This window comes from Desulfobacca acetoxidans DSM 11109, assembly GCF_000195295.1.
Classification (GTDB): domain Bacteria; phylum Desulfobacterota; class Desulfobaccia; order Desulfobaccales; family Desulfobaccaceae; genus Desulfobacca; species Desulfobacca acetoxidans.
This window is the reverse complement of sequence record NC_015388.1, coordinates 2,767,752-2,824,959: the sequence shown is the minus strand read 5'-3', so window position 1 is coordinate 2,824,959 and position 57,208 is coordinate 2,767,752. Positions and strand designations below refer to the sequence as shown.

Sequence of the window (57,208 nt, the reverse complement as noted above, 5' to 3'; positions counted from 1 at the left end):
GGGGAGATGACCGCTGTTCTTTGGTTCCTGGCCTCTCATTAGTGCTAGGCTCAGTCGGTTAATTGTGGCAGCAGGTTATCCGGGACATCCCGTAAGAGGGGAAGTCTTGCATCTTTATCGGATAGAATGTGTGCCGTTACCGGCCAATCGATGCCCAGGTGGCTATCGTTCCACAGAATACCGTATTCATCTAAGGGGTCATAATAATCCGTACACTTATACAGTATAGCGGCAGCTTCACTGATAACCGTAAAACCATGGGCAAAACCTGGCGGGACAAACAGTTGGCGGTGATTATCGGCTGAAAGCAGGTTCTTTGTCCATCTGGCAAAATTTTTGGAGCCCAGCCGAATATCCACCACGACATCGATAACTTCGCCCTGCAGCACCGTGATCAACTTTCCCTGGGGCCGCCGCAACTGATAGTGCAGTCCCCGAACTACTCCATGAAGGGAATATGACAGGCTATCCTGCACAAACCTGGCCTCAATGCCATGGTCCGAGTAGCCCAGGGCTTGATAGATATCAAAGAAATATCCCCGTCGATCGGTAAACACCCGCGGTTCGATCAGTTTAATCTCCGGCAGGTCTGTGGCTAGAATTCTCATCTGCCCCAATACTCCCTTTGGCTGATGGGGTCATAGAAGCTGGCCGTACTGCTGCTCCAGCCATTGGCGGTAGGCGCCGCTGGCTACTTTTTCCACCCAATCGGGGTGGTCCAGATACCAGCGAACTGTCTTAACAATTCCGTCATAAAACGATTCCTTCGGCTTCCACCCTAGCTCCCGCGTGATCTTGCCGATATTCATGGCGTAGCGGCGGTCATGGCCGGGGCGATCGGGGACAAACTTTATTAGAGAGTAGTGCGGCACCGACTGAGCATGAGGAACCAGTCTGTCCAAGATCTCACAGATCTGGGAGACTACCTGCAGATTGGTCTGCTCACTCAGGCCGCCGAGGTTATAAGACTCCCCGATGACGCCTCGTTCCAGCACCAGGTGCACTGCTTCACAATGATCGGCGACATATAACCAATCCCGAATATTTTGGCCATCTCCGTATAGGGGCAATGATTTTCCTCTCAGGGCATTGAGGATCATCAGGGGAATAAATTTTTCCGGAAATTGCAGGGGGCCGTAATTATTGGAACAATTAGTGATGAGGATCGGGACTCCATAGGTTTCGTGGTAGGCCCGCACCAGGTGGTCACTGGCGGCCTTGGAGGCCGCATAAGGGCTGTTCGGGGCGTAGGGGGTGGTTTCGGTAAAGGCGGGATCGTCAGGTCCTAGTGAGCCGTAAACTTCGTCTGTGGAGATCTGTAAAAACCTGAAATTTTCTCTCTCCGATGTGGTAAGATTCCCCCAGTACTGGCGAACCTCCTCTAAGAGGCGAAAGGTGCCGACCACATTGGTTTCGATAAAGGTCTCGGGATGCTGGATAGAACGGTCTACATGCGATTCCGCCGCAAAGTGGATTACTGCCTGCGGCCGGAATTGAGAGAGGAGACGGCTTACCAGTTCCCGATCACCGATAGACCCATGAACAAAAATATGATCCGGGTCATCCTTTAAGATAGCCAGGTTATAGATATTGCCCGCATAGGTTAATTTATCCAGATTGATAATGCGGGCGGCCTTGGCTCGGCGCTGTTGCAGAACAAAATTTGAGCCGATGAACCCGGCGCCGCCGGTTACAAGCCATGTTTGCATAGTTGACACACCTTTTTGGGACAGTGAGCGAAGTCCCTAACAATTCATAATATTTCACTGGTAGTGCCAGACCTCCAGGTCTGGCGGGAAAGATGTCGGTCAGACCTGGAGGTCTGATCTACCAGGTCATTTATTCTATCCTGATTCTCCCCTGGAGGGCGAAGATTAATATTTCAATGCTTTATGATATAAATTAATGGCAACGTGGGTCAATCAAGGAAATTTTGGATTTTGAACTTTTTTTTGTATATTAAAAATTATCCTCTGATTTGAGACTGTCGCAAAATGAATCAATATTGATATGTAATAATGACACAAAAAAACACGTAAAAATTTCCAATTTATGGTATTATCAATTAAATATTTCTTCGCACTTTTATCTTAGAAAAATGTTTGAATGGAACGAACTATTCTTTGAAAATCATAAAGGAGAAATCTAATGGAAAAAGAATCACGCCTTCTAGCAAACTTTTATGATAGCGTGCGGCAGCGCGTTCCTTCTACTGAACGTGATAAGGACCGCGAATTGTTCCGGGGTCGCCTGAGATTAGATACCCTTTTACACAAGAAGTTGGTTCTCACAGATGCAATGATTTTGGACGGGAGATATTTCCTTGATGAAACTCCAAACGAGTTGTTGGAATTTGTCAAGCGATCCGATGAAGACAATGACCCTCCCATTGAGATAAGGACGCGGTCTGAAGGATTAGAAGAGGCTCTTATAGGACTTGTAAAAAAAACCGGCGCTGACAAACTGAAATCTTTCCAATTTTCCGCTATTGAAGATGATGAACAAAGAGAACATGTAACTGAAGAATTGGAAAAGAGGTCGGAAAGCGAAGTAACAGATTGGACGGATATTCTAAAATTATTTCGTGAAATGGAGGTTGATAAGGAAAATGTAGAAAGATTAGAAAATAGCTGGGCGGTTTGGTTTGAGGCGCAAAAAAAAAGTTATTTATGCACAAGGCCTTGGAATTCAGAGTTTTCTTTTGACAACACAATCTCACAATTATTAACTGAAAGACAACAAGAGACCGGAATTTTAACACCGGGCCTTGCAACAGATTTTTCTAATTTTATTAAGTATAATTACAATAATAGAAGTTCAATCGAGTCAGAAGTTAAGAAGTCATATAGTGCAGAAAGAAGTGAAAGTGATAAAAATGAACTCATAAGAATTTGGAACTGGTATGATCGTTGTTATCTTGCCACAATTGCCACACAGCATAACTGTAGTACATTTGAATCAGTTGATTATACTTTAAGTCAAATTCGTATGCCTTCTACGACATTAGATCGGGAGGCTGATATATTTATTTATCAACCAGATATTATTAGCGAACTTGGTAAGTTAGATAACGGGAAATATAGAGATATATTTAAAGTTGCTAATTCAGCCTTGAATCACTGGTGGAAAGAGGGAGATAAGAATTGTTTAAGAAAAGGAATGGAACCTTTTGTAAATAATATAGCAATAAAATCATCAGATTGGGAAGGTGATCTACTTAGATTACTAATCGGGATGGCACCAGGAGTGGTTGCGCTTTGCATACAAGATATCAACCCTATTATATCAATATTAGGTTATCCACTAGAAATTATTTTCAAAAATTTTTTAAAATATAAAACGAATAAAGCGGAAAAATTACAGTCATCATACGTTACTGAAAGAATAATAAAAATCGCCAGGGGAAGAACCGATGTTTGAGAATGATATCAAGCGGGAAGAGGAAATATTGGTTTATTCCGATCCGAACAATCCTTGGGTAGAGCTCTACTTTGATCGGGTTAGATTTCCCAATGGACATATGGGGCGATACAATCGGATTATGGAGTGCAAAGGTAAACAGGGTGTTGCAGTTCTGCCAATCATGGATGGAAAAGTGGGATTAGTGCGCCAGTTCCGTTATCCGATTGGCGAAGAAGTATGGGAAATACCCAGAGGTTTTGCGGCGCCAGATACTGATTCCAGGCAGCAGGCGCTGAGAGAGTTGGAAGAAGAGACGGGAATTTCAGATAAATTTTGTAAGTTGGTAGAGTTAAGTAAAGTTCATCCAAACAGTGGGCTTTTATCTTCCGAAGTCCAGCTTTATGCGGCTTTGACTTTTACAGGACAGGAACATACGCTTCCAACAGATAACGAGACCTCGAGATTTCAATGGTTTCCAGTAAGTGAAGTTCTTGAATCCATAAAAAAGGGTGAGATAACGGATGTATTTACGTTGTCGGCTATTTTGATCGCTCGGGAGCTCAATATCCTTTGACCATTAAGGCTCTTACAAAACTGATTTCTCTCTTACTGGTCATTCGGAGTTTTAGCGAAGAATCTGCTCTTTTCAACGAGATATAGATCTTTTACTACGTTCAACATGACAAAAACCTCTATTTTGCAAGAATCTTACACTTTATACTGATATAAGGTTGCCGAAAGTAGGCGTGAGAATCTTGCCGAGGTTCTGGCTTTATTTCCAATAACTGACTTGGAGTGTTGATAATGGTCCGCAGACGTATATTGGTTACCGGGGGAGCGGGGTTCATCGGTTCCCATGTGGCTGAGTCTTTTCTGGCGGCAGGTCATGAGGTAGCGATTGTAGACAATCTGAGCACCGGGCGGCAGGACAACGTCCCGGTCGGGGCTCAATTTTATCCCTTTGACATCAAGTCTTGGGAAACGTTTGACTTCATCCGCCACTGGCAACCGCAGGTTTTGGTGCATCATGCCGCCCAGATGAGCGTCAGGATCTCCGTGGACGACCCGGTAAGGGACGCCCAGGAGAATATTCTCGGTTCTTTAAACCTCTTCGAGGCGGCAGTCCAGGGTAAGGTCGAGAAGATTATCTTTGCCTCCACCGGTGGAGCCATGTACGGTGACCAGGCGCCCGTCCCGGCTGGTGAAGAGGACCGGGCGACACCCGAGTGCCCGTATGGCATCGCCAAGCTGGCAGTGGAGCACTATATGCATTTTTATCACCGGGAACACGGTGTTATTCCCATCAGATTGCGGTATGCCAATGTTTACGGTCCCCGACAGAACGGGCTGGGGGAGGCAGGGGTGGTGGCCATCTTTATTGAGAAATTCCTGGCCCAGGAACAGCCCGTCATCAACGGCGATGGCCTTCAGACCCGAGACTTTGTTTACGTGGGGGATATTGTGGCAGCCAATCTCCTGGCGCTGGAATATTCTCAAGCCGGGACTTTTAATATCGGTACCGGGGGTGAGACTGATATTTTAACGATCTATTTAAAACTGCAGGAAATCCTCGGTTCCAAGAAGGGTCCGGTGCATGGACCGACCAAGCCGGGAGAGCAGCGCCGAAGTGCTCTGGACAGCACCCTGGCTCACAAAGAACTGGGTTGGCGGCCCCGGATAAACCTGGTGGAGGGATTGACCCGCACGGTCGAGGCCTTTCAGCAGCGCTATTTGCTGAAATAAACGAAGTTTTTCAGGTATAGGGAATTGGTCTGGTGGCCGTGATCATCCGGCTGTGAGCAAAGCTGAGATAATCATTGCGCTTGAACCGACGTGAGGCAGGAATGGTTGATAGATCTGATCTGGGCGGGAAAAGTCAGGCCAGCCTTGGTTGGAAAGGAATAATTCTCGCGGGCGGGGCGGGGACCCGACTCTATCCGATCACGAAAGTGGTCAGCAAGCAGCTTTTGCCGATTTATAACAAGCCGATGATCTATTACCCCTTATCCGTTCTCATGTTGGCGGGCATCCGAGATATTCTGATAATTTCAACTCCCGAAGATCTGCCTCGTTTCCAGGAACTTCTGGGTGATGGGTCCCACTTAGGGCTGAGATTTTCCTATGCTCTGCAGCCGCAACCGGAGGGATTGGCGCAGGCCTTTATCATCGGACGGGAGTTTATCGGGGGCGATCGGGTCTGTCTTATCCTGGGAGACAACTTGTTCTACGGGCATGGCTTTCAAGGAAGTTTAAAGCGCTCCCTGTCCCTTGAACGCGGCGGATTGATCTTCGGTTACTGGGTCAGTAATCCGGAGCGCTACGGGGTGGTAGAATTTGACGCCACCGGACAGGTGCTGGGGATTGAGGAAAAACCCTCCCGCCCCAAGTCCAATTATGCTGTGCCCGGCCTATACTTTTATGACAACCAGGTAGTGGATATTGCCGCCGGTCTAATACCCTCGGCTCGCGGTGAGTTGGAGATCACTGATATAAACTGCCACTATCTCCGGAGGCAGGAACTGCGCGTAGAGATTTTGGGAAGGGGTTTTGCCTGGCTCGACACCGGCACCCATGATTCTCTGCTTGAGGCCTCAACATTCATCGAAACCATAGAAAAGCGCCAGGGGCTGATGATTGCCTGCATCGAAGAAATTGCCTATCGCCAGGGATACATCGACCGGACTCAGATGGCCCGCTTGGCTCACGGCCTGGAAAAAAGCAGCTACGGGCAACACCTTTTGAAACTCGTTGCCGAGCTTACGTAACGGGCAGGCTTAGGGGCAGGCATTATTTCCCAGCAGAAAAAAAAAGTCTGCCCGCCTTATATAAAAACAGTGAGCAGTGAGCCGTGAGCCGTGAGCAGCAAAAACATTATTGTGAGCAGCCACCACGATTCTGTTTTTATGCTTCGTTGTGTTCGGCAGAACATGAGCACTTATATGCAAGAAGGTGGTGCCGGTTTTCCAGATGGCATGGTGATGCACAGGCCGCTGATGTACAGGCCAGGAGGCCTATGCCACCAATCATTCTTTCAAATTTCACTGTGTTCTTGAGAACATGAGGACTTGTATATTTTACTTATTTTCGAAAAGTTGCAGGTAAAAAAACTGGCCTACTTCCACCGTTTTTTTGGGGGATAGGGGGATTATCTCGTTCAGTTCTTGGGGGGAAAACCTGATTTCTAAAGGCGGCCCGAATGGGGTTGGTTCTTTTTTAATTTCGACGATGGCCAAAATCCCCTTTGGTTTTAATATGCGCTTGACTTCTTTGTTAAACCCGTCTATCTGGCTTCGGGAAAACCCGTGAAAAACAGTAGAGAGATAGATCAAGTCAATCGATGAGTCCTGCAGATCGGTGGTTTTCGTTACATCACCTAAAATCGGGGTAATATTCGTACCCGGTGTTTCTTGACGAAGGATTTCAATCGCATTTTTATCGGGATCAAGGGCAAATATTTTCCCAGAATTTTTCTGCATCCGGGAAAACTCCTTGGACATGTAACCATTGCCGCAGCCGGCGTCAAGAATGACTGCCCCTGGAAAGATATCCAGTTCTTTAAGGATAATCTCTTTGTTTAATAAACGTTCCGAAGATCTTCCGGCGTGCTGGTGGGGCTTATGGGTCTCTTTCTCTTGATTCATCTCTTACCCTCTCTCGATTCGTCTCTTACCCTTTGATCCCGCCTGTAGTATAAGACGTTCCGGTCACGGCAGAATTGCATTAATGGCGGAGACCGGCCAGTTCTTCGATGCCCGCCCAGGCCTGTTTGATTTTACGGCTGAAATCAGTATCCGGCAACTCGGTGACGACCAACCCCTGGATCATGGCTCTGGTGATCAGAGGATCATGGGGCAGCCGCGCCAACATCGGGTGACCCCGCTCCCGGCACAGGGCTTCAATGCGGGCGGTCTCCTCCGGGTTAAGGTCAAATTTATTAATGATAACGGCCAAGGAAATCTGAAAGTGGCGGCATAGGTCGGCGACCCGCTCCAGGTCGTGTCGTCCTGAAGGGGTCGGCTCGGTAACTGCAATGGCCAGGTCGGCTCCCGAAAAAGAGCTGATTACCGGACAACCGATGCCAGGGGCGCCGTCGCAGAGAATGAGGTCGGCGCCGGACGTCGCAGCCAGTTCTCGAGCCTGCTTTTTTAGCAGGATAACTAACTTGCCCGAATTCTCTTCTCCCGGAAAGAGTTGGGCATGTACTAAAGGTCCGAAACGAGTGGTTGACAGGAACCATTTACCGCAGTGTCTTTCCGGAAATTGAATGGCTTCCTCTGGGCAGAAGGTGACGCAGACCTTGCAACCCTCGCACCGCAGGGAGTCAACGGAAAACCCTTGGCTATGCTCCCGAATTGCCTCGTACTGGCACATAGAAGCGCACAGACCGCAGTTAGTGCATTTTTCAGGATCGATCACCGCCTCGTGGCCGGAGTAGAAATCCTCCTCCCGCTCCCGCTTCGGGTGCAGCAACAGGTGCAGATCGGGAGCATCCACATCGAGATCGCAGGTGATCTTGTTGTGGGCCAGATGGGCAAAGGCGCCGGTCAGCGAGGTCTTGCCGGTGCCGCCCTTGCCGCTGATGATTAGAATCTCACGCATGGGCGGCCTCCTGGGGACGGCTAAGTGCGGCCAGCTCGCGTATCTTGTCCTTCAGAGAGACAAAGGTCGCGGAGAGCTCTGGTGATATCCCGGCAATAATCCTGCCGCAGGAATAGGCCTCGGCAATAGCCCGGTCATAAGGAATCTCGGCTAGAATTGGCAACCCCCGTTCCTGGCAGAATCGATAGATGTCATCCTGGCCTAGTCCGGCCCGATTGATCACCGCGCCTATGGGTTTTCCAAAAGGCGAGAAGGCTTCGCAGGCCAACTGAAAGTCGTAAAAGCCAAACGGAGTGGGTTCGGTGACCAGGATGATAATATCGCTGTCAAGCACTGCATTAACGGCTGGACAACTTACTCCCGGTGGGGCGTCGATGATCGCATCTTTCCCGGTTTCCGCCAAAATCCTCTTTAATCTGGCCTTCACCAGGCGCATGAGGGGTGGACTCATGGCCTCGCCGATGCGAAGCCGACCCGCCAGATAATCGACCTGTCCGGCTTTTCCCCAGCTTATGTCGCCTAATTCCCGTTGCCCGGGAGAAATGGCCTTTTCCGGACAGACGGCAATACAACCGTTACAGCCGTGACACATTTCCGGAAAGGTTAGAATCAGACGGCCCATAACGGTAATAGCCGCAAACTGGCAGATATCGGCACAGGCCCCGCAATAGGTGCATTTCGCCTCATCCACCACCGGTGTCAGAATATAGCCCTTTTCGCATCCTTCGATAACCGGTTGGAGGAAGAGATGCAGGTTGGGCTCCTCCACGTCAAGATCAACGGCGATTAACGGACTATCCCAGATTGAGGCCAGGGAGGCGGTGACGGTGGTCTTGCCGGTTCCTCCCTTGCCGCTGGCGATGGCTGCAATCATCTTCCGGCCGCATTAGGAGATTGTGCCACTTCGACGCCGCCGCGCTGGTATCGCTCCACAGCTTCCCGTACGGTCACTCCCGCCAGTTTTTGCACCACCTTAATACCGGCGGCAGTCAAGGCCTGGAATGCCTTGGGACCGACGTTGCCGGTGAGCAGACACTTAACGCCGGCGCGGGCGACTAACTGTGCTGCCTGGATGCCGGCCCCATGACCCATCATCTGAGTCTGGCCATTATCAATATATTGAGTATGCATGGTATCCAAATCCACGACAACGAAACCGGCGGCCCTGCCAAAGCGGGGATCAACTTTATCATCCAGGGAAGGGCCTTCACTGGTAACAGCAATTTTGTTCATATGTTACACCTTTTCCATTCTGGTAGGTTCTACAACAGCCGGCCAATGTCCTTGAAGGCATCTGCCGATCGCTGGTGTGCTTCTGTCAACTGAAAATATATCTCGGAAGTCAAACCAACGGCACTCATTTTATGCACTAATGTTTATAATAAGCCACGTCTCAGCCGCCGTCAAGGGAAGAAATGAGAAACAGAGGCTTTTTGAAGGTAAAAAGTGTCTGACTTAGTTAATGCGATCGTTTAATTTAGCGAAGAAAATTATTGGACTCAGGGGAGGAGAGGAGTAATATAGCTACATAATAGACGTCTTGATTTCTTAACGGGAGGTTATGGCATGGAGGGGAGAAATGGCATCAGCGAGGACTGGCTATCCTTGTGGATGGGGCTGTTTATCTTCGTCCTCGGTCTGGGACTCTTTGTGGGAGTGGATATCCTGGGTTGGGGTATTAAGACCAATGTCTGGCTGGATATCACCAAGGCTTTAAACCCTATATCCGGCGACCTCAAAGCAATGCCGGGTATAACGTCACTCTTTTTGACCTACATCTTTCTGTTGGTCATAACGGAGATTGGCGCTATTGCCATGGGTGCTAACGTCGGCCGTTTTATGATCGGTTTTACTCTGGTCTTCTGGATCGGATATGCCTGCTGGCTGACCGGCCATTATGCCTACATCGCGGCCACGGATGCGGGTAAGATGGGAATCGGCTGGTCGTTGCGGCTGACCGGTGAGGCCGGGTTTATTGTGGCGCTGATGGTGGGTCTGATCGTGGGCAACTTCTTCCCGCGGTTTGCCGGAGTTTTGCAGGAGGCTACTCGGCCCGAGCTTTATATTAAAACCGCCATCGTCATCATGGGTGCCGGTCTGGGGGTCAAAGCGGCAGGGGCGGCTGGTTTGGCCTCGGCGGTCATGTTTCGCGGCCTGTGCGCTATTATTGAAGCCTACCTGATCTATTGGGCGGTGGTCTATTTCATTGCCCGGAAATACTTTAAGTTCAGTCGGGAGTGGGCTGCGCCGCTGGCTTCCGGCATCTCCATCTGCGGGGTCTCGGCGGCTATTGCCACCGGCGGTGCCATTCGGGCCCGGCCTGTGGTTCCGATCATGGTATCCTCGTTGGTGGTAATTTTTGCTGTAGTAGAATTGTTGATCCTGCCATTTTTAGCTCAGACCTTCCTGTGGACGGAGCCGATGGTGGCAGGCGCCTGGATGGGATTGGCGGTCAAGACCGACGGCGCCGCCGTGGCCAGCGGTGCCATCGTCGACTCCCTCATCCGGGCCAAGGCCCTGGTGGCCCAAGGAATCAGTTATAAAGAGGGCTGGATGCTCATGACGGCTACCACTGTGAAGATTTTTATCGATATCTTTATCGGTGTCTGGGCCTTCATTTTGGCGGTCATCTGGTGTGCCAAGATTGAATGTACCGGCGGCCGTGTCCGGGCCATGGAGATTTGGGAGCGGTTTCCGAAGTTCGTCCTGGGCTATGCCCTTACCTTTTTTTTCATGCTATTCATCTGCCTGGCGTTTCCGGGCGTGATGAAAACCGCCAAGGCGGCCACGGCGCAGATGGACGTCTTTCGGGTGCTATTCTTTGTCTTGACCTTCTTCACTATCGGGGTGGTCTCAAACTTTAAGAAGCTGTGGGAGGAAGGCATTGGCAAACTGGCTGCGGTGTATGTCCTCTGTCTCTTTGGATTTATTATCTGGATAGGTCTGTTGATCTCCTGGATCTTTTTCCACGGAGTCAAACCACCGCTGGCTGGCTAGGCCACCGAAGGAGGAAAACATGAAAGAGGAAATAAAATTGCCGCCAGAGGAAAAACCGGAAATGCCGCCGGAGGCAGAGGCCAGATTGATCGATGAGCTGCAGAAGATGAGTTATGAACCTCTTCTGCCGGTGGAGAAGAAACTTATCGGTTGGAGTATTGCCATCGGGGTTGTTGCCTTGGGCATCCTGGTATGGGTCAGTTATACCTTCTTTCCCGGTGGCCATTGAGTCAGGGATGGTAGTCCAGCCATTATCAATAATTTGAAGGTAGGGGCGGGTCTCAGATCCGCTCCTTAAGGTTTGAAGTGATGGCTGGCAAGAGATTCGGTGTTTCTTGTTCCCGTTGGGAAGAGTGGAGGGAAGGGTTGCCTATAGGGGATGGTTCATTTTTAGGCCATAAACTGTCGATTTGATAAAAATACTTGATTGCCAGATGATTTTATAATAACATTCCTTGATACAGTGAAGTAAAATGTCTGTGGGGGTGCTTGGGTATCATGGAAAAGGCTGATGAGGAGCTGGTGGCTCGCTGGATCGACCATGATCCGGAGTTGAGGCGCCACATTGAAGAGCATCAGGATTTTGAACGGCAATTAGAGGAGTACAATCGGCGGGCCTATCTGACCGCCGATGAGACTGTAGAGCGTCGCCGCATCCAGAAATTAAAATTGGCAGGTCGAGATAGAATAGAACAGATTTTGGCCCGATATCGGGCGAAGGAAAAATCAGTATGAAACTGACCGGCAGTCAGATTTTCCTCAAGTGTCTGGAACGCGAAGGCGTCAAACATGTTTTCGGTTTCCCCGGTGGTGTGGTCCTGGATATTTATGATGAATTGACCCGCGCCCCTAATATTAAACATTTTTTGGTACGGCATGAACAGGGTGCAGCCCATGCCGCCGATGGCTATGCCCGAGCGTCGGGTAAAGTGGGGGTTTGTTTGGTGACCTCGGGGCCGGGGGCGACCAACACCGTTTCGGGGATTGCTTCGGCTTACATGGATTCTATTCCGATTGTGGTTTTCACCGGGCAGGTGCCAACGCCATTGATCGGCAACGACGCCTTTCAGGAGGTTGATATCGTTGGCATTACTCGACCTTGCACCAAGCACAATTATTTAGTCAAGCATGTTGAAGACTTGGCGCGGGTTATCCATGAGGCCTTTCATATCGCTCGGACGGGGCGGCCAGGGCCGGTGCTGGTGGACCTGCCCAAGGATGTGGTTCAGGGCCGGACCGTTCCCAAATTCCCGGAGACCATCAAGATCAAGAGTTATAATCCAAACTATCACGCCAATCCCAAGCAGATCAAGAAGGCTTTGGATCTGATCCTCAAGGCGCAGCGGCCGGTGATCTACGCCGGGGGCGGGGTGATCCTGTCCGGGTCCGCCGGTGAGCTGACTAAGTTTGCCACCTTATTGCAGATTCCGGTGACTACTACCCTGATGGGTTTGGGTGGCTTTCCGGCGCCTCACGATCTCTGGTTAGGCATGTTGGGTATGCATGGGACCTATTTTGCCAATATGTCCGTGCACCATGCTGATGTGTTGATTGCCATCGGGTCCCGTTTCGACGACCGGGTCACCGGTAAAATCGAGGAATTTGCCCCGCATGCCAAGATTATACACATTGATATCGATCCCACCTCTATCAGCAAGAACGTGGTGGTGGACATTCCTATCGTGGGTGACTGCAAGGATGCTCTGAGCCAGCTCAACGAGTTGGTGGCGGCGCTGCCGCCCCGGGAGCTGGCGCCGGCGCATCAGGCCTGGCTGGATCAGATCGCCGAATGGAAACGGGACCATCCTTTGACCTATGAGCAGAACAGCGGCGAATTAAAGCCCCAGTTTGTGGTTGAGAAACTCTACGAGTTGACCAATGGCAATGCCATTATCAGCACTGAGGTGGGACAGAATCAGATGTGGGCGGCTCAATTTTATCACATCAAAAGCCCGAATCGGTGGTTGAGTTCCGGGGGATTGGGTTGTATGGGATATGGCTTTCCGGCCGCCATCGGGGCTCAGGTGGCCTGTCCGGATGATATTGTCATCGATATCGCCGGGGACGGCAGTATCCAGATGAATATCCAGGAACTGGCCACGGCAGTGGAATATGAGCTGCCCGTGAAGGTGGCGATTCTCAATAACCAGTTTTTGGGTATGGTGCGCCAATGGCAGCAGCTTTTCTACGGCCGTCGTTACAGCCAGACTCCCATGACCTCTCCTGATTTTGTTAAACTGGCGGAGGCCTATGGAGCCTTGGGTCTCAGGGCCACCAGACCGGAGGAAGTGGAGCCGGTGATCCGGGAAGCCATTAATACCCGGAAACCGGTATTGATGGATTTCCGGGTGGCACCGGAGGAATGTGTTATGCCCATGGTTCCGGCAGGGGCGCCGATGCACAAGATGCTGCTGACCTAAAGGAGGGAGCGCGATGCGACATACGATATCGGTGTTGGTTGATAATGAGCCCGGCGTCCTCTCCCGAGTCACCGGTCTGTTTAGTGGGCGCGGCTTCAATATTGAGAGTCTGTGTGTGGCCGCCACCATGGAAGCGGATGTTTCCCGTATAACCTTGGTATCTGTCGGCAGTGAGATGATTATCGAGCAGATCATCAAGCAATTGCGCAAGTTGATTAATGTTATCAAAGTCGTAGATCTAACCCAGACTGATCATGTGGAACGGGAGATGGCCCTTGTTAAGGTCAAGGCCGAGGATCGGCAACGGGCTGAAGTGTTGCGTATTGCCGATATCTTCCGCTGCCGGGTGGTAGATGTCAGTCCGAATACCTATACTTTGGAAGTCACTGGCAATTCCGAAAAATTAAATGCAGTTTTAGGGTTGTGCAAATCCATCGGCATTCAGGAGGTAGTGCGCACCGGGACGCTCGCCATTCAACGGTCAAAAAAGGATTAACAGCAATCAGTTTTTGGTAGGAAGCGGGAGCAGCGGATTATGACGGAAGCCAGTGGTAAGATCATTGAGAGTATCAAGGCGGTTATTTTTCCGGAACTGGCCGCTATCCGCGAAACGCAGAAGGTTATCCTGGTCCGCTTGGACGGCATCGAGAAGCGGCTTGACGCAATGGATAAGCGGTTCGATGACCTGCGGGCTGATATGAATGCCCGGGCCGATGACCTGCGGGCGGAAATGAAGGATCGAGCTGCTGACATGAATGCCCGATTTGATGACCTGCGGGCTGACATGAACGCCCGGGCTGCGGAAATGAAAGCCCGATTTGATGACTTACGGGTCGATATGAACTCCCGATTTGAGGAGCTACGGGTCGACATGAACGCCCGGGCCGATGATCTGCGGGCGGAAATGAATGTCCGGGCTGCGGAAATGAATGCCCGATTTGATGACTTACGGGTCGACATGAACGCCCGGGCTGCTGAAATGAAGGCCCGGGTTGAGGACCTGCGAGAAGATATGAATGCCCGGGCTATTGAAATGAATGCCCGATTTGATGACTTACGGGTCGACATGAACGCCCGGGCTGCTGAAATGAAAGCCCGGGTTGAGGACCTGCGAGAAGATATGAATGCCCGGGCTATTGAAATGAATGCCCGATTTGATGACTTACGGGTCGACATGAACGCCCGGGCTGCTGAAATGAAAGCCCGGGTTGAGGACCTGCGAGAAGATATGAATGCCCGGGCTATTGAAATGAATGCCCGATTTGAGGAGCTACGGGCCGACATGAACGCCCGGGCTGAAGAATTGCGGGCCGACATGAATGCCCGGTTTAGCGATTATCGGGTAGAATTGAAAGACCGTTTCGATGACTTCCGCGGGGAGATGAATCGGCGGTTCGATGATTTTTCCAAGACTATGGACAAACGACTGGATGAAAACCTGAGAAATATTGACGTCCAGTTAAATCTCGTCCGGGAGCGTCTGAACGATCAAGTCCATCGGTTCAACCGCATTGATGAGGATTTAAAGTTCCTGAGAGATAAAAAGGTTGATGAAGAGCGGGTATTCCGCCTGGACGACGATGTCAGTGATCTCCGTCTCAAGGTAGGGGCGATGCAAGAGAAGATGTCGAATCTGGAGCAGCAGGTGCAGACCAAACTGTTGAAGATGCGACCCCGCAAGGAGCCGTCAGCCAAGCAGACGGCAGGTTAGGGCAGGTCGTTTGTCCCTTTCATTGTGAGACTAATCTCGGGTTACACTTGGAGCTGGATAATTCTGAAAGGATGAAGCATGCAGATTTACTATGATGCGGATGCGGATTTAAAGGTTTTACAAGGGAAAAAAGTGGCGATTATCGGGTTCGGTTCGCAGGGGCATGCCCAGGCGCTCAACCTGCGGGACAGCGGCGTTGACGTGCTGGTCTCGGAAATTCCCAATACGCCCAACTACGAATTGGCTGTCAAATACGGCTTCGCGCCCATTGGTGCCGCAGAGGCGGCCCAGCAGGCCCAGGTTATTCAGATTTTAACCCAGGACCACGTGCAGTCGATGTTATATGAGAATGAGTTGCGGCCGCAAATGGGCCCCGGCAAGACCCTGGTTTTTTCACACGGTTTCAATATTCACTTCGGCCAGATCACTCCGGATTCCAGGGTGGATGTGGTCATGGTGGCCCCCAAAGGACCGGGGCATCTGGTGCGCAGCGAATATGAGAAAGGCGCCGGGGTGCCATCCCTCGTGGCTATCCATCAGGATGCCTCGGGCAACGCCCTGGCCACTGCTCTGGCCTACGCCAAGGGCATCGGCGCCACTCGGGCGGGAGTTATCGCCACTACTTTTGAGGAAGAGACCGAAACCGATCTCTTCGGCGAACAGTGCGTCTTATGCGGCGGTGTTTCGGAGTTGGTGAAAGCAGGCTTCGAAACCCTGGTGGAGGCAGGCTACCAGCCGGAGATTGCCTATTTTGAGTGTCTGCACGAATTGAAGCTCATCGTTGATCTCTTCTATCAGGGCGGCATTAGCTACATGCGCTATTCCGTGTCTGATACCGCTGAGTATGGCGACTATACGCGGGGCCGCCGCATTGTTACGGAAGAGAGTCGGGAGGAGATGGCCCAGATTCTCTATGAGATCCAGAGCGGTGAATTTGCCCGGGAATGGATTTTGGAAAACCAGGCGAAACGGCCGATGTTTAATGCCCTGCGTAAACAAGAGGCCGAGCATCCCATTGAGGAAGTGGGCAAAAAATTGCGGAGCATGATGGGCTGGCTGCAACGTAAGTAACCGGGATAATGGAGCATCCAATAATACCTGGTTAAAAATTACCGCAGTTCGGGTCAATTTGCCCGATAGTAACGGTATTATATGAAAACAGTGCTCTTAAAGACGGCGGGCGCGGCCCGCCCTCTGAATAAATTGCCGATAAATTGCCGATCATGGGATAGGGCGGCCCATGGCCGCCGCTGATGCACAGGCCAGGAGGCCTAGGCCACCAATTATTCTTTCATGCTTCGTTGTGATCACCAGAACATGACAATTATATGAAAAAACGCAACGGCTTGATCGCCCGTCCCGGATATCGTTTTCTAGCGGCAGGTTTAAGTATCCTGGTGCTGGGATTCTGGGTGGGGCAATATATCGTATGGCTGGGGTTGGTGTGTACCGCGTTTTTTGCATACTTTTTTCGTGATCCAGAGCGTGCGATTCCGTCGGCCCCAGGATTACTGATTTCTCCGGCGGACGGGCGCATCATCGCCTGGGAGCGGATGCGGGAAGATCAATTTCTCAGGCAACCGGTGCACAAACTGAGCATATTCATGAACGTCTTCGATGTTCATGTCAACCGCGCCCCATTGGCAGGGCGGATTAAGGCTGCGGTCTATCAACCCGGGAGATATCTGCCGGCCAACAATCCCCAGGCCCCTGATCAGAATGAGCAATTGGCACTACACCTGGAGTCGGCCGAGGGCATCGGCCTGGTCATGGTTCAAATCGCCGGGGTACTGGCCCGGCGCATTATTTCCTATGTCCAGGCGGGCGATCAGGTAGATCGGGGAGAGCGGGTCGGCCTCATCTGCTTCGGCTCCAGGGTTGATTTATATATACCCGAACAGTGTCAGCTACAGGTGCAGCTAGGACAAAAAGTTAAGGCCGGCACCACCATTATAGGGAGATGGCCATGAGCAGGCGTAGAAAGAAACCAAAGGATCGTAAGAGGTTTCGGGGAATTTATATCCTACCTAATCTCATCACTACCGCTAGTCTGTTTGCGGGATTCTATGCCATTATCGAATCCATCAATGGTGGGTTCGAGATTGCCGCCATGGCCATCTTAGTCTCACTGGTGTTGGATGGTTTGGACGGCCGGATTGCCCGGATTACCAACAGCGCCTCTAGTTTTGGGGTACAGTATGATTCACTGGCTGATTTAGTAGCTTTTGGCGTGGCGCCGGGGTTGTTAGTCTATTTGTGGGCCTTGAAACCCTACGGCCGATACGGCTGGGTGGCGGCTTTCCTCTTCATGGTCTGCGGGGCGCTGCGGTTGGCCCGGTTCAACGTGCAGATCGGTGAGATCGATCCCCGTTATTTTAACGGCCTTCCCATTCCTGCCGCGGCCACGATGGTAGCGACCTCGATATTGATGTATCATGATTTGGGGGAATGGGCTTTTAGCCGTCATGTCTTTATCCTCATCATGATCTATATTTTGTCTTTTTTGATGGTGAGCAATATCAAGTTTTACAGCTTCAAGAAATTTGAACTATTCAAACGCAAGCCGTTTCCCGTGCTGGTGGGTGCCGTTTTGCTCTTCCTGGTTATTGCCATTGAACCTAAGCTTATGGGCTGTTTACTCATGGCTGCTTACGTCATTTCAGGACCGTTGTTATCCCTGCTCCTCCTCTGGAAGAGGAGGAACTTAGAAAACAGCCATGATGAAGAGAGTCTGGAAAGTAAGACCTCGGAAGCCTCATAAGTCCTCGCCTTTCTGTGATTTCTTTATTTTTGTGATTCCGAGGTGCAGCAGTTCAATCTGCCCCCGGCTTGCTGGCCGGTTTATATAATTTGGCTGGGTGAGTCGGTTTCAGGGAGAGTTTTGTATGCCGAAAAAAGTCATCATTTTTGATACCACGCTGCGTGATGGCGAGCAATCGCCTGGTGCCAGCTTGAATACCAAAGAGAAGATTCAGATCGCCAAACACCTGGAGATGTTGCGGGTGGATGTCATAGAGGCGGGCTTTCCTTTCGCCTCACGGGGCGATTTGGGGGCGGTACGCAGCATCGCACAGGAAATCCGCTCGGTACAGATCGCCGGTCTGGCCCGTGCCAGGAAAGACGATCTCGATGCGGCCTGGCTGGCCATTAAGGAAGCGGAAAATCCGCGCATTCACACCTTTATTTCCACCTCCGATATTCATCTGAAATATCAGATGCAAAAAACCCGGGAGCAGGTGTTGGAAGAAGCCGCGGCGGCGGTAAAATATGCCGCTCGTCTGACCTCCAACGTTGAGTTTTCGGCCATGGACGCCTCACGCAGCGATCTGGATTACGTTGCCCAGGTTTTTACTGCGGCCATCGCTGCCGGGGCAACGACGGTAAATTTTCCCGATACGGTGGGCTATGCCATTCCGGAGGAATTCGGTGCCAAGATAAAATACCTGGTGGAACATATCCCCAACATCCATCAGGCGGTGATCAGCGTTCACTGTCATAATGACCTGGGTCTGGCGGTAGCCAATTCCCTGGCGGCCATCATGAATGGTGCCCTGCAGGTGGAGTGCACCATCAATGGCATCGGAGAGCGGGCCGGCAATACCTCAATGGAGGAAGTGGTCATGGCCCTGGCGACTCGCAAGGACTTTTTTGATTATTATACAGATGTTGTTACGCAGCATATCTATCCCACCAGTCGGCTGGTAAGTAAACTGACCGGCATGCTGGTGCAGCCCAACAAGGCCATTGTCGGGGCCAACGCCTTTGCTCACGAGTCTGGTATCCATCAAGATGCGGTGCTCAAAGAAGCCAGCACCTTTGAAATCATGACGCCCCAGTCCATCGGTATTAAAGAGAGCACTTTGCCGTTGGGAAAACTTTCAGGTCGGCACGCCCTGAGAGAGAAGCTGAAGGTTATGGGATACGGCTTGGCTGAGGATGATTTGAACCGTGTTTTTGTCCGTTTCAAGGATCTGGCCGACCGCAAGAAGCACATTTTTGACGAGGACCTGGAAAGTCTGGTGGAAATGGAGGTCCTGCGGCGGTCGGCACCGGAGCACTATAAACTGGCGGAGCTGGTGGTTTTGACCGGCACGATGGCCAAACCGACAGCGACCGTAAAACTGGAGATCGACGGCGAGGTGCATCGCTATTCCACCTTCGGCGATGGCCCTATCGACGCCACGTTCAACGCCATTAAACACCTGACAAAATCCCATTGCAATCTGCTGAAGTTTTCTGTCAGTTCCATTACCGGGGGGACCGACGCCTTGGGAGAGATCAGCGTACGGCTGGAAGAGGAAGGCAACACCGTGACCGGCCGGGGTGTTGATCCGGATATCGTCACCGCCAGCGCCCGGGCCTTTTTGAACGGACTGAACCGGCTTTATTATCTGAAACAGGCTGCCGACGCCGGCGAGAAGCAGGTCTAAAATAATCGCCATTTGGTCGAAGCATCATCAGGTATGATAATATGGACTTGTAGTAGAGGCTTCCCAGCCGGTGCAGAAGTTATTTTTAGGTATATAGAGACGCAAGGCGGGATGCGCTTCGCTTTCCCGCCCTGCGGACTTAAAGGATAAGATACATTTATCGGTGGCAGAGGCTATCTGGCCTGTGCGGCTGTCATATTAATGAAGCTAGCCTATACATATTCGGGAATTGTTACATGAATAAACCGATGACCATCACTGAAAAAATTCTGGCGGCGCACGCCGGATTGGATTACGTTGAACCCGGTCAATTGATCAATGCCCGGGTTGACATTGCCTTGGGCAATGATATTACGGCGCCCATTGCCATCAAAGAGTTTCGCCAAGCCGGAGCGCTTAAGGTCTATGACCCGGAGAGGGTGGTGTTGGTGGCGGATCACTTTGCCCCCAATAAGGACATTCCTTCTGCCATCCAATGTCAGACGCTGCGGCGCTTCGCCCAGGAACAGAAACTGCGCCATTATTATGACGGCGGTGAAATGGGTGTGGAGCACGCCTTGCTGCCGGAGAAAGGGATTGTCGGACCCGGGGATTTAGTGATCGGGGCCGACAGTCACACCTGTACCTATGGCGGTTTAGGTGCCTTTGCCACCGGTGTGGGTTCTACCGACTTAGCGGCGACTATGATTACCGGCGAAAGTTGGTTTAAAGTGCCGGAAACCATGTTGTTTATTTTCACCGGGCAATTACCCCAATGGGTGGGCGGGAAGGATCTGATCCTCTTTCTTATCGGCCAGATTGGAGTTGATGGCGCCCTGTATAACGCCATGGAGTTTACCGGTGAGGTAGTCGCCCGACTGCCGATGAGCGATCGGCTGACCATGTGTAACATGGCGATTGAAGCCGGGGCCAAGAACGGCATCATTGCACCTGACGACATTACTCGGGAATATGTCGCCAACCGGGCGTTGCGGGCTGTTACTTTCTTTGCCAGCGATCCAGGGGCGAACTACCACTCAGTGCGTGAATATGACGTTAGCGGGATGGAGCCCCAGATTGCTTTTCCCCATCTGCCAGAGAATACCCATCCTCTTTCCCAAGTGGGCGCAGTGCCGATCGATCAGGCGGTTATCGGCTCCTGTACCAATGGACGCCTGGAGGACATGCGGCTGGCGGCTCAGGTTTTGAAAGGACGGAAGGTTGCCCGGGGCGTGCGTCTGATCATTATTCCAGCCACACCCTGGATCTATCGGCAATGTTTGAAGGAGGGGCTATTCGAGATCTTTTTGGATGCCGGGGCAGTCATCAGTCCACCGACGTGTGGACCCTGTTTAGGTGGGCATATGGGCGTCTTGGGACCCGGAGAAACAGCCATCGCTACCACGAACAGGAATTTTGTCGGCAGAATGGGACATCCCGAGTCCAAGTTATATCTGGCCAATCCCGCGGTGACGGCGGCCTCGGCAGTAGCCGGGCGCATTGTTGGGCCCCAAGCTCTGTAACTACACGGGAATGGTAGTGATCGAATTATAATAAATGCTTATTTCTGCGGTCTGAGACGGATGAAATAAATTGTGCCAAATGAGGCTGGATCGCCGACACGGTGGGTTAGGGCGCTGTATTTGATAATGCGCCCCTCGTAGTAGTCTACATCCGGCCGCAGAGAAAGAGCTCGGTCCCAATCGCCCTGACACGCCAGCACCAGGGCCTGTAGCATTACCGCCCCCCCATTACGTGTGGTGGGGTCGAAGCAGTAAGACGCACCGCAGGCGCATTGCCCGCCATCGAATTCATACATTAGAACGTCATCAAATTCTTGAGGTGGATCAATCTCTTGGTTGCAGAAAGGGCAACGGGGGGGGAAAGTTTTATATTTCAACGATCTCATGAAGTTCTCCTCTATTGAATATATTATACCAGGTTCGGTTTAGGCTGCAACCGACGAGACTTATGGTCTAGTAATATTAGACAGAAAATACCAACTGAACAGGCAAGAAAATCATATCGTTTTGCTATGAAGCGTCCATTCTGCCAGAAAATCGGTGGCGCAGATCTCCAGGTCTGCGTCATGCGGAGCCCCGGATGGTGACAGACTTGGAGTTTCTGTCTTTGTGCAGGGAAAGGTCTTAGCGAGCTGGTATTGACAGTCGCCTAGGGGGCTGATTAACTTGTTAAGCAACACAGTTTAATTCAAAGGCAGGAAAGGAGAAAAATATGGCCGAAAGGACGCTAAAATTTACGGATGCGGAACAGCAGCAGATTGAGGCAATCGTCATCGATAAAGATAAAGATGAAGCCTTGAGATACCTGGTCAGCCTGCTTGATCGACTGAAAGTGTCTGAGGGACATGCCTGTGGTCCCAAGGTGGTTTGAGTATTGTCTTGACGGCAGGGGCAAGAATGGGATCAATTAATCGCTAGGAGTGGAAATGATTCTGAGGGGAGTTCTGGCCCTGATAGCGGATACGCACCTTTATCAGGCGGGACTTCCCTTCTTTTTTGATTTTTTGCAGCGGCAGCAGATACATCAGCTTGCCTGCCTGGGAGATTGCCAGCCGGAGCCCTTTCGACATTGGCTGGCATTGCACCCACATTGTAAACTCTACTGGGTCTATGACGTCTTCTGGCCGGAATTACCCGAAGCTACGGGGAATGGAATGGCCCTGGACTTAGCCGGCCGGATTTTCCTGGCCCACACCAGGGCTACCGCCTTCATCCGATTCAAAGACAGCGTGTCTACCTATAAGAAAGAACCTCCTTCCGGGCGGGCGCCGCTGATTATCTGCCATGGCCACACCCATACTCCCTCTGTTACGCGCTTTGGCCGCAGTTTGAATCAGATTCTCTATATCAATTCGCCGCACCATTTTCTTATTCAACCCCGCCATGAGTTGATGCACCTGGAAAACGATGCTGTTTATCTGATCGTACCGGGTGCCTTTACCATGGAGGAAGGTCGTTTCCCGACCTTTAATTTTGCGTTATTGGATACGGATAATCATGCGGTGGAAATGTTTTCCTTTACGGAGCTGACACCGTTGCGGTCTTTAAGGAGCAGTTTGCCGGCACTCCAAAAACTGACATAACAGATGGGGATATAGCGTGAGGAAGGGAAATTAAGCCTTAAACTGAAATTCTCCACGCCCTAACAGATCATGCAGGTGTACAATTCCTAACACAACCCGCTTGGCATCTACCACTGGCAAGACTGTAATAGCTTTGTGTTCCATATGTTCCAGGGCCTGGGAGGCCAGGGACTCGGGTCCGATAGCGTGAGGTGAGGGGGTCATTACCTGGGCCACGGTTTTGTCTTGTAGGTGCTGGAATTTTCTCAGACAACGGCGGAGGTCGCCGTCAGTAAAGATGCCCAGCAGCACTCCGGCACCGTCAACTACCAGGGTGGCTCCAAAACCTTTCTCATCCATTTCTCGGAGAGCCGAGATCAGGGGATCTTCCGGGTGTACCCGAGGAACTCGGTTACCGGTAAGCATTACTTCCCCAATAGCCAGGGAAAGTCTGGCTCCCAGACTGCCTCCCGGGTGGAACCGGCGGAAATCGCTGGCCTTAAAACCTCGCTGGGTCAGGAGTGCTACCGCCAGGGCATCTCCCATGGCCAGGGCGGCGGTAGTGCTGGCAGTGGGGGCTAACCCTAAAGGGCAGGCCTCTCGCGGCACACCTACATCAATGACTACATCACTGTGAGAGGCCAGAGTGGATTCCACCCGGCCGGTCAGGGCAATGAGGGGAACTCCTAGGCGCTTGATGCTGGGCAGCAGGATAGTCAATTCACTTGTCTCGCCACTATTGGACAGCGCCAGGACCACGTCTTGAGGCGAGATCATTCCCAGATCGCCGTGCATGGCTTCCACCGGGTGGAGAAAGAGCGACGGGGCGCCGGTGGAGTTCAGGGTGGCCACGATCTTGCGGGCGACAATGCCTGATTTGCCTACGCCGGTGACAATCAATCGGCCCTTGGCCTGAAAGATCATCTGTACTGCCCGCACAAAATTGTGGTCCAGTTTGGGGATGAGGTTGGCGATTCCCTCCGACTCAATGGCCAGCACTTCGCGGGCTAGTTGTAGTATTTTGGGGTGGGACAGAGGTCTTTTTTGGGCAGTCATGATGGAAATGCTGTAAGCAGGAACGGTTAATCCTTTTTTAAGGCCACACCTAACATGATCATATCTTTGCCCCGGTCTTTGGAGGAATATAGGGCGGCGTCGGCCAGTTCCAGGAGGTCGGCCTTGTCTCGGGCGTCGTCGGGCAGGGTGGCAATGCCGTAGCTGGCGGTGAGATTCAGATTAAATCCCTCTTCCCATAGGAAACAGCTCTGGTTGACGGCGCGACGCAGTTGGCAGACGAATTCGAAAGCCGCCTCTTTATCTCGATACGGCATCAGAATAATGAATTCATCCCCGCCATAGCGGATAAGGCTGTCCAGGGGAGAAAGCATGTGCCCGATCACCTGGGCCACTTCCTTTAATACCTTGCTGCCCAATAGATGACCGTAGGAGTCTACCACACGTTTAAAATTATCCAGGTCCAGGAAGACCACAGAGAGCTGAGCCCGTTCATGTAAAATCTGCGTGGTCAGATTTTCCAGGGTCCAGGCCAGGTACCTGGTATTGTAAAAACCGGTGAGGTCGTCGATAAAGGATTTGGCCTGTAATTTTTGGAAGTTTCGAACATTGTCGACCGCTATAGCAATATAATCGGCCAGGATGTTCAGAAGCGGCAGATAGGTCTTGAGAAAGAAGTTTTCATTTTCGATATTAACAACTTCTAAGACGCCGATGATTTCCCGACGCACCAGTAGAGGCAAACAGATGATGGAACGGGTCTTGAACCCGGTCATCTCATCCACCTTGCAACAGAATCGGGGGTCCTGACTTACGTCCTGAATAAATATCGGCTGGGCGGTCTGGGCCACCACTCCGGCGATGCCTTCACCAATCTGGAGGCGCACACTCCGCAATTTTTCGTTGTCTATTCCCACTGCTACAAAAAATTCCAGTTCCTTGGTCTTTGGCTCGAGAAGCAGAATAGACCAGTTACTAGCTGGAATGAGTTCGTTAAACCTCGATATCACCAATCGCACCAAGGCCTGCATATCAAAAGTGGTGACCAAAACCTTGGATAATTCAAAACAGGTGAGCAAACGCTCCAACTGGCTCTGAGAGGTCAATCCCTCAACTAAGGCTTCTTTATCTTGCATAATGACCCCTTTATGCAAGTTTACGTTCATTTAAAACCGATTGCAAGTGAATTTGATCCCCATATCAAGAGAGAGATACACGGGTAGGTGCTGTCCGGCGCCACAACCCAGGTCCAGGATGCGCTGGCCGACCTCTATCCCGGCGCGCTGCAAAGGTTCTCGCGGCTGCACGGCCTGATGCCTTCGTCCGCTGATCAGAGAACCCATCCGGTTCGGACTAAAGACATGTCCCATGATGTCGTTCCTCTTTTTTTAGTCGGCTCTCGCCCGACGGTAGATCAGACTGTTAAACCGTCGAGTTAATCCTTCTACTTCTGTCCGCAGCCGTTCGGCCTGGCTCCTGAGGGTCTGGGCTTCGGCCGAATCCGCCATCATGTTCAGGTTGGAGAAGACATTGATCAGGCCGCCATGCACCACTGCTACGGCCAAAAAACCCATCACGCCGACGTCGGCCAGAATGACCGGACTCCCCTTCTCGGCCAGGGTGATGGCCCAACCTGCTACCTGCAACCCGAGGTTGGCCATTTGCAGGGGAGGGAGACAGGCATGCGCAAAGGCACCCGCAATGGCCGCCTGACGTCTTATCTTTTCTACCTCGGTTGACTGAGGGCGGCGTCTGGCCAGTACTACTTCATGATAAGCCAGGGCGTCAGCGTCAACGAGGTCTAAAAAACCCTGACGGGCCTGATCTAACTGATGTTCCAGTTTTACTAATGCCTCCTGTCCTGTTGGGTCAACCTCTTTCTTCAGGCTGATCCGGCCGGCTAGAGAACCCAAGGCCGCTGCTAAGGCCCCGGCTACCGACGCCGCACAGCCGCCACCAGGCATCGGCGCCCCTTCAGCTAACTGTTCCACAAAGGCCAGGATTGTCCACCCGGAAAATCCAGGTCTGTCCATCTCTCGCCTCCCCTTCGAAACTCTGCTCTCGATGTTCAATTGGTGTTAAAGGATAACCGGCAGTCCGCGCTTCTTAAGATATTCCTTCACCTGTCTGATACTGAAAGTGCGGAAATGAAAGACTGAGGCGGCCAATAAAATCCGGGCTCCGCCTCTGGTCGCTCCTTCATAAAAATGTTCCAAGGTTCCTGCTCCTCCCGAGGCAATGACCGGTACTGTGACTGCATCTGCAATCGCTCGGGTAAATTCCAGATCATACCCCTTTTGGGTGCCGTCACCGTCCATACTGGTAGGCAGGATAGAACCGGCTCCTCGCTGCTGGCACTCCGTAGCCCACGCGATGGCGTCGCGTCCTACGGGTTTGGTTCCGCCAGCGATGACCAGTTCAAAACCTGAGGGCATGGCCGGGTTTCTCTTGCCGTCAATGGCGATAGTCACCCTGCCGGGGCCATAGGTTTTAGCAGCCAGATCAATCAGATCGGGATTTTTCACGGCGGCGCTGTTCATGGAGATCTTATCGGCCCCGGCTGTGAGGACCAGCTCGATGTCCTCTAACGTAGCAATGCCACCGCCCATGGTTAACGGGATATTGATGACTGCGGCCACCTTCTCAACCCATTCCAGCCTGGTTTTGCGGTTTTCGACCGTAGCGGCGATATCCAGCATGGCCAGTTCGTCTGCGCCTTCCCGTTCGTAAAAACGGGCGTTTTCGACCGGATCTCCGGCATCGCGTAAGTTTATAAAATTAACGCCTTTGACTACCCGCCCGTCTTTCATATCCAGGCAGGGCATGATCTTAATCGGTTCCATGGGGTTCCTCCCGAATGATTCTGCGGCCGCTGACCTTATCACGAGTCGGAAGCGGCAGCTATCTGGCAATTATTTCCTAACACCCAGCTCGAGGCAAGCAAAATGTTGTCGTGGGACTCTACCCGCATCCGGGTTGCCCGGGCCGTTTTCCCGTGTAGTGGCGCATCGTCAGGGTCTATGATACAATATGATTAAGAAAAATAAGTTTTTGAGTTCCGAGTTGAACATATCGGAATCAGGGCATCGCTCCCGGCTTATTTTCATGTCCGGCGGGTTACCGCCAGGTCATAATAAACATAAAGATTTAGTCGAGGCCCGGTGGCAAAAGGGTCGCATCCGACTGGCTGTCAAGATTATCTTATAATCAGCTTATCCATGGAATTACTGGCTCCTGCAGGGACTGTCGAGACCTTCTTTGCGGCGTTGGAAAACGGCGCCGATGCGGTGTATCTCGGGCTAAAGGCCTTCAGTGCCCGGGCTTATGCAGCTAATTTCACTCTGGCCCAGGTATCGTCCCTGGCCCAGGTCAGCCGACAGCGGGGGTGCAAACTTTACGTAGCACTCAATGCCCTGGTAAAGGAGGAGGAGCGTCCGGAGCTCATGGAAACCCTGGGCGCATTGCAGGAAATCGGTCCGGATGCGCTAATCATCCAGGATTTGGGCGTCTATTATCTGGTTCGACAGCATTATCCGGCGCTCCCGGTGCATGCCAGTACACTGCTGACGATCCACAACTCCCTGGGGGTGGCCCAGGCTGCGGCCATGGGTTTTAAACGAGTGGTGTTGGCTCGGGAGCTGACCTTATCAGAGCTGGCCGCTATCCGTCGACAGACCAGACTGGAATTGGAGGTTTTTATCCATGGGGCGCTCTGCTATAGTTTTTCCGGGCTCTGTCTGTTCAGCAGTTATTTGGGTGGACGGGCTGCCACCCGGGGCCGCTGCACCCAACCCTGCCGTAGACTCTACCACTACCGGCAGGAATCGGGTTATATATTGTCGCTCAGCGACCTTTCGGGTTTGGAATTGGTGCCGCAGTTGCAGACCTTGGGGATTGAGGCAATCAAGATTGAGGGTCGGATGAAGAGCGGCGAATATGTCAGCCGAGTGGTCCGGGCATATCGATTGGTCATGGACGCCTCGCTGGGCGACCAAAAGCAAGCCATCGCCGGCGCTCAGGAACTGCTGGCACGAACCTATAGCCGCCGCACTACCAGCGGTTTTTTTAAGAGCCCTCATCCCCAGGGGCTGCTTGCTCCCGAGGATACCGGGAACATTGGCCTCTTGTTAGGAAAAATCGATCGGTCTGAGGAGTCTTGGGCGACCCTGCGATTACTTGAGTCCTTGAGCGTGGGGGATCGCCTGCGGCTGCAGGCTGAGGCTACCGGCGAGCGCCGGGCTTTCACTCTGAAAGAACTACAATTTCAGGGTCAGATGGTGGACATGGCAAGGGCGGGAGATGAAGTGAGGATCAGTCTGCCGGACCCGGCCCAAACCGGAGACCTGCTCTACAAAGTGGGCGAAACCACCCCAGGCGGCAGTCGCTCCGAGAAGAAGTGGCTGGAGTACCTTTATTCGCTGGCCCAACCGGCGAAGCTCACAGCCAAGCTGGACAAAAAACTGCGGCTGCCGGAGAACCTGGGCCATCCTAAAAAGACTAAAGATCATCGATCCCACCGCCCTTTCGTTTACATAAGAACCCGTTCCTGCCTGGAAGCCTTGGAACTGCATCGCCAAAAGCAGGGGCCGCTGCTGGTGGATCTGACAGAGGCTAATTTCAATGAATATCTGGGCCAACCGAGGCAGGCGCGGGTGTTGTCCGGTTTTATCTGGTCTCTGCCGCCTATCATGTTCGAAGGCCGGTTGGTCTTTTTCCGTCAAGCCGTTCAAACCCTCATCCAGGGCGGGGCGAGGCAATTCATGGTGAGCAATCTGGGACATTTTCAATTGCTCCGGGAAGTCTCGGCTCATCTGCCTAGACTTGGCCGCAGTGCCGCTCCCAAGGCCAAGGCCGCCGGGAGATTGCTGACGGAAGAAGCTAGGGACCGGGAACCCGGCTCCGCGGCCGAGCCGGAGTTTGAACTCACATTATACAGCGATTATCCGCTCCATTGCCTGAACCTCTCGGCTTTTCAAGCCTTAAAGCAATTGGCCGTGTCCTATATGACGCTGTCCATGGAGGCGGATCGCCGAACACTGCAGTTATTGCTGCGCCAGGCGCCAAGCCAACGGTTGATGACGTACCTTTACAGTTACCCGAATTTGATGATCTCTCGCGCCCCCCTCCCGGAGGGGAAAAAGGCACTCCGTTTGATAAGTCCTCTGGGGGAGAGATTTCGGTTGACTGCGACCGACGGATTGACCTGTCTGGCTCCCACAGTCCCCCTGCTCTGGCAGAAGCCTCTTCCCGAATTACAGTCGTTAGGTCTGCATCGTTTTATCATTGACCTGAATCGGAGCGGGTTGCCAGTCAGCCAGGTGGGAGATCTGAAGCGCCGCCTTCTGCTGGGACCTGTTATCAGCGGCGGCATGTCCATGAATTATTACCGGGGGTTGGAGTAATGCCTGGGGAGAAGCTTGGGAGGGATTATGATGGCTAAAAAAGGTTTGCATTATCAGATAAAATTTAACTATGAACCGGCCTTGGGGGTATTCAGCGCCACCATCCCGGCGCTCCAGGGTTTGACTATCACCGGTGAAACCTTTGCCGAGGTGGAGGCTAACATCAAAGCAGCCGCTTTGCAATACCTGGAGAAACTGCATCTGGAGAATGAACCGCTCCCATTGGATGAAAGGGATTTAATAGAAGGAATCTACATCCGCATTCCGCGCGAATAAGAAAGGAGAATCTTTTGCCTCGAATTGACGATTATATTGCCTCCCGGGCCCTGGCCGCGCAGCATTTAAGAGAACAGGACCCGCAGGTGGTTGCCGCCCGAGGGCGGGCGGAGTATCAGATATGCCAGGATCAGGAAGGATTGATTTTATCATATTTCGGCCGCCAGCATTGGATCAATTGGCCTGAGGTGGCAGTGACCTATTTGGAGGGCGAAGGCGAGGTTCCCATTCAGGAGCAGATTCTCATGCTCCACTATTTAGAAAATACCAAGGGTGATCCCCTTACGGGTGAGACCATTGACTTTCGGCAGGCGCCGGGGGGCCAATTCTATTACTCCGCCTTTGTGGGAAGGGCCCAGACGCCTTTGCTCAAGATCTTCGGCCAGAATCTGGAGCTTTACCGCCAGGTGGCTGAGCACATGGGAGGAGAATTGGCGCCGTTAGGTGATGTTGCGGCCACCTATTTAGCCTTACCCCTTGTGCCCATCACCCATGTGCTCTGGAAAGGGGATGAGGAATTCGAACCGGCGGTTACCATCCTGTTTGATCTAAGTATTGTCACTCATCTGCCCACTGAAGATATTGCTGCCATCTCAGGCATGTCGGTATATCGCCTCATGGGGATGGCCCGTAAACTCATGGCTTCCTGACGGACCGGGTGGCGCCGGGGACATCAAACTATGCTGGTGGAACTGCGCATCAAAAACCTGGCCATTTTGGATCAGGTGGAGCTGCTGTTGGAGCCCGGTTTCAATGTCTTTACCGGTGAGACCGGGGCGGGTAAGTCAATGCTGGTGCAGGCCGTGCACCTGTTGTTGGGAGCTAAGGGCAGCGAAGATCTTATCCGTACCGGTGCCCCGGAAGCCGAGGTTGAGGCCCGTTTTGAGATTGTGTCAAAAGAACCCTGGACTTCCTGGCTGGCGGAAAGGGAGTTGCCTTTTGCCAACGAATTGCTCCTGCGCCGGGTAGTCTCCCGAAGCGGCCGCAGCCGCAGCTATCTCAATGATCAGGCCGCCACCTTAAAATTTCTGGCCGCTTCGGCCCAGGAATTGATCAACCTATCCGGTCAACATGAACATCAAACCTTCCTGGCTCCCGAAAACCACCTGCACATTTTAGATAGCTTTGCCGGGCTGACTGACTTTGCTGATGATTTTCGTGCGGCCTACCATCATTGGCGGCAGCTCGAAAAATCATGGCAGCAGTTACAACAGCGCCAGTGCAGTTTGGAAAATTCCAAAGAATTTCTCATCTTTCAGGTTCAGGAACTGGATAGCGCCAACCTGCGTCCGGGAGAAGAGGAAGAACTTGCCAGCGAACAGGAACGCCTGCGCCACGCCACCCAGCTTTTTGAGGCCGCCCGCGCCGGATACGACCGGTTGTATGGCAATAAGGCCTCCCTGATTACAGGATTGACCGAGGTCAAAAAAAACCTCGAATTGTTGGCCCGGTTCGACGCCGATTGGTCCGCCCGCCTTACCAAAGTGGCGGATATCATCCTCGAACTAGAAGACCTGGCCTTTGATCTGCGGGATTATAGCTCGAGTCTGCACCGGGATCCTGGCCATCTGGAGGAGATCGACCAGCGGCTGCATCTTTTACAGCGCTTGCGGCGCAAATATGGTTCCACCCTTACCGAGGTCATCGATTATCTTGAAAAAACTCGCCAGGAACTCAACAGTCTTGACAATCTCGAACTGGAACTGGCCGAATTGGCGGCACAGGTCAAAGCCGCTTGTCAATCAGCCTGGGAGAAGGCAGAGATTCTGTCTCAACGACGCCGGGAGGCTGCTCCCCTCCTGGCGGCTGCGGTAGAAACCGAGATTCACGGTTTGGCTATGCCGCAAGCCCGTTTTTCGGTCAAATTCTGGCCCCTGAGAACTTCCTTTGAGGGATCAGAGGTGCAGCAGAAGGTTTTAGGCGTCAATGGCCTGGATCAAGTGGAATTTTTCCTGGCCCCCAATCCGGGCGAAGACCCCAAGCCCCTCAGCCGCATTGCTTCGGGCGGAGAACTTTCCCGTCTGGTTCTCGGGCTTAAAAATATTCTGGCCATTGGAGCCGGGGTGCACACCAGCATTTTCGACGAAGTAGATGCCGGGATCGGAGGGGCAACCGCCACCGTAGTGGGTCAGAAATTGCGCCGTTTGGCCCAAACCCAGCAGATCATCTGCATCACCCATCTGCCGCACATAGCCTGCTTCGCCGATACTCATTTCCGGGTTGAAAAACAGGTCATTGGGGCCAGGACGGTCACGATGGTCAAAAAACTGACCTCCGAGGAACGCCTGCAGGAATTGGCCCGTATGTTAGGGGGAGCCCTGGTTACGGACGCGACCCTGGCCCATGCCAAGGAAATGCTGACCGCCGCCCGCCCGGATGCAGAGGCATTATCGTAATACTTTTAGAATTTAAGAACCATCCCGGGTCGTAGGTTGCAAATTAAAAAAAAGATATTATAATTAATATAAAGGGGGGCGAAACGGATTCGACGTGGATATGTAACTATAAGTCGCATGCCGAGGTCCTGTCCGCTCGTAAAACGGGTAGGAAACTATAAGTGCCGATAACTACGGCTACGCTTTAGCCGCTTAAGGCTAACGTCGCATTAACTTTGTCGGAAGAGTTAATTGTGGCGCCGATAATTCCGGCTAGGGAAGTGAGTTGGCTGACGACTCGCCGACCGAAAAACTAGTCGGCTGGTCCCAAAAGCATTCTGCCGGCGGAAGACTTGCGGGACGAGAAACAAAACACCGGCTAAGCATGTAGAAGCTTTTAGGGAGTATTTGCGGACGCGGGTTCGACTCCCGCCGCCTCCACCAGTTTTTTTAATTAAATTACACTACTTACCGCCAAAAAGTATGTCCCCCAACTTTCCCCGTCCTGTATGTAAAGGAGCGGGGATTGGTTTTTTCACTCCATCCAAAAAAAGCCAGATCTCAATCCGGCCAGACTCCCCCGGGTGTCAATAAACTTTCTTCTCATGGAAAAATTTCTGTTTGGTCCCCATTCTCGGGGCTGCCCCCCTCGATAAAGTAGCTTCAGCAGGGGACCAAAGGCGCAGGGTTTGTGGGGACATTCCCTGCCCTTCATTAGAACCCCAGGCGAAGAACATTCCGGATTCCCGAGGCCAGAATGCAGCCGCAAATCCCAGAATAAGGTCGGAGTGATTTGAACTACCACTCTTTTGAACGGCTGCGACAGACCGGCAACACCAAGGTGCTCCAGGTTCACCTGGGGCACGCCAGCCCCATCAAGGCGATCACGACCTGGGGGGACTCCAGCCGCCGCTTTTCAGGCGACCAAACCTGATCCCACCCGCCCTAGTTCCTTTATGGCCCGCAGATCAATTCCGCCCAACCAACATACAAAAATATCCTTCATAATCTGAATTATAAAAATAATTTTATTTTTTTAGAAGATATCTTGTTAACGATATGCTTTTAAACCTGTAAGAATCTTTCAACAAATTGATATTATTTCTATATTAACATCTATCGAGGATTGGCATATAAGTTGAATTATTACCAAACGCAGTGTGATTCAGCACTATTCCAATGCTTGCCAAAGGAGGCAAAGGATGTTCCCTACTGACACTAACCAAGACTCTCTGAAAGGACCCGAATTCCTTACCATGTGCAGTGTTTGTAAAGGAATCCGGTTGAATGGGGAGTGGCTGTCACTAGAAAGATTTCTGCTGAGCTACCATACTGAGATTAGGGGTATCAGCCACTCGATCTGTCCCACGTGCGCGATCAAACATTATCAACAATTCCTTCAAGACGCCGCCGGCGATATGCCGGGATGACTGGTTATTGCCAGCCAGGGAAAAAAATGTCAGAGATAAGGGGGTGTTTATGTCCCGACCAGATGAATCGGCCATCCGATACGCCATCGCCCGTCTTCCGGTCATGGTTATCGCTTTGAATGCCCAGGGGAACATTATCGCCTGGAACAGGGAATGTGAGAGGGTGACCGGTTATAGGTACGGAGAGGAAAAGGACGTGCAACAGGTCTCGGCAACAGCCTTCCCGGATGCGGCCTTCCGCCAGGGTCTTCTGGCCAAATGGCGGCTTAGAGGCGATAAACACGTGGAATGGGTTGGGGAAATTACTGCAAAAACCGGGGAGTCAAAAACCATCCTCTGGTCGATTCCACCAAAATCGTATCGGATCCCAGGATGGTCGGCCTGGGTCATGGGGTTGGAGATCACTACACCCTCGACTTAATCGGCCGCTTTGGACCGTATCCCTCATCCGAAATAATCGGCCTAGGCAGGGCGGTGGAACTACGATGGTTCACCTCCACGAAGATGTCAATGAATATCCAATCTGCATAAGCAAAAGCTGATGAAAAATATTGACAGGGTCGGTTTTTAATTTTATAAAGTATTAATTGCTAGAGCAAGAAGCACTAGCCTTTGGCCATTATTATAAGATTTCAATTCAGATTACGAAGGTCTGGTATGGTTCAACGCCGCCGCCTTCGTTTTTTTTTGGGTGGAAGGCTGGTGGAGGGGTTAATTTAGTTGATTTGGGGAGTTATTATCGATTCGTACTCATAAGTGGGAAAAATGCAGTAAACCTTGTAACTATGAACTGCTGAAGGTTAATACAATATCTGCCGTTAACGAGTAAATCCTACGTTTGAGGGCGAATTGGTAAAAAAAAGGCGAGATGGCACTCCGGCCAAGAAATGCCCATCTCGCCCGGACCGATCCTGATGAAGGTGTTTCGGCCCGTATCTTTATTATCAAAAATTGGGCCGAAGCGCAAACTACAAAGGAGTTGGGGAGATGGTTAAGCTTCGGTACGTCTGTTTTTTGGCCTTGTTATTGGGGGGATTCATTATCAGAGCAGTCCCGTTGATCGCGGCTGATAGTGATGAGGCAGTCAACCAGTCGACAGTGGTTACTGCAGAAGAAGAAAAGAAAAAAGCTGAGTCAGCCTCTGCGGCGGCGGCTGCCAAGATTGAGGAACCGATCTTTATTACGGCTACCAAAACGCCGCGCAATCCGGATGATATCCCGGCCAGCATTACGATTGTGACTGATAAGGATATCGAACGGCAGAATATCTTAACGGCTGACAAGGCCCTCCAGCAAGTACCCGGGGCCTTCGACCGTCGAGGCAAAGGCTGGGCCGACAGCAATGCCAATGTTAACCTCAGGGGCTTTCCGGCTTCCAATCAGGTCAGAACTCTCATATTATTGGATGGGCAGACCACATCCAACGGCTATTCTACGACAACGCCCTGGAACAGCATTCCGGTGGACGAGATTGAACGGATTGAAGTGGTCAAAGGACCTTTTTCCTCGCTGTACGGCGGCAACGCTATGGGCGGAGTCGTTAATATTCTTACAAAAACTCCTCAAAAATTTGAAGCCCTGGCGGATGTCAGCTACGGCCGCTATGACACCTGGAGTACCTATTTTTCCATAGGAGACCGCTTTGCCGACAAAATCAGCTTGAAGGCCAGTTATCTCTACCAGGACACCAGCGGCTATCCCACCAGTATGGTTAATAAAGCCGCCACCACGGGAACCGCAGCCGATCAGGTGGTGGGTTGGATACCATCCAGTAGCACTACCGGAAATCCGACCAATATCATCGGCGATCAAGGAGATAATCACTATTATAATTCCTCGGTTAACACCAAGCTGAGTTGGGACATCCTCCCAGGCCATAAAATGGATTTCAGTGCCTTATTGAACTGGAATCAGTATGATTATGGCCAGTTCAATTCCTATCTCACCAGCGTCGCCACCGGTCAAACGGTCACGACGGGTACATATCAACTCGCCGGTACGACCAACCAGCGGTTTTCCAGCCTCACACCTTACTCTTTCCTGGCCTATTCCGGCGTCGGGAGGGAACACACCGCCATATACAATCTTCGGACCGAGCACAAACTGACGGAAAGCACGCAGTTGAAGTTTCGAGCCGGGTTGCTGAACCAACCCCACAACTGGTATACCCAACCGTCGTCGGGGTCTACGTATGAAGGCGGTGCTGGCACCTTAAATACCACTCCCAGTAAAAGCTGGAGCGCCGAGGTCCTGGTGGAACAGGCTATCGGCAGCAAACAGGCTCTCACCGGCGGTCTAGCTTACCAATCTGACTGGGCCTGCACCAAAGTGTATACAATAAATAACTGGCGGGATCCGGACTCCAAGCTTAATATGACCAGCCAGGCTGGCGGGCGGGACCTTATCCTGGGGGCATATCTCCAGGATGAAATTTTCTGGCACCCCAAGTTCAGCACTGTCATCGGCGCCCGGCTGGACTTCTGGCAGGCGTACGGCGGCATGTATCAAGAGGCCGCCACCCAGCCCATAACGAATTTATCTACTCGTAGCCGAGTTAGCTTCAATCCCAAGATCGCCTTTTTGTACCGTCCTTATGACTGGATGTCCTGGCGGACTTCGGTGGGGACCGCCTTCCGGCCCCCCAATATCTATGAACTGTATCGCACCTGGCAATCCGGTACCTACACCTATAAAAGCAATCCAAACCTGGATCCGGAGACGACTCTTTCCTGGGAGGTGGGAACGACAATCAAACCCTTCAAAGGCAATGTCTTTACTGCTACTTTTTTCGACAATCATGTGGATGATATGATTATCCGGGTCAATGATCCCACTGACCCCACCGGGAAAACCCAAATATATCAAAACGCCGGCGAGGTTCGAATCCTGGGTGTGGAAGTGGAAACCACTCAGGAGGTCTTTTCCTGGTTGGATGTTTTCGGCAACATGACCCTGTTGGATGCCCGGGTCTTAAAACAGAATTATAACCCGATTGTGGAGGGTAAAAAGCTTACCTATGTTCCCCGCCAACAATTTAATTTCGGCTTCAATGCCCATTATAAAATGTTCAACGGCAATCTCACCGGCCGTTATGTAAGTAAGATGTACACCAAGGATGACAATAGCGATACCTATAACGGGGTTTACGGCTCTTATGACCCGTTTTTTACCCTAGACGGCAAAATTACAGTTACACCGGTAAAATACGCCTCCATATCCTTCTCGGTGGATAATATTTTGGACCGGGAATATTTTTATTCCTATCTGACGCCGGGACGGGTTTGCTGGATTCAGGCCAAGCTGACTTATTAAGGGTGGACGATGAGAGTTAGGGGCGATAGGGTGAACTTTAAAAAGGAAAAGACCAGGCTCCTGACTCTCATCGTTTGTCTGGCGGTTCTAACCGCAGCTCCAAAGCTCTCCGCTCAAGCGGTCGAGCCGGGAGCAGCCGCGCCGCTTCCGGAGAAACATCGGATTGTCTTATTGGAGGGCTATGAGTTAAGCGCCCCATTGGGAGCTTGGGATCGGGTAGTGGGAATTTCCAGCTATGCCTATGATAATGACCTGTTGCAGCGCCTGGTGCCCCAGTTGCGGGAGATACCGTCACCGGGAACCGGCTTCGCCATCAATATGGAAGTCATGTTGGCCTTACGGCCGGACTTGGTGGTGACCTGGAGCCGCAAACCGGAAGTGCTGGATTACCTCAAGCGCCATGGAATACCGGTACTTTCCTTCTATCCGGAGAATTTGGCCGATTTATATCAGGATCTCATGCGATTAGGGCAGATTTTCGGCAAAAACATTCGTGCTGGCGAAGTTTCCGGGTTAATTCGCCAAAATCTGGCGGCAATCCAGCAGCGGGTGGCCAACATTCCGGGAGAGCGGGTGCGAGTTGTCTGGTTGTGGGGGAAACCCACGATTATCACCGGAAATAAAGGCGTCACCCACGAACTCATCAATCTTACGGGGGGACGTAACCTGGGAGCTCACATCGATGATTTTAACCGAGATATTTCCATGGAGGAAATTGTCGCATTAAATCCTGAAGTTATTCTGATCTGGGGGTCGGCAATTTATGGTCCGGACGACTTGAAGCGGGACCCAAAGTGGCAAACAGTCCAGGCCGTGAAGCAGAATCGGGTATTTAAAGCCAGCCGCGCCTCCAACTGGTCACCCAGGATCGTGGACCTGGCTTGGTGGATGGCCCACTGTTGTTATCCCCAGGAAATTTCCCGGACAGAGATGCTGGCTGCCTTACGTCAGTATTATAACGCCTGTCTGGGGATCCCTTATCCGGAGGGAAATTGAGGGGTCGTTCCTGGCTGCTCTGGGGGCTGTTGTTATCTCCGGCGCCGGCGGCCCTCCTGGCCCTGCAGTTCGGGGCTTATCCCATTTCTCCCCTAGAGGTCTGGAGGGTGCTGGCGGGTCTATGGTCCGGTGGCGATCAGACAGAAACGGTTTCGATCATTCTCTGGCAGGTGCGGCTGCCGCGTATTGTCCTGGCGATGCTGGTGGGCCTGGCTCTTTCGACCTCAGGGGCCACCCTGCAGGCGGTTTTCCGCAACCCGCTGGTTGATGCCTTTATTCTGGGCATATCTTCCGGCGCGGCCTTTGGATGCGCTGTTTCAGTAGCTTTTTTCCCGGCCCTGCCTATTCAATTAGGCGCCTTTACCTTCAGTCTGATTTCTGCCTTCTTGACCTTTGCCTTGGCTAGAACTCGGGGCGAGGTGCCAATTCTCTCACTGATTTTGGCTGGGGTTATCGTCTCGGCTTTTTTTTCGGCATTGGTTTCCATGATCAAATTTTTGGTGGACCCGCAAAAATTGGCCAGTATTGTTTTCTGGTTGATGGGCAGTCTATCATTAGCCGATTGGCTGGCGGTGCGCCAGGCCGGGCCCTTTATTGCCCTCGGATCGCTGCTGATCTGGCTCGGGCGCTGGCGTCTCAACGCCCTCTCAATGGGGGATGCCGAGGCCAAGTCCCTGGGTTTGGCCGTTAATCGCGAACGCGGGTTGTTTCTCTTGGCGGCCGCCCTGACAGTAGCGGCAGCCGTGTCGGTTTCAGGTATCATCGGTTGGGTGGGATTGATTATCCCGCACGTCGTCCGCATGTCGGTCGGACCGGACCACCGTCGGGTGGTGCCGCTGTCCATGGCTTTGGGAGCCAGTTTTCTGGTCCTTTCGGATACCGTGGCCCGCACCTCCACTAGTGGAGAAATCCCGGTAGGCATTATCACTACCTTGGCGGGAGCGCCGTTCTTTATCTATCTGTTGAAACAACGCGGCCAGGGGTCTTGGCAGGCATGATTGAAGTGAACAATGTATCTCTGCAGCTCAACGAGCAGCAGGTTTTGCAAGAGGTAAATCTGCGGGCGGCTCCTGGAGAGGTAACGGTTTTATTAGGACCGAACGGTTCCGGCAAGACCTCCCTGTTGCTCTGTCTGGCCGGTCATCTGCATCCCAGTCGGGGGAAAATTCGATTATGCGGCCAGCCTCTAGCCTCGATGTCCTACCGTTCTCTGGCGCAAACCCTGGCGATAGTTCCCCAAGATCATCATCCCATATTTCCCTATCAGGTCCGTGAGGTCATCCTGTTGGGGCGTATAGCTCGGGTTGGCTTCTGGTCGCAGCCAACCGTACACGATTACGACGTCGTGGAAAAGATCATTGACCTGCTCGGTCTCAGATCACTGGCCGGAAAACCTTATACCCGGATCAGCGGCGGGGAGCGACAGTTGGTGTTAATCGGCCGTTGTTTAGCCCAAGAACCCCGACTGCTGCTTTTAGATGAACCAACCAACCATCTGGATTTTAAAAATCAGTATCAAATCCTCCGGCTGACCTCGGAGTTGGCGCAGGAACAGCGCTTGACTGTCTTGTTGACGTTGCACGATCCAAATCTGGCGCTGTTATACGCCGATCAGGTCGTAATGTTGTCCAAGGGTCGCGTGGTGATCCAGGGACCGCCCCTATCAGTCATCAACGCAACACGCCTGGCCGAAATTTATCACCTGGAAGTGGAAATGCTGACCGCCGGCGATCGGCGCCTGGTATATCCGAAGAACTTGTGATTACCATCACAGATATAAGGAGGGTGCAGATGGCCGCCCGACCGGTAAAAATTGCGTCTATTATGTGGAGCTCTCATGTACCCGCTTTTGTGGCGGCCGCCGAGGCCTGCTCCGAAGTGAATCTAAGCATGTTTGCAGCCAAGGAGATTGATAACGACCTTGATTGTCTGGAACAATTTTGGACCAAGGCTGCAGAAGCAGACGTCCTGTTCTTTCACTGGACCGTCGAAGGCTTTTGGGAGGAAGTCAGCACTCGTCTTCATGAACTGCCGCCTGGCAAGTGCATTGTCACTACCTCATATGACCCGACCAACTGGGGGCGCCACGCCACTGTCAACCTGTCGGTGTGCGCCCGGGCCTACGCCTACCTGCTTGAAGGCGGTCTGGAGAACTACCGGCGACTGCTGAAATACCTTGCCCACCAGGTCAACCCGGAGATTCCCGTGCAGGATCCGGTGTCCATGCCTTGGCAAGGCATCCTGCACCCTCCGGACCGAACGGTATACGATTCAGTGGAAAGCTATCGCACCGTCCATCCCGCGCTAAGTTCCCTCACTGTGGGGCTGTTTTTCCCCCGCTACAGTTTTACCAACACCAATATGATGCTCGAAAGGGCCCTGCTCACGGCCTTGGAGGCCCAGGGCCTCAGCGTGCTGCCGGTTTTTTCCTATGGCAATCCGGACCGGGAAGCAGGGGCCTGGGGTCCACTCGAGGTGGCTCGGCGCTTTTTTTTTCATCCGGACGGTCGGGCTGGCGTCAATGCCTTGATCAATCTGCATGCCTTCTTTCTCGCCCGTGCACCCAAAGACGATTATGCCGAAACCGGGGTGGCGGCCCAATCAATCGCCTTATTCAAAGATCTGAATGTGCCGGTATTCAAACCGATTATTGCCTACAGCAAATCCATTGCGGATTGGGAAGAGGATCCCCAGGGGCTCACCGCCGAGGTCACCTTCGGCATCGCCATGCCTGAATTTGAGGGAAGCATCGAACCGATCATTCTGGCCGCCAGTCTTAGACAGGTTGATGCGCGTACCGATACCGTTTATGAAATTCGGGAGGTCATTCCCGAGCGGGCGGCGCACATCGCCGACCGCATCGCCCGTTGGGTACGACTGGCCGCCAAGCCAGCGGCGGAACGTAAGGTGGTTTTTGTCTTTCACAAAAACGAGTGTGCCGGATTAGAGGCCGGGGTGGGAGGCGCCGCGGGCTTGGATTCCGGGGAGTCCGTGGTGCGCCTCATGAGGCGGATGCAGGCGGCAGGATATCAGGTGGAGAACATCCCCGCCAGTGGTGAGGAACTGATGCAAACCATCCTGGCCCGCAAGGCCGTCGCCGAATTTCGCTGGACCACGGTGGACGAGATTGTGAGCAAGGGCGGGCACCTGGCGCTTCTGGACGCTGAGACTTATCGGGAGTGGTTTGCCGGATTGCCGGAAAAGGCCCGGAGTGACATAATTGCCGGTTGGGGCGAACCGCCGGGACACGAGATGAACGGGGTGCCGCCGAGCATGGTATGGGATGGCAAACTGGTCATCACCGGGCTCAACTTTGGGCACGTCAATGTCATTATGCAGCCCAAGCGCGGCTGTGCCGGTTCCCGCTGCGACGGGCGGGTCTGCAAGATCCTGCACGACCCCAACATACCGCCACCCCACCAGTATATTGCCACCTACATGTATCTGGATCAGATCTTCGGGGCCGATGTCCTGATCCATGTGGGTACCCACGGCAATCTGGAGTGGTTGCCGGGCAAGGGCGCCGGACTATCAGCCGCCTGTTGGCCGGACATCTCCATCGGCCGCCTTCCCCACCTCTATATCTATAATGCCGACAATCCCGCCGAAGGCGTGGTGGCCAAACGGCGCAGTTACGCCACCTTGGTGGATCACCAGCAGGCGGTGATGAGCACCGCCGATACTTACGGCGACTTTCAGAAACTCGAGGAACTTCTGGGGGAATATCAGCGGACCGGTAAGGAGGATCGAGCCCGGGCCCATCAATTGGAACACCTGATCAACGAGGCTATTGATTGCAATCATTTTCGCCAGGAAATTGACGTCCTAAAACCTGCAGATTTTCAAACAGTGGTGACCCGTTGCCACGAACTGCTCTCCAGCCTGCGCAATAGCCAGACCAGGGTCGGCATGCATGTTTTCGGGGATCGGCCCGAGGGGGATGCTCGCGCCGAGGTCATTAATACCATCCTGCGTTTCGATTCCAACAATGACCTGAACACCCGCCGGCTGGTCTTCGATCTCTGGGGGGAAGATATCTTTGCGGCCCTGAGCAACACCGGGGGGCGCAGCCACCAGGGAAAGATTTACGGCGAACTGCTCTATGAAGCGGACCGGGTTGCCCGGGAACTTATCGCCCGATTGGTTCGGGGAGAAAACCTGTGGGAGGTTTTGGCTGAGCATCCGGGGCTGGCCGCAGTCGAGGGGCTGCGGGAACGTTGCGAGCGTTTTGCGGCTTTGGTAGTTGATATCGATCGGCGCCTCGAGGACTCCGAAGAGATCGACGCCCTGCTTAACGCCATGCATGGCGGCTATGTCCCGGCCGGTCCCTCGGGCTACATCTCCCGGGGGCGGTATGATGTCCTGCCTACCGGCCGCAATTTTTACAACGTCGATCCCACCCGTATACCTACCAGGGCGGCCCACCGGGTGGGAGTTAAACTGGCCGAGGCGCTGCTAACCCGGTATCAGAAAGAAGAAGGACGTTATCCCGAAACTGTGGGCTTGGTCTGGTTGGCCTCGGACATCATGCGGGCGGACGGCGAACAGATCGGCCAGATTCTGCACCTGCTGGGGGCCCGGCCCAAATGGAAGGCCAACGGCCAGGTGGATGGGTTTGACTTGCTGGAACTGGAGCAACTCGGCCGGCCCCGGATCGACGTCAATATCAGGGTTTCGGGTATCACCCGAGACTGTTTTCCCGATGCGGTCAAATATGTGGACCAGGTTATCCAGGCGGTAGCCCTGCGGGATGAGAATCCCGACCATAATTTTGTACGTCGGCACCTGGTCAAGCAGGCGGCTGGACAGGGGGTTTCCCTGGAGGACAAGGACCGGTTCCGCCGCCTGAGCTACCGCATCTTCTGTGCCCAGCCTGGGGTGTATCGGGCCGGCGTCAACCTGGCGGTCCATGCCTCGGCCTGGAAGACTGAAGGCGACCTGGCCGATGTCTATCTCTTCTGGAATGGCTATGCCTATGGCGGCGGAGCTTCCGATGTTAGTTACGGCGTCCAGGCGCACCGCGAGTTAATGGAAAATCTGCGCCGGGTTGAGGTGACTTTCAACAAGCATATTTCGGACGAGGGCGATTTTCTGGATTGCTGCGGTTATTACGGCAACTATGGCGGCATGACGGTTGCGGCCAAGGCACTCTCCGGTAAAACACCGAAAACCTACTATGGCGATACCCGCGATCCGGCTTTGGTGACGGTCACCGACTTCGCTGATGAGATGCGCCGGGTGGTGCGCACTAAGCTCCTGCACCCCAAGTATATCGAGGGCATGAAGGCCCACGGCTACAAAGGGGCCGGGGACTTGTCCAAACGCATCGGCCGGGTCTATGGCTTCGGCGCCACCACTGGCAAGGTTGATAATTGGATCTTTGATGAGATCGCCCTGACTTTTATACTGGACGCCGGGATGAGGGACTGGTTTGATAAGGTTAACCCTTGGGCCCTGGAAGAGATCGGCCGTCGCCTCCTGGAGGCCGAATCCCGCGGCATCTGGAAGGCCGATCCGGAATTGCTGGAGCGCCTCAAGGAAGCTTATCTGGATCTAGAAGGCCGGCTGGAGGATACCATGGGGGACGTGCAGGGTGATTTTCAGGGTGGCGCCGTGGAGGTGATGACCGTTGATGACGTGGCCCAATGGAAATCGGACCTGAAAGCGATCTTAGACCCCACGAGACCGGGAAAGGGAACTAGCCGCGACGATGTTTGATAATATCTTTCCTTTTGCTGCTATCATCGGGCAGGATCGACTCAAACAGGCCCTGATCTTGAACGCCGTCAACCCTGCCATCGGCGGGGTGTTGATCCGGGGAGAAAAGGGTACCGCCAAATCCACCGCCGTCCGGGCCCTGGCCGCCTTGTTGCCGGAAATTGAAATTGTCAAAGGGTGTCCCTATGCCTGCGACCCGGACCAACCCCAGGAGCTTTGCCCTCACTGTCGGCAACAGCAAGGGCGGATTCATAGAGGGACGAGGCGTCTCAATGTGGTTACCCTGCCCCTCAACGCCACTGAGGACCGGGTCGCCGGCGGCATCGACTTCAGCCAGGCGGTGAAAACCGGATACCGGGTCTTTCAACCCGGACTATTGGCCAAGGCCCACCGGGGGATTTTATACGTTGATGAGGTTAACCTTCTGGATGACCACATCGTCGACATCATCCTGGATGCTGCGGCCTCCGGTCGGAACGTAGTGGAACGGGAAGGCATTTCTTATACCCATCCTTCCAGGTTTATCCTGGTGGGAACTATGAATCCGGAGGAGGGGGAACTGCGGCCCCAACTGCTGGACCGGTTTGGGTTCTGCGTAGAGGTGACAGCGGAACCGGATGTCGGCAAAAGGGCGGCGCTGATGCAGCAGCGGGAAGAGTATGATATCAATCCCGGCCTTTTTATCCGGCGCTTCCAAAAGGAGAACGCTCAGATTGCTCAGGAGATCGCGGCTGCCCGTCACTTCCTCAAAAATATCATTTTTCCCAATAACTTGAGGATACTAATAGGAGAGATTTGCACCGAGAATCATGTGGCTGGCCATCGAGCCGATCTGGTCATCGAACAGGCCGCCAGGGCCATGGCTGCTCTTATGAAACATCATGAGGTGACGGTGGATGATATCCGGGAGGTTGCCTGGCTAGCCCTGGCACATCGCAAACGCGAGCCGGCTCCCCCCCCACCACCGCCGCCGCCGAAGCATGACCACGAACATCCCGAGCCGCCGGAAAACCGGCAGGATCAAACGCCGGAGACCGAGGAATCTACGTCGCCGGAGAAACCGGAATCCCAGGAGGCGTCGCCCAACACCCGGACGGAGGAGACGCCTCCCTCGGAAAGCTCCGAGAACCAGGCTGAACCTGATCGCCGAGCCGAGAAACAAAACCCCCGGCAAAATGCCCTCGAGCAGATCTTTGAAGTCGGGGAAACCTTTAAAGTCAAGAAGATCGCCTCCCAAAGAGACCGAATCTTCCGCCGCGGCTCAGGACGGCGTTCCCGGACCCGGATCTCTCAGAAACAGGGACGCTATGTGAAGAGCACCTCAGTGGCCCAAACCGGCGACGTGGCCCTCGATGCCACCTTGCGGGCCGCAGCGCCGTATCAACTTCAAAGAACCGGCGGTAATGGTCTGGCCGTAGTATTACAATCAGAAGATCTGCGGGATAAGGTTCGTGAGAAACGCATCGGCAATTTTCTGCTCTTTCTGGTGGATGCCAGCGGGTCCATGGGGGCCCGCGGCCGGATGACGGCTTCCAAAGGGGCCATCATGTCCCTGTTGCTGGATGCCTACCAGAAACGGGACCGGATTGCCATGGTTTCTTTTCGTAAACAAGAGGCCGTGCTGAATCTGCCGCCTACTTCTTCTATTGAAACAGCCGCCCATCTCCTTAAAGAGATGCCCGTGGGTGGTCGTACCCCGCTGTCTGCCGGTCTGGCCAAGACCTATGAGGTGATCCGTAATTACCTGCTAAGAGACCCCACCGCTCGGCCTATTGTTATTATGATCACCGATGGCAAGTCCAACGTGGCCCTCGGCGAGAAGAAGCCGATGACGGAAGCCTTTGATCTGGCCAGCCGCCTGGGTCTGGATGAGCGGGTCCGCTTCATCGTGGTGGATACCGAGAGCCAGGGGTTGGTGCGTTTTGGCCTGGCCCGGGAACTGGCCATCGCCATGCAGGCGGAGTATTTTAAAATCGAAGATCTTAAAGCCGATACCCTCGTCAATATCGCCAAGGAAAAGGTGGAATGAACAAAAGCCCTGTATTTCCCTTTGTCGCTATCGTAGGTCAGGAAAAAATGAAACTGTCTTTGATCCTGAACATTATCAATCCTACTCTATCCGGTGTCCTGATCCGGGGAGAGAAGGGCACCGCCAAATCCACTGCGGTTCGGGCCCTGGCAGAAATTCTGCCGGCCATCCAGGTGGTAAAGGATTGTCCCTTTCAACTTTTCCCGGACGAAGCGCGTCCCGTGTGTCGGGAATGCGCTCATATTGAATGCAGCCGCAAAGTAATGAATCATGAACCCATGGAGACCGTACAAAGGGGTATCCGCGTGGTAGAGCTGCCGGTAGGCGCTACCGAAGATCGGGTGGTGGGCACCATGGATTTGGAGCACGCCCTGAAGAAGGGGGAAAAACGCATGGAACCCGGACTCCTGGCTGCCGCCCATCGTGGCATCCTCTACGTCGATGAAGTGAACCTGTTGGATGACCATGTGGTCGATGTCTTACTGGATTCGGCGGCCATGGGGGTCAACACCATCGAACGGGAGGGGGTGAGTTTTTCCCATCCGGCTAGGTTTACTCTGGTGGGAACCATGAATCCGGAGGAAGGAGAGCTGCGGCCCCAGCTCCTGGACCGGTTTGGGTTGTGCGTGCATATCGAAGGAATCAACGATCCCGCCGCTAGGGTGGCTATCATGGAGCGGCGATTGACTTTCGATGAAAGTCCCGAGGATTTTTGTTTAGAGTGGGAAGAAGGATCCCGACAACTGGTGAAACAGATCGAAAGGGCCATTGACCTCTATCCGCACGTCATCATCGATCATGCGTTGCTCTATGAGATCGCCTCTTTTTGTCTGGATGTGGGGGTGGACGGCCATCGCGGCGATATCATCATTCTGAAGGCGGCTAAAACCCTGGCCGCTTTTCACGGCAGAACCGAAGTGCTAAAAGACGACATAGACACCGCCGCCGAACTGGCCCTGCCGCACCGCATCCGCCGCCAGCCGCTACAGGATATCGTCGTTGAGGTAGACCGGCTGCGGCGGCAGAAACAGGCGCATCGGTTGGCCAACGCCTGATCGAGATCATCAATCTGGTGAAGGAGTACAAGACCGCCAAAGCCCTGCGGGGCATTGATCTTACGTTTTCTATCCTGAGACAATGAGGTCGATCATAGTGCGGCGGGGCTGTGAGAACAAACCCTGCACCAGTTCCCGAAATTTCGCCGGCTCCAGGTGTTCTGCATGTGTTCCCTTAACAATGGAGATTTTCGGAAAGGCGTCGGCCAACAGGGTCTGGTATTTTTCCTGAAAAGGACACAAATATTTCATGCAGGTGCTCAGATGTATAGCCCCAACCCTGAATTCGGTGAGTCCTCTGACTCTTTGTAGAAACTTGTCGAAGCCTGCCAGGGTCGGACAACCGGGACAACTCATGATGCCCATTAGTTCCAGTGGCTCCTCAACAGGATAGGCGGCAAAAAAACCTTTTCGCTTGCGCAGGTCCGCCAAACAGACTACTGAAGAACAGCCCAAATCCTGGGTGGCATTAGCACACGTAATGATACCGATTCTAGCCATATATACCTCCTCTTCTGTTTTTCTGAGCTGCTCTCGGTAATGTCCGATAGTGGCTCCGATGGCGCCGCCCAGAGCTTCATAAATTGCCGATAGAGACAGCTCCTACCGGCAGGACCGGGCATTCCCCGGATGAGATCAGTTATCTGATCGCTAGTCCGGCCAATATGGTCCTGCCGGTGGCGCCTTTCCCGGCCATTGCAGCAGTTGCCCGCTTAAAAATCGCCGGTCCTTATGAATTTATCTCAGGAAGTTGGGCCTTGAGTATTCCTTGCACCAACTCGGCCAGTTGCCGGAGATCTTCTTTGTTAGGACGACCGCTGATATCCCCCAGACGGCCCGTGGTGGAAAACCGCTGCAACTTCCCATGGTATTCCCCCACCAGATACCACTCCGCGATCACTGGTATACCGAGATGTTCCAGTAACTGACCCATGTATTTCGCCGTGGGAATCGCCTCGTTAACACCGGTATGGCCGCCGCCATAGGTGCAGTAGACAACGCCGGTCTTGCCCTGCCGCAGCGGCGACCCGGGTCGGATTTCTCCCCGGGCAACATAATTCTGGCGTAACCTGCTGAAAAGCGACCGTAACGGCTTGCCGGGAAGCCATTCATAGACCCCGGAGCCTACGAAAATCAGATCGTATTCCAAGAGATCGACTGATGTGTTTGCGGTAATCCTGATGGTGTCAACCTGGTGACCGCCCGCCGCGATCGTGGCCGCTATTTGATCCGCTACTTTTGTGGTATTTCCGGTTGTGGTGAAATAGAGATTGAGTACTTTCATGGCCTGTTCTCCTTTGCGTGGGTTCTCCATTAACTTAACTCCGTGAATTTCCACGAGTCAGTTAAAACGCCTAGCTTCATTGTTCGTTCCTCCTGAATTGTTATTTCTTTAGCTGTTTGCAGTTAACCAGGTGCTGTGCTCCCTGCGGTTCTGTGTTGAACCCGACGAATGCACCAGTGCCAAAACAAAAAAGACCATGACGATCATGCCCTTCAGGGCGTGCGACCTTCTTGGTCTTGGCTTGATTGCAAAATGGTAACGATCAGACAACGTTATGGTGAATCAGGAGAAACTCGGCCTTCTGTAATACATCAAAATGATGTTCGTATAAGGCCTTGAATCTCAAGGCCATACCGGGACCCAAGACATGGGATTGTCCCCGTACGGTCACTTTGACCTCTCCTGAAAGCACCAGACAGATTTCTGCAGTGTTTTCGTGAAACTCGGGGTCTGATTCCTTCCGAATACCGGCATCGGCCCGGATGCAATAGACTTCGAAGCTGGGAAACCAGATGTGGTGACCTTTAAATCCATCTGCTGCGAAGGTCTTGGTAATAGCCATTTCACAATGCACTACCTCTGCCAGCCGGATCAGTTCGCTCGAAGTCAACTGGAAAACACTGCTCAGTGCCTCTATGGTCTCAATAGTCGGGTTACTATCGCCCCCTTCAATCTTGGCGACGGTAGCCCGGGTAAGGTTCGCCCGTCTTGCCAATTCTTCGGCTGTTATTCCCCGCTTCTTGCGAAGAGTTCGGATTATTGAGAAATCGAATTTATTCATGAATATTATGGGACCCTGTTTATAATGATAATTATAAAATACATTTTGTCAAGTATAATATATTTTAAAATGATAAGCCCGTCTATTTTCGCATATTTTTGCACTTTCAGTGAGTAGAGTGATCCGTAAGATAAAAAGACTTTTAATAGCTCAGCTGTCTGAGAGAATAGATCAAAGAATGGTGGGTCGTGTCCACCCTATCAACACTGCAGCACGGCGGCAGGCCCATCGGTAGGGGCAAATCTTGTATTCGTCCCAACCAACTGGAGTATTACAAGATTTTCTTTAGCAAGGCCGCGAGGTTTCAATGCTTAGCAGCTTGGGACCCTGGGTCAGGCGAAACCGGCCATCTACCGTCTCCCAGATCCAGCCCGAATAGCCATAGCCGCCCACTGCCTTGGTCACAAGAGATCCCCGCCAAGTTTGCAGCCGGGGAGCGTTCAGGGCGACCGTACCGAATCTGCCAAAGGTAAAATCCGGCACCGGATGGCAATACTTCTCCCCAACCAGGGTTCTGGCCACCGCTTTTGCTTCCAGCCCGCCGAAGACCGCGGCCCGCAACCCGTAGCGATTATTGCGGGCTCGGGCGATGACCTCGGCAGAGGTATCAAAGCAACTGGCGAAGACCACCGGACCAAAAACCTCCTCCTGCATCCCGGCCATCTCATCGGTGGCATCCCGGATGATCGTGGGATACACGAGATTTCCTTGTATCTCCCCTCCGAGGATAATTCGGGCTTTTTTTGCCACCGCATCCCGAAGCTGGGCTTTGATCCGGTTTACTGCCAGATTGCTCCCCACCGGAGACACCTGGGTTTCCGGGTCGTAAGGGTCCCCAACCCTCAGTTGCCTCACTCGCTGGACCAGTTCCTTGATAAATTCATCATAAATGGCTCGGTGGACAAAGATTCTCTTGGGTGCAGTACACGTTTGCCCGGAATAGGAAAACTTGCCGTTCATGAGATCACCCAAGGCTAGTTCCAGGTCCGCATCCGGAAAGACAATAAAGGGATCCACGCCGGGGCCTTCAAAGACAAATTTCTTACCGGTGCGGCGAAAATCCGCTTCATAAGGGAGTACGTTGGCATCGAATCCGAAGACAATGACACAGGAGATATGCGGGGCAATGATGGCGTTATGCATGAAGCTGCGGCCATCCCCCCGGTAAAATTGAATATCGTCACCAAATAGAGGCCGATAAAAGCTTTCGGTTAAACCCATCAGCTCATTGCCCCGAGAGGCGAACTTGGCCAGGACTTTATTGCCCGCCAGATAGACGGAGGCGATGACGGTGTTCAGCCAGGCGCTGCCGTTATAGGAAAGCATGACCGCCACCCGGGAGCCCGGCCCTCCCAAGGGTTGCCGCTGACTTAGGAAAAATTCCGTATGCTCGAACAACTGCAAACGGTCAACAGTAATACCAACCTCATAGGCAGTATCCCTCACTGCAAATTTCAGATTTTTAGCGGCCAGGTCCATCAGATCGGGTTTATATCGGGGCAGAACCTTGGCCAGTTCCATTACTTTTTCCAGTCGGTCATCAAAGGTCATGACGTTCTCTCTTGAATATTAGAAGACCTGGTAATGAAGGTCTCAAAATTTATACTGAGCAATGTTGATTGGCTGCTGATTCAGCATGAGCTTTCCAGTTAATCTTTCCCTGAGCTAATGTTCTTTTATAATATCCACTGATTTTATAAAATAAAAAAGTCTGACCAACAGATCACAATCCCGCCCATTCTGGTGGGCGGCATCTGTTCCTGTGTGGTGGCCGAGGAGCTGGTCAGGGGGGAAATAACGGACTACATTTCCATGAGCCGGCCGCTTCTGGGCGAACCCGGGCTGGCCAGGCGCTGGCGGTAGAGAGACCGCCGCTCTGCGGATTGTATTTTAAAAGTAAGTTAAACAGTAAGCCTAAAATGATTATTTTATCGATTTTGTCGATTGGGCGGGATGAAAGAAGGTCAGAAAATAGCCGGTGCCGGAGGCGACTGTGATGGCGGCGGCTATCCAGATGAGGACTGTTCCCAACCTCTGGAAGTCGATCGATAGATAGGGGTAATGCAGGATCAGGGCAAAGAGGGCGACCATCTGGAAGATAGTCTTGAGCTTGCCCCAACGGTCGGCAGCCATGACCATGCCTTCCGAGGCGGCGATGGCTCGGAGACCCGTGACTGCTAGTTCCCGTCCGATAATAACGAAAACCAGCCAAGCCTCTATCCGTTCCAGAGGAATCAGCATGATCAGGGCGGCGGAGACCAAAAGCTTGTCGGCCAGTGGGTCCATAAACTTGCCGACGCGGCTGACCAACCGGTGGCGGCGGGCAAAGAAACCATCCAGCAGGTCGGTCATTCCGGCTGCCAGAAAGACCAGCGCCGCCATGAAACTTACAAACCGACCTGGAACAGTCATTAAGGCAATGAGCACTGGAATAGCGCCGATGCGCAATACGGTCAAGGCGTTGGGCAGGTTCCAAAAAATTGCCGGCTGAGTTTCCATATCAGGCTTGCTGTACCCGCCTCCAGTCGTCCAGAAATTTTTCCAGACCGATATCCGTCAGAGGATGGTGGATGAGCTGCATCATGACCTTGTAAGGTATCGTGGCAATATCGGCGCCGGCCATGGCAGCCTGCAGGATGTGCAGGGGATTGCGGATACTGGCAACGATCACTTCGGTCTCAAAACCATAATTATTATAGATGGTCATGATCTCCTCAACCAGATTCATGCCGGTATGGCTGATATCGTCCAGGCGGCCGATAAAAGGGCTGACATAGGCGGCCCCGGCCTTGGCGGCCAAAAGGGCCTGGAGGGCCTGAAAAACGAGGGTGACATTGACCTTGACGCCCTCCTGAGAGAGCACCCGGGTGGCCTTCAGGCCGTCGGCCGTCATGGGGATTTTGACCACTACGTGTTCATGGATGCGGGCCAGCTTTTTGGCTTCGGCAACCATGTCAGCGCTGGCGGTGCTGAGCACCTCGGCGCTCACCGGCGCCTGGACCAGTTGGCAGATATCTTTGATCTGCAGGTGAAAGGCGTCGATATCTGTGACACCGGCTTTGGAACACAGGGATGGATTCGTGGTGACGCCATCCACCAGACCCAATTCATGGGCTTGCCGGATTTCATCCAGATTCGCAGTGTCAATGAAAAATTTCATGGGCTTCTCCTTCGTGACGGGCGTTCTTCATCCTGCGAGTTTTTTAGGTGTATGTTTCCAGGTCCATCAGTTATGGCTGCTGAGCCAACCAGGCTGGGGCATTACCGCAAAAACTTCTTCCGGCAGCCTTCGGAACAGAAAAAGTAATCTACCCCGTCCTTCTGAGCTTTCAGGGCGTTGCGGCGGGGAATAAAGGTTTTGCAGACCGGATCCTGTACTAATTCTTCACTCTCCACCTCGGGGGGAGGGGGGGAACCTTGAATTTTGCGGGAGAAAAAATGTGCAACGATCCTTTGGGCTAATTTAAACCCGAGATATCCCGCGAAAATGAGAATAATAAAACGGATCAAGGGTGCCTCAGAGTTTGTATGCCACTTTTGCCTGCGGTTCTAATTCGGCCAAAAGGGTTGCGGCGGTTTTATGCAACACCGGATGCCTGGTCTGGGGAGCAATCTCCGCAAGAGGCAGAAGCACAAAGCCGCGCCGGTGCATTTCCGGGTGTGGTATCACCAACCGCGGGGACTGTATAATCATGGTATTATACAACAACAGGTCAAGATCAACAAGGCGCGGTCCCCACCGTTCTTTACGGATCCGGCCCATGGCATTTTCGATTTCCTGGAGGACGTCGAGCAGTGCCAACGGCGCCAGTCTCGTTCGGATTTCAACGACGGCATTCACAAACCAGGGCTGGTCCAACACTCCCACGGGTGGAGTAGTGTAATAAGAGGAGACTCGGGTGATTTCTATCCCGTCTATCTGGGCCAGACGCCGACGCGCTTCATCCAGTTGATCGGCCGGATCACCCAGATTGGCCCCCAAACCGATATACGCCAGGGACCAGGAGTCAGACATCTCTCGTTCGCCGCGCCCTCGAGGCATCCGCTAGGCGTATAATGAGTAACGTAGGCCGACAGGCTTGCCCCGAACATTCAAATGTGTTGCAAGAAGCTCTAACTGTTATCATCGGAGGCATCTGTTTCCGAAGTTAGGTTCCACCAATCCTTAAAACTATGCAGGAAAAATAAACCCAGGGGCCAGGCCAGTGCGATTTCTTCCTCAGATGGCTTTGCTTGTTTCAGATTTAACACTACCCAGGCACCGATAGCGGCTGGCATTTCGACCTTCCCATCCTGATGACGCCGGACAAATTCAAAAAAATCTTTGAGTGCCAGATACCCCTGGGGCCGCCAGGTCTCCAGGGCGCCCTCTACGGCATCGCAGACTTGGGATTGAACTTCGGCCTCCACCTGGACCGGCGCCAGCAGCAGGGCAACTCCGATGCTGGCGATGACAAAAAAGAACTCCCAGCGGTTATCGGAGGCATCCTGTATTATGACCGCCAGTTCGGGATACTGTTGGGTAAGAGGGGAGTAGGCGGAGGCGGCCAACTTCTGTGCCGCCGGCACGAGCAGCCGGGCCTGATCAAGTTGAGAGGGCATAGTTATCCTTTGATGTTAGCTTAACCGCGCCAGACGGTCCAGGGCCTCTTCGAGGCGGGATTTGTCCACCGTCAGGGCCAAGCGGATGTAACCCTCACCGGGGGCGCCGAAACCGTTGCCGGGAGTAGTGACGATGCCTGCCTGCTCCAGGAGTAGACCGGTGAATTGGGCCGAAGTGAACCCCGTGGGCGTGGGCAGCCAGACGTAAAAGGTGGCCTTGGGGGGTACCGCCGCGTAGCCTAATTTTCTCAGGCCACTGATAAGGATATCCCGGCGTTCCTGCAGGATGCGGCAGTTTTCCCGGATGCTTGACTGATCCGAATCCAGCGCCGCGATGCCGGCGTATTGGATGGCATTGAAGGCGCCGGAGTCAATGTTGCTTTTGATCTTTCCCAACCCGGCGATGACGTCGGCCTGTCCGACGGCGAAGCCCAACCGCCAGCCGGTCATATTGTAGCTTTTCGACAGGGAATGAAACTCGATGCCCACCTCTTTGGCCCCCGGGACTTCCAGGAAACTGCGGGGCTTGAAGCCGTCATAGGCCATTTCGGTATACGCCGCGTCGTGAACCGCAATGATGTTATGCTCCCGGCAGAATTCCGCCGCCTGGATAAAAAAGCCAAAATCCGCCACTGCGCCAGTAGGGTTGTTGGGGTAGTTGAAAAAGAGCATCTTGGCATGCCGAGCCACTTCGCCGGACACCTGGCTCAGATCCGGGAGGAAATGATTCTCTCGCAGCAGGGGCAGGAAATGGGAATGGGCCCCGGCGAACAGGGTACCGATATGATAGACCGGATAGGCCGGGCTGGTGACCAGATTCAGGTCACCGGGGTTGTTAAAGGCTAGTGGCAGATGGGCAATGCCTTCTTTGGAGCCGATGAGGGTGACAACTTCTCGCTCCGGATCGAGAGTCACACCAAAGCGACGTTGATACCAGCGAACTACCGCTTCCCGGAAATCGTTCATGCCTGAGTAGGACGGGTAGCGGTGGGTGCTCGGGTCCAGGGCAGCTTCCTGGAGGCGTTGGATAATGAACCGGGGGGTCGGGAGATCGGGGTCTCCCACGCCCAGGTCGATAATATCAACCCCGCGAGCCTTCACCTCATCCTTTAGGCGGTCGATTTCCTTAAACAGATATGGGGGTAATTGTTTGAGTCGGTCAGCGGGCGTAAACCTGGTCATAAAAGTCCTCATGTTCTCGAGAACACAACAAAATATAAATTGTCATGTTCTAGTGGTCACAACGAAATACGAAAACAGCACCGTGGTAGCTGCTCACAATAATGCTTTTTCTGCTCACCGCTCACCGCCTACTGCTCACTGTTTTCATATAGATGATTGGTGGCATAGGCCACCTGGCCTGTGCATGGGCATGCCGGCTGGAAAGCCTGCACCACCAAATTTCATACGAGAAGATACCTCCACGCATCGAGTTGCCAGACCGCATTAATCAAAATCGAACAGGTCTTCTAAAAATCCCCGTTTTTTGCGGCTTTTTTGATGTCCATGGGGCTGATCAGGCTGTTGATATTGCTGCTGCTGGTACTGCGGCTGTTGTTGATAGTGCTGCTGGTACTGCGGTTGGCGTTCCCCGTGGTGATGTTGGTATCCCCGCGGCTCCTGGTATCCTGGTGAGGGCGGCGGGGAGGTGCTGTAGGAACGTTCGATGAGCTTATCCAATTCACCACGATCCAACCATACCCCTCGGCATTGGGGGCAATAATCGATTTCGATCCCTTGTCTTTCGGTAATGCGAAGTTCCACATTGCAAAGAGGGCATTTCATAGACTTACCTCATCGTGTGACATGATTATGCAACGAACCGACCCCTTCCACCCGGATTTCGATATGGTCTCCGGGCTGCATGGGCCCCACCCCGGACGGGGTGCCGGTGGCGATGACGTCTCCCGGCAGGAGCGTCATGATATGCGAGATGAAGCTTATCAGGGCGGCGACCCCGAAGACCAGATTTTGGGTAGTGCTGTGCTGGCGACGTTCTCCATTGAGGATGGCCTCCACCACCAGGTTGTCGGGATCAGCGATATCGGTTTCGATCCAGGGTCCCAAGGGACAAAAGGTATCAAAGCTCTTAGAGCGGGTAAACTGGCCGTCTTTTTTTTGCAGGTCCCGGGCGGTGACGTCGTTGACGCAGGTGTAGCCCAGGATATAGTTTTTGGCCTTGGCTTCGCTTACCTTTGAGACAGGGCGACCGATGACCACACCTAATTCCGCTTCATAATCAACGCGGCAGGATTGGGGCGGATAAACAATCGGGGTACTCGGTCCGATGACCGCAGTCGAGGGTTTCAGGAAGATCAACGGCTCGGTCGGTAGTGCCATCCGCATTTCGGCCGCATGATCCCGGTAGTTGAGTCCCAAGGCAATGATCTTGCTCGGTTCGCACGGCGCCAGCAACTGCACCTCAGAGAGAGAAAAACAGTACTTGAGCAGAGCAAAATCACCCACTGGCGGCCCGGTAAGGGGAAAGACCACGTCGTCATCTAAGACGCCGTAGTGGCTCCGTCCCTGATAAGCAAAGCGGATCAACCGCATATATCATTCTCTCTGGTAAAGACTGGGCCGACCTGGAGTTCGGCGCTACCGCTTATTGCATTAAAGGTCGGCTTATTGCATCGAAGGTCGGCGTTGCCATGCATCAGGTCATACATCGCAATACTTCAGTTATCTGAGGGAATAATAGATCAAGGGATGGTGGGCAGTGCCCCCCATCCAGCATTACAGCACAAACGGGCCCCTCCCCTAGGGGCGAATCTTGAATTCGCCCGAAACAACTGAAAAAGTTGCCATACATCTATTTCAATCCCAGGACGTCCTGCATATCATAGAACCCGAAGGGCTGCCCGACGATCCATTGGGCCGCCCGGACCGCACCGCGGGCGAAGTTGTCGCGGTTGTGAGCCCGGTGGATGATCTCCAGCCGTTCGCCGATACCGCCGAAGATGACAGTGTGTTCGCCGACAATATCGCCGGCCCGGACGGTCTGAATGCCGATTTCAGCGTCGGTCCGCTGGCCGATCATGCCCTTGCGTTCATAGACGCCGACTTTATCCAGGTCACGCTCCAAGGCCGCCGCGATGACCTGGGCCAGCTTCATGGCGGTGCCGCTGGGGGCGTCTTTTTTCAAACGATGATGAGCCTCAACGATCTCCACATCATAGCCGGAGCTGAGGACTTGCGCGATATCCGCCGCCACCTTGAACATCAGGTTGACGCCGACGCTCATATTGGGAGCTAGCACCACCCGGGCGCTTTTTGACAGATTTCTGATTTCCTCTAGTTGGGCGGCAGAGAAGCCGGTAGTGCCGATGACCATGGCCTTCCCCGCTGGAGCGGCCTGCCTGAGGTGTTTTAGGGAGACCTCCGGATGGGTAAAATCGATGATCACCTCGCCTTCGGGCAGGACTTCTGCCAGGCTGCCAGCTATCTTGAGCTTATTGTCCGGTAAGCCTACGGCCTCTCCCACCGTCTGGCCGACGGCGGGATGTCCGGGTTTTTCAAAGGCTGCAGCCAGGACAATGCCCTCAGCCCCGGCCAACATGTGGATAATGCGGCCGCCCATGCGACCGCCGGCTCCCCCAACAATTGCTTTGATCATGTTTTCACCTAAAGCGCCGCACCGGCTGGAAGCCGGTGCCACCAGATTTTGTCATGCCACCAGATTTTGTCATGGCATCAATTTTGTCATGATATTAGATCAGCCCGTAATTTACCATGACCTGCCGCAGTCTTTCCTCATTGGCGGGGGACATATTGCATAGCGGCAGCCTCACCTCGCCGCTGATCCTGCCCATCAGCTTCAGGGCGGTCTTGGCGGGTACGGGGTTGGTCTCGAAAAACATAGCCTCCATCAAAGGCCACATTTTGTAATGCAAGCTCCGGGCCGTGCCGAGGTTCCCAGACAGGAAGGCATTGCACATCCCGGCCATATCGTCAGGAACGACATTCGAGATGACTGAGATGACGCCCCTGCCGCCGAGGCACATGAGGGGGAGGGCGGTGAAATCGTCCCCCGAGAGCACAATAAAATTTTCCGGGCAGAGTCTGATTACCCGGGCACCCTGATTCAAGTCGCCGGTAGCCTCTTTAATACCGATGATGTTCGGCAGCTTTGCCAGCCGGGCTACGGTCTCGGGCAGCAGATTGAGGCTGGTGCGTCCCGGCACGTTATAGACGATGATCGGGATGTGCGTGGCTTCGGCAATGGCTTTATAGTGTTGGTACAGTCCTTCTTGAGTCGGTTTATTGTAGTAAGGAGTAATCATCAGGGCGGCGTCTGCTCCCGCTGACTG

General features: G+C 53.1%; 56 protein-coding genes and 1 other RNA gene (1 of these 57 running past the window's edge). 31 read left to right on the top strand and 26 right to left on the bottom strand.

Going from position 1 to position 57,208, the window contains the following annotated elements; all coding sequences use genetic code 11:
- Positions 1-50: 50 nt before the first annotated feature.
- The gene (rfbC, locus tag DESAC_RS12665; protein ID WP_013707472.1) at positions 51-608 is read right to left on the bottom strand and encodes a dTDP-4-dehydrorhamnose 3,5-epimerase; all 558 of its coding nucleotides are present in this window, start codon (positions 606-608) and stop codon (positions 51-53) included.
- A 30-nt stretch (positions 609-638) separates the two neighbouring features.
- A complete protein-coding gene (gene rfbB / locus DESAC_RS12660; RefSeq protein ID WP_013707471.1) occupies positions 639-1,709 on the bottom strand; it encodes a dTDP-glucose 4,6-dehydratase in 1,071 nt (356 codons plus the stop codon).
- A 439-nt stretch (positions 1,710-2,148) separates the two neighbouring features.
- Here rfbB and DESAC_RS12655 point away from each other — a divergent pair, with 439 nt between their 5' ends.
- The 4 genes from DESAC_RS12655 to rfbA all read left to right on the top strand — a co-directional run bounded on the left by DESAC_RS12655 (position 2,149) and on the right by rfbA (position 6,167).
- Complete coding sequence (locus tag DESAC_RS12655; RefSeq protein WP_013707470.1) at positions 2,149-3,420, top strand: hypothetical protein; 1,272 nt, start codon at positions 2,149-2,151, stop codon at positions 3,418-3,420.
- Entirely contained in the window at positions 3,413-3,976 is a 564-nt protein-coding gene (locus tag DESAC_RS15435) for an NUDIX hydrolase (RefSeq protein WP_013707469.1), read from the top strand. The genes DESAC_RS12655 and DESAC_RS15435 overlap by 8 nt, the downstream gene beginning before the upstream one ends.
- Before the next feature lie 230 nt (positions 3,977-4,206).
- Positions 4,207-5,145, top strand: coding sequence for an NAD-dependent epimerase/dehydratase family protein (locus DESAC_RS12645; RefSeq protein WP_013707468.1), 939 nt, complete (start codon positions 4,207-4,209; stop codon positions 5,143-5,145).
- 101 nt (positions 5,146-5,246) lie between these two features.
- Entirely contained in the window at positions 5,247-6,167 is a 921-nt protein-coding gene (rfbA, locus tag DESAC_RS12640) for a glucose-1-phosphate thymidylyltransferase RfbA (RefSeq protein ID WP_013707467.1), read from the top strand.
- Between the two features lie 309 nt (positions 6,168-6,476).
- Here rfbA and DESAC_RS12635 read toward each other — a convergent pair whose 3' ends face one another.
- From DESAC_RS12635 to DESAC_RS12620, 4 genes are all read right to left on the bottom strand, one after another.
- Positions 6,477-7,043 (bottom strand): class I SAM-dependent methyltransferase, encoded by a 567-nt coding sequence (locus DESAC_RS12635; RefSeq protein ID WP_013707466.1) that lies wholly within the window; start codon positions 7,041-7,043, stop codon positions 6,477-6,479.
- 79 nt (positions 7,044-7,122) lie between these two features.
- Positions 7,123-8,001 (bottom strand): ATP-binding protein, encoded by an 879-nt coding sequence (locus DESAC_RS12630; protein WP_013707465.1) that lies wholly within the window; start codon positions 7,999-8,001, stop codon positions 7,123-7,125.
- Complete coding sequence (locus tag DESAC_RS12625) at positions 7,994-8,875, bottom strand: nucleotide-binding protein (RefSeq protein WP_013707464.1); 882 nt, start codon at positions 8,873-8,875, stop codon at positions 7,994-7,996. Before DESAC_RS12625 ends, DESAC_RS12630 begins: the two co-directional genes overlap by 8 nt.
- The gene (locus tag DESAC_RS12620; protein WP_013707463.1) at positions 8,872-9,234 is read right to left on the bottom strand and encodes a NifB/NifX family molybdenum-iron cluster-binding protein; all 363 of its coding nucleotides are present in this window, start codon (positions 9,232-9,234) and stop codon (positions 8,872-8,874) included. Before DESAC_RS12620 ends, DESAC_RS12625 begins: the two co-directional genes overlap by 4 nt.
- Positions 9,235-9,567: 333 nt before the next feature.
- On the opposite strand from DESAC_RS12620, the gene DESAC_RS12615 reads away from it, so the two are divergent.
- The 11 genes from DESAC_RS12615 (at position 9,568) to leuC (ending at position 21,061) form a co-directional block, all read left to right on the top strand.
- A complete protein-coding gene (locus DESAC_RS12615; RefSeq protein ID WP_013707462.1) occupies positions 9,568-10,998 on the top strand; it encodes a putative sulfate exporter family transporter in 1,431 nt (476 codons plus the stop codon).
- 19 nt (positions 10,999-11,017) lie between these two features.
- Entirely contained in the window at positions 11,018-11,227 is a 210-nt protein-coding gene (locus tag DESAC_RS12610; protein ID WP_013707461.1) for a hypothetical protein, read from the top strand.
- Positions 11,228-11,496: 269 nt separating this feature from the next.
- On the top strand, positions 11,497-11,733 hold the full coding sequence (locus DESAC_RS12605) for a hypothetical protein (protein WP_013707460.1): 237 nt from the start codon (positions 11,497-11,499) through the stop codon (positions 11,731-11,733).
- Positions 11,730-13,418 (top strand): biosynthetic-type acetolactate synthase large subunit, encoded by a 1,689-nt coding sequence (ilvB, locus tag DESAC_RS12600; protein ID WP_013707459.1) that lies wholly within the window; start codon positions 11,730-11,732, stop codon positions 13,416-13,418. The genes DESAC_RS12605 and ilvB overlap by 4 nt, the downstream gene beginning before the upstream one ends.
- Positions 13,419-13,431: 13 nt before the next feature.
- The gene (gene ilvN, locus DESAC_RS12595) at positions 13,432-13,914 is read left to right on the top strand and encodes an acetolactate synthase small subunit (RefSeq protein ID WP_013707458.1); all 483 of its coding nucleotides are present in this window, start codon (positions 13,432-13,434) and stop codon (positions 13,912-13,914) included.
- 39 nt (positions 13,915-13,953) lie between these two features.
- Entirely contained in the window at positions 13,954-15,129 is a 1,176-nt protein-coding gene (locus DESAC_RS15430) for an apolipoprotein A1/A4/E (protein ID WP_013707457.1), read from the top strand.
- A gap of 78 nt (positions 15,130-15,207) precedes the next feature.
- Positions 15,208-16,200, top strand: coding sequence for a ketol-acid reductoisomerase (gene ilvC, locus DESAC_RS12585; RefSeq protein WP_013707456.1), 993 nt, complete (start codon positions 15,208-15,210; stop codon positions 16,198-16,200).
- A 257-nt stretch (positions 16,201-16,457) separates the two neighbouring features.
- A complete protein-coding gene (locus DESAC_RS12580) occupies positions 16,458-17,099 on the top strand; it encodes a phosphatidylserine decarboxylase family protein (RefSeq protein ID WP_013707455.1) in 642 nt (213 codons plus the stop codon).
- Positions 17,096-17,890, top strand: a complete 795-nt coding sequence (pssA, locus tag DESAC_RS12575) for a CDP-diacylglycerol--serine O-phosphatidyltransferase (protein WP_013707454.1) — start codon at positions 17,096-17,098, stop codon at positions 17,888-17,890. The genes DESAC_RS12580 and pssA overlap by 4 nt, the downstream gene beginning before the upstream one ends.
- A gap of 124 nt (positions 17,891-18,014) precedes the next feature.
- Positions 18,015-19,559 carry a 2-isopropylmalate synthase gene (locus tag DESAC_RS12570; RefSeq protein WP_013707453.1) on the top strand — a complete coding sequence of 515 codons (1,545 nt, stop codon included), beginning with the start codon at positions 18,015-18,017 and terminating at the stop codon, positions 19,557-19,559.
- Positions 19,560-19,795: 236 nt separating this feature from the next.
- Complete coding sequence (gene leuC, locus DESAC_RS12565) at positions 19,796-21,061, top strand: 3-isopropylmalate dehydratase large subunit (protein WP_013707452.1); 1,266 nt, start codon at positions 19,796-19,798, stop codon at positions 21,059-21,061.
- A 38-nt stretch (positions 21,062-21,099) separates the two neighbouring features.
- Here the strand turns inward: leuC and DESAC_RS12560 are convergent, their stop codons facing one another.
- Positions 21,100-21,447 (bottom strand): hypothetical protein, encoded by a 348-nt coding sequence (locus DESAC_RS12560; RefSeq protein WP_013707451.1) that lies wholly within the window; start codon positions 21,445-21,447, stop codon positions 21,100-21,102.
- Positions 21,448-21,773: 326 nt separating this feature from the next.
- On the opposite strand from DESAC_RS12560, the gene DESAC_RS16335 reads away from it, so the two are divergent.
- Together DESAC_RS16335 and DESAC_RS12555 are read left to right on the top strand one after the other, a co-directional pair.
- Entirely contained in the window at positions 21,774-21,932 is a 159-nt protein-coding gene (locus DESAC_RS16335; RefSeq protein WP_013707450.1) for a hypothetical protein, read from the top strand.
- Positions 21,933-21,987: 55 nt separating this feature from the next.
- Entirely contained in the window at positions 21,988-22,644 is a 657-nt protein-coding gene (locus DESAC_RS12555) for a metallophosphoesterase family protein (protein WP_013707449.1), read from the top strand.
- A gap of 30 nt (positions 22,645-22,674) precedes the next feature.
- Here DESAC_RS12555 and DESAC_RS12550 read toward each other — a convergent pair whose 3' ends face one another.
- The 5 genes from DESAC_RS12550 to hisF are packed head-to-tail and all read right to left on the bottom strand — an operon-like array spanning position 22,675 to position 26,480.
- The gene (locus DESAC_RS12550) at positions 22,675-23,679 is read right to left on the bottom strand and encodes a KpsF/GutQ family sugar-phosphate isomerase (RefSeq protein ID WP_013707448.1); all 1,005 of its coding nucleotides are present in this window, start codon (positions 23,677-23,679) and stop codon (positions 22,675-22,677) included.
- Positions 23,680-23,705: 26 nt separating this feature from the next.
- Positions 23,706-24,773, bottom strand: coding sequence for a sensor domain-containing diguanylate cyclase (locus DESAC_RS12545; protein ID WP_169311543.1), 1,068 nt, complete (start codon positions 24,771-24,773; stop codon positions 23,706-23,708).
- Between the two features lie 30 nt (positions 24,774-24,803).
- A complete protein-coding gene (locus DESAC_RS12540; protein ID WP_013707446.1) occupies positions 24,804-25,007 on the bottom strand; it encodes a hypothetical protein in 204 nt (67 codons plus the stop codon).
- Between the two features lie 18 nt (positions 25,008-25,025).
- On the bottom strand, positions 25,026-25,670 hold the full coding sequence (locus DESAC_RS12535) for a cyclodeaminase/cyclohydrolase family protein (RefSeq protein WP_013707445.1): 645 nt from the start codon (positions 25,668-25,670) through the stop codon (positions 25,026-25,028).
- Between the two features lie 45 nt (positions 25,671-25,715).
- Positions 25,716-26,480, bottom strand: coding sequence for an imidazole glycerol phosphate synthase subunit HisF (gene hisF / locus DESAC_RS12530; protein WP_013707444.1), 765 nt, complete (start codon positions 26,478-26,480; stop codon positions 25,716-25,718).
- A gap of 375 nt (positions 26,481-26,855) precedes the next feature.
- Here hisF and DESAC_RS15425 point away from each other — a divergent pair, with 375 nt between their 5' ends.
- The 14 genes from DESAC_RS15425 (at position 26,856) to DESAC_RS12465 (ending at position 46,230) form a co-directional block, all read left to right on the top strand.
- On the top strand, positions 26,856-29,039 hold the full coding sequence (locus tag DESAC_RS15425) for a peptidase U32 family protein (RefSeq protein WP_013707443.1): 2,184 nt from the start codon (positions 26,856-26,858) through the stop codon (positions 29,037-29,039).
- Positions 29,040-29,066: 27 nt separating this feature from the next.
- Positions 29,067-29,315, top strand: a complete 249-nt coding sequence (locus DESAC_RS12520; RefSeq protein ID WP_013707442.1) for a type II toxin-antitoxin system HicB family antitoxin — start codon at positions 29,067-29,069, stop codon at positions 29,313-29,315.
- A gap of 14 nt (positions 29,316-29,329) precedes the next feature.
- Positions 29,330-29,965: a DUF3786 domain-containing protein gene (locus DESAC_RS12515; RefSeq protein ID WP_013707441.1), complete on the top strand. Its 636-nt coding sequence runs from the start codon at positions 29,330-29,332 to the stop codon at positions 29,963-29,965.
- 30 nt (positions 29,966-29,995) lie between these two features.
- Positions 29,996-31,711 (top strand): DNA repair protein RecN, encoded by a 1,716-nt coding sequence (recN, locus tag DESAC_RS12510; protein ID WP_013707440.1) that lies wholly within the window; start codon positions 29,996-29,998, stop codon positions 31,709-31,711.
- 74 nt (positions 31,712-31,785) lie between these two features.
- Positions 31,786-32,134, top strand: a transfer-messenger RNA (tmRNA) gene (ssrA, locus tag DESAC_RS15880).
- Positions 32,135-32,483: 349 nt separating this feature from the next.
- A complete protein-coding gene (locus DESAC_RS16330) occupies positions 32,484-32,624 on the top strand; it encodes a hypothetical protein (protein WP_169311542.1) in 141 nt (46 codons plus the stop codon).
- A 545-nt stretch (positions 32,625-33,169) separates the two neighbouring features.
- The gene (locus DESAC_RS12500) at positions 33,170-33,541 is read left to right on the top strand and encodes a PAS domain S-box protein (protein ID WP_041283971.1); all 372 of its coding nucleotides are present in this window, start codon (positions 33,170-33,172) and stop codon (positions 33,539-33,541) included.
- 566 nt (positions 33,542-34,107) lie between these two features.
- Positions 34,108-36,432, top strand: a complete 2,325-nt coding sequence (locus DESAC_RS12495) for a TonB-dependent receptor (protein WP_013707439.1) — start codon at positions 34,108-34,110, stop codon at positions 36,430-36,432.
- Positions 36,433-36,462: 30 nt separating this feature from the next.
- Positions 36,463-37,428 (top strand): ABC transporter substrate-binding protein, encoded by a 966-nt coding sequence (locus tag DESAC_RS12490; RefSeq protein WP_052301963.1) that lies wholly within the window; start codon positions 36,463-36,465, stop codon positions 37,426-37,428.
- Positions 37,425-38,426 carry a FecCD family ABC transporter permease gene (locus DESAC_RS12485; RefSeq protein ID WP_013707437.1) on the top strand — a complete coding sequence of 334 codons (1,002 nt, stop codon included), beginning with the start codon at positions 37,425-37,427 and terminating at the stop codon, positions 38,424-38,426. The genes DESAC_RS12490 and DESAC_RS12485 overlap by 4 nt, the downstream gene beginning before the upstream one ends.
- Entirely contained in the window at positions 38,423-39,190 is a 768-nt protein-coding gene (locus DESAC_RS12480) for an ABC transporter ATP-binding protein (protein WP_013707436.1), read from the top strand. Before DESAC_RS12485 ends, DESAC_RS12480 begins: the two co-directional genes overlap by 4 nt.
- A gap of 29 nt (positions 39,191-39,219) precedes the next feature.
- Positions 39,220-43,146: a cobaltochelatase subunit CobN gene (gene cobN / locus DESAC_RS12475; protein WP_013707435.1), complete on the top strand. Its 3,927-nt coding sequence runs from the start codon at positions 39,220-39,222 to the stop codon at positions 43,144-43,146.
- On the top strand, positions 43,139-45,175 hold the full coding sequence (locus DESAC_RS12470) for a putative cobaltochelatase (protein WP_013707434.1): 2,037 nt from the start codon (positions 43,139-43,141) through the stop codon (positions 45,173-45,175). The genes cobN and DESAC_RS12470 overlap by 8 nt, the downstream gene beginning before the upstream one ends.
- Positions 45,172-46,230 (top strand): magnesium chelatase ATPase subunit I, encoded by a 1,059-nt coding sequence (locus DESAC_RS12465; RefSeq protein WP_013707433.1) that lies wholly within the window; start codon positions 45,172-45,174, stop codon positions 46,228-46,230. Before DESAC_RS12470 ends, DESAC_RS12465 begins: the two co-directional genes overlap by 4 nt.
- A gap of 69 nt (positions 46,231-46,299) precedes the next feature.
- Here the strand turns inward: DESAC_RS12465 and DESAC_RS12460 are convergent, their stop codons facing one another.
- The 14 genes from DESAC_RS12460 to dapA form a co-directional block, all read right to left on the bottom strand.
- Positions 46,300-46,731, bottom strand: a complete 432-nt coding sequence (locus DESAC_RS12460) for a CGGC domain-containing protein (RefSeq protein ID WP_013707432.1) — start codon at positions 46,729-46,731, stop codon at positions 46,300-46,302.
- 229 nt (positions 46,732-46,960) lie between these two features.
- A complete protein-coding gene (locus DESAC_RS12455; protein ID WP_041284587.1) occupies positions 46,961-47,515 on the bottom strand; it encodes a flavodoxin family protein in 555 nt (184 codons plus the stop codon).
- A gap of 262 nt (positions 47,516-47,777) precedes the next feature.
- Positions 47,778-48,296 (bottom strand): helix-turn-helix domain-containing protein, encoded by a 519-nt coding sequence (locus tag DESAC_RS12450; protein WP_013707430.1) that lies wholly within the window; start codon positions 48,294-48,296, stop codon positions 47,778-47,780.
- 285 nt (positions 48,297-48,581) lie between these two features.
- On the bottom strand, positions 48,582-49,847 hold the full coding sequence (locus tag DESAC_RS15420) for an aldehyde dehydrogenase family protein (RefSeq protein ID WP_013707429.1): 1,266 nt from the start codon (positions 49,845-49,847) through the stop codon (positions 48,582-48,584).
- Between the two features lie 372 nt (positions 49,848-50,219).
- Positions 50,220-50,795 carry a CDP-diacylglycerol--glycerol-3-phosphate 3-phosphatidyltransferase gene (gene pgsA, locus DESAC_RS12440; protein WP_013707428.1) on the bottom strand — a complete coding sequence of 192 codons (576 nt, stop codon included), beginning with the start codon at positions 50,793-50,795 and terminating at the stop codon, positions 50,220-50,222.
- 1 nt (position 50,796) lies between these two features.
- The gene (fsa, locus tag DESAC_RS12435) at positions 50,797-51,456 is read right to left on the bottom strand and encodes a fructose-6-phosphate aldolase (protein ID WP_013707427.1); all 660 of its coding nucleotides are present in this window, start codon (positions 51,454-51,456) and stop codon (positions 50,797-50,799) included.
- Positions 51,457-51,557: 101 nt separating this feature from the next.
- Complete coding sequence (locus DESAC_RS12430; RefSeq protein ID WP_013707426.1) at positions 51,558-51,806, bottom strand: YHS domain-containing protein; 249 nt, start codon at positions 51,804-51,806, stop codon at positions 51,558-51,560.
- Positions 51,807-51,813: 7 nt separating this feature from the next.
- A complete protein-coding gene (gene folK / locus DESAC_RS12425) occupies positions 51,814-52,311 on the bottom strand; it encodes a 2-amino-4-hydroxy-6-hydroxymethyldihydropteridine diphosphokinase (protein WP_041283970.1) in 498 nt (165 codons plus the stop codon).
- A 98-nt stretch (positions 52,312-52,409) separates the two neighbouring features.
- A complete protein-coding gene (locus tag DESAC_RS12420; protein WP_013707424.1) occupies positions 52,410-52,898 on the bottom strand; it encodes a hypothetical protein in 489 nt (162 codons plus the stop codon).
- Positions 52,899-52,913: 15 nt separating this feature from the next.
- Positions 52,914-54,080 (bottom strand): pyridoxal phosphate-dependent aminotransferase, encoded by a 1,167-nt coding sequence (locus tag DESAC_RS12415; protein ID WP_013707423.1) that lies wholly within the window; start codon positions 54,078-54,080, stop codon positions 52,914-52,916.
- A gap of 264 nt (positions 54,081-54,344) precedes the next feature.
- Positions 54,345-54,683 carry a TFIIB-type zinc ribbon-containing protein gene (locus DESAC_RS12410; RefSeq protein WP_013707422.1) on the bottom strand — a complete coding sequence of 113 codons (339 nt, stop codon included), beginning with the start codon at positions 54,681-54,683 and terminating at the stop codon, positions 54,345-54,347.
- A 9-nt stretch (positions 54,684-54,692) separates the two neighbouring features.
- Entirely contained in the window at positions 54,693-55,451 is a 759-nt protein-coding gene (locus DESAC_RS12405) for a fumarylacetoacetate hydrolase family protein (RefSeq protein ID WP_013707421.1), read from the bottom strand.
- 259 nt (positions 55,452-55,710) lie between these two features.
- Positions 55,711-56,514: a 4-hydroxy-tetrahydrodipicolinate reductase gene (gene dapB, locus DESAC_RS12400; RefSeq protein ID WP_013707420.1), complete on the bottom strand. Its 804-nt coding sequence runs from the start codon at positions 56,512-56,514 to the stop codon at positions 55,711-55,713.
- A 94-nt stretch (positions 56,515-56,608) separates the two neighbouring features.
- Positions 56,609-57,208, bottom strand: partial view of a 4-hydroxy-tetrahydrodipicolinate synthase gene (gene dapA / locus DESAC_RS12395; RefSeq protein WP_013707419.1) — the 3' portion only. Its footprint extends 273 nt past the window's final position; 600 of the gene's 873 nt are visible here — the last part of the coding sequence; its start codon lies off the right edge, out of view; its stop codon occupies positions 56,609-56,611.

What these genes read in the sequence shown, in the direction of transcription:
- rfbC (WP_013707472.1), bottom strand. Translation starts at nt 608, where the DNA reads ATGAGAATTCTAGCCACAGACCTGCCGGAGATTAAACTGATCGAACCG.
- rfbB (WP_013707471.1), bottom strand. Translation starts at nt 1,709, where the DNA reads ATGCAAACATGGCTTGTAACCGGCGGCGCCGGGTTCATCGGCTCAAAT.
- DESAC_RS12655 (WP_013707470.1), top strand. Translation starts at nt 2,149, where the DNA reads ATGGAAAAAGAATCACGCCTTCTAGCAAACTTTTATGATAGCGTGCGG.
- DESAC_RS15435 (WP_013707469.1), top strand. Translation starts at nt 3,413, where the DNA reads ATGTTTGAGAATGATATCAAGCGGGAAGAGGAAATATTGGTTTATTCC.
- DESAC_RS12645 (WP_013707468.1), top strand. Translation starts at nt 4,207, where the DNA reads ATGGTCCGCAGACGTATATTGGTTACCGGGGGAGCGGGGTTCATCGGT.
- rfbA (WP_013707467.1), top strand. Translation starts at nt 5,247, where the DNA reads ATGGTTGATAGATCTGATCTGGGCGGGAAAAGTCAGGCCAGCCTTGGT.
- DESAC_RS12635 (WP_013707466.1), bottom strand. Translation starts at nt 7,043, where the DNA reads ATGAATCAAGAGAAAGAGACCCATAAGCCCCACCAGCACGCCGGAAGA.
- DESAC_RS12630 (WP_013707465.1), bottom strand. Translation starts at nt 8,001, where the DNA reads ATGCGTGAGATTCTAATCATCAGCGGCAAGGGCGGCACCGGCAAGACC.
- DESAC_RS12625 (WP_013707464.1), bottom strand. Translation starts at nt 8,875, where the DNA reads ATGATTGCAGCCATCGCCAGCGGCAAGGGAGGAACCGGCAAGACCACC.
- DESAC_RS12620 (WP_013707463.1), bottom strand. Translation starts at nt 9,234, where the DNA reads ATGAACAAAATTGCTGTTACCAGTGAAGGCCCTTCCCTGGATGATAAA.
- DESAC_RS12615 (WP_013707462.1), top strand. Translation starts at nt 9,568, where the DNA reads ATGGAGGGGAGAAATGGCATCAGCGAGGACTGGCTATCCTTGTGGATG.
- DESAC_RS12610 (WP_013707461.1), top strand. Translation starts at nt 11,018, where the DNA reads ATGAAAGAGGAAATAAAATTGCCGCCAGAGGAAAAACCGGAAATGCCG.
- DESAC_RS12605 (WP_013707460.1), top strand. Translation starts at nt 11,497, where the DNA reads ATGGAAAAGGCTGATGAGGAGCTGGTGGCTCGCTGGATCGACCATGAT.
- ilvB (WP_013707459.1), top strand. Translation starts at nt 11,730, where the DNA reads ATGAAACTGACCGGCAGTCAGATTTTCCTCAAGTGTCTGGAACGCGAA.
- ilvN (WP_013707458.1), top strand. Translation starts at nt 13,432, where the DNA reads ATGCGACATACGATATCGGTGTTGGTTGATAATGAGCCCGGCGTCCTC.
- DESAC_RS15430 (WP_013707457.1), top strand. Translation starts at nt 13,954, where the DNA reads ATGACGGAAGCCAGTGGTAAGATCATTGAGAGTATCAAGGCGGTTATT.
- ilvC (WP_013707456.1), top strand. Translation starts at nt 15,208, where the DNA reads ATGCAGATTTACTATGATGCGGATGCGGATTTAAAGGTTTTACAAGGG.
- DESAC_RS12580 (WP_013707455.1), top strand. Translation starts at nt 16,458, where the DNA reads ATGAAAAAACGCAACGGCTTGATCGCCCGTCCCGGATATCGTTTTCTA.
- pssA (WP_013707454.1), top strand. Translation starts at nt 17,096, where the DNA reads ATGAGCAGGCGTAGAAAGAAACCAAAGGATCGTAAGAGGTTTCGGGGA.
- DESAC_RS12570 (WP_013707453.1), top strand. Translation starts at nt 18,015, where the DNA reads ATGCCGAAAAAAGTCATCATTTTTGATACCACGCTGCGTGATGGCGAG.
- leuC (WP_013707452.1), top strand. Translation starts at nt 19,796, where the DNA reads ATGAATAAACCGATGACCATCACTGAAAAAATTCTGGCGGCGCACGCC.
- DESAC_RS12560 (WP_013707451.1), bottom strand. Translation starts at nt 21,447, where the DNA reads ATGAGATCGTTGAAATATAAAACTTTCCCCCCCCGTTGCCCTTTCTGC.
- DESAC_RS16335 (WP_013707450.1), top strand. Translation starts at nt 21,774, where the DNA reads ATGGCCGAAAGGACGCTAAAATTTACGGATGCGGAACAGCAGCAGATT.
- DESAC_RS12555 (WP_013707449.1), top strand. Translation starts at nt 21,988, where the DNA reads ATGATTCTGAGGGGAGTTCTGGCCCTGATAGCGGATACGCACCTTTAT.
- DESAC_RS12550 (WP_013707448.1), bottom strand. Translation starts at nt 23,679, where the DNA reads ATGACTGCCCAAAAAAGACCTCTGTCCCACCCCAAAATACTACAACTA.
- DESAC_RS12545 (WP_169311543.1), bottom strand. Translation starts at nt 24,773, where the DNA reads ATGCAAGATAAAGAAGCCTTAGTTGAGGGATTGACCTCTCAGAGCCAG.
- DESAC_RS12540 (WP_013707446.1), bottom strand. Translation starts at nt 25,007, where the DNA reads ATGGGACATGTCTTTAGTCCGAACCGGATGGGTTCTCTGATCAGCGGA.
- DESAC_RS12535 (WP_013707445.1), bottom strand. Translation starts at nt 25,670, where the DNA reads ATGGACAGACCTGGATTTTCCGGGTGGACAATCCTGGCCTTTGTGGAA.
- hisF (WP_013707444.1), bottom strand. Translation starts at nt 26,480, where the DNA reads ATGGAACCGATTAAGATCATGCCCTGCCTGGATATGAAAGACGGGCGG.
- DESAC_RS15425 (WP_013707443.1), top strand. Translation starts at nt 26,856, where the DNA reads ATGGAATTACTGGCTCCTGCAGGGACTGTCGAGACCTTCTTTGCGGCG.
- DESAC_RS12520 (WP_013707442.1), top strand. Translation starts at nt 29,067, where the DNA reads ATGATGGCTAAAAAAGGTTTGCATTATCAGATAAAATTTAACTATGAA.
- recN (WP_013707440.1), top strand. Translation starts at nt 29,996, where the DNA reads ATGCTGGTGGAACTGCGCATCAAAAACCTGGCCATTTTGGATCAGGTG.
- DESAC_RS12500 (WP_041283971.1), top strand. Translation starts at nt 33,170, where the DNA reads ATGTCCCGACCAGATGAATCGGCCATCCGATACGCCATCGCCCGTCTT.
- DESAC_RS12495 (WP_013707439.1), top strand. Translation starts at nt 34,108, where the DNA reads ATGGTTAAGCTTCGGTACGTCTGTTTTTTGGCCTTGTTATTGGGGGGA.
- DESAC_RS12480 (WP_013707436.1), top strand. Translation starts at nt 38,423, where the DNA reads ATGATTGAAGTGAACAATGTATCTCTGCAGCTCAACGAGCAGCAGGTT.
- cobN (WP_013707435.1), top strand. Translation starts at nt 39,220, where the DNA reads ATGGCCGCCCGACCGGTAAAAATTGCGTCTATTATGTGGAGCTCTCAT.
- DESAC_RS12470 (WP_013707434.1), top strand. Translation starts at nt 43,139, where the DNA reads ATGTTTGATAATATCTTTCCTTTTGCTGCTATCATCGGGCAGGATCGA.
- DESAC_RS12465 (WP_013707433.1), top strand. Translation starts at nt 45,172, where the DNA reads ATGAACAAAAGCCCTGTATTTCCCTTTGTCGCTATCGTAGGTCAGGAA.
- DESAC_RS12460 (WP_013707432.1), bottom strand. Translation starts at nt 46,731, where the DNA reads ATGGCTAGAATCGGTATCATTACGTGTGCTAATGCCACCCAGGATTTG.
- DESAC_RS12455 (WP_041284587.1), bottom strand. Translation starts at nt 47,515, where the DNA reads ATGAAAGTACTCAATCTCTATTTCACCACAACCGGAAATACCACAAAA.
- DESAC_RS12450 (WP_013707430.1), bottom strand. Translation starts at nt 48,296, where the DNA reads ATGAATAAATTCGATTTCTCAATAATCCGAACTCTTCGCAAGAAGCGG.
- DESAC_RS15420 (WP_013707429.1), bottom strand. Translation starts at nt 49,847, where the DNA reads ATGACCTTTGATGACCGACTGGAAAAAGTAATGGAACTGGCCAAGGTT.
- pgsA (WP_013707428.1), bottom strand. Translation starts at nt 50,795, where the DNA reads ATGGAAACTCAGCCGGCAATTTTTTGGAACCTGCCCAACGCCTTGACC.
- fsa (WP_013707427.1), bottom strand. Translation starts at nt 51,456, where the DNA reads ATGAAATTTTTCATTGACACTGCGAATCTGGATGAAATCCGGCAAGCC.
- folK (WP_041283970.1), bottom strand. Translation starts at nt 52,311, where the DNA reads ATGTCTGACTCCTGGTCCCTGGCGTATATCGGTTTGGGGGCCAATCTG.
- DESAC_RS12420 (WP_013707424.1), bottom strand. Translation starts at nt 52,898, where the DNA reads ATGCCCTCTCAACTTGATCAGGCCCGGCTGCTCGTGCCGGCGGCACAG.
- DESAC_RS12415 (WP_013707423.1), bottom strand. Translation starts at nt 54,080, where the DNA reads ATGACCAGGTTTACGCCCGCTGACCGACTCAAACAATTACCCCCATAT.
- DESAC_RS12410 (WP_013707422.1), bottom strand. Translation starts at nt 54,683, where the DNA reads ATGAAATGCCCTCTTTGCAATGTGGAACTTCGCATTACCGAAAGACAA.
- DESAC_RS12405 (WP_013707421.1), bottom strand. Translation starts at nt 55,451, where the DNA reads ATGCGGTTGATCCGCTTTGCTTATCAGGGACGGAGCCACTACGGCGTC.
- dapB (WP_013707420.1), bottom strand. Translation starts at nt 56,514, where the DNA reads ATGATCAAAGCAATTGTTGGGGGAGCCGGCGGTCGCATGGGCGGCCGC.